Here is a 56669-nt window from a genome sequence, read left to right on the forward strand (position 1 = left end):
CGCCACCCCCATGCGGGCCGCTGAACCCCCCAAGACCATCACTCTGATCACCGGGGACAAGGTCACCCTTCGTCCGCTGCCCTCCCGGCAGACCCAGCTCGACGTCCAGCCGGGCGCGGGCCGGGACGGCATCCACTTCGTGCACCGCCGCGGCGAGGACGGGCTCAGCGTCGTCCCCGCGGACGCGATGCCCCTGCTGGCCGAGGGCCGGCTGGACCCGCGGCTGTTCAACGTCACCCGGCTCGCCGAACTCGGCTACGACGACGCCGCCAGCCCGGCGCTCCCGCTGATCGTGACGTACCCGGAACAGGCCGGGGCCGCCGCGCTGCGGGCCGCCGGCGGGCGCCCGCTGCCCGCCGTCAACGGCGTCGCCAGGAGCGAGCCCCGCACCGAGGCCGGCACGTTCTGGAAGTCCGTGACCGGAACGGCGGCCAGGACGGCGGCGGCGCCCGCGAAGATCTGGCTGGACGGCAAGTCCACCGTGTCCCTCGACGTCAGCGTGCCGCACATCGGCGCGCCCGCGGCGTGGTCGGCCGGCCACACCGGCGAGGGCGTCCCCGTCGCCGTGCTCGACACCGGGTACGACCCCGGCCACCCCGATCTGCGGGGCCTGGTCGTCAAGTCGGAGAACTTCACCGCGGAGCCCGACGCGAGCGACCTCAACGGCCACGGAACCCACGTCGCCGCCACGATCGCCGGGTCCGGCGCCGCCTCTGACGGCCGGCACAAGGGCGTCGCCCCCGGCGCCCGGCTGCTCGTCGGCAAGGTCTGCGACCAGGGCGGGTCCTGCTCCGACTCCGCCGTCATCGCCGGCATGACCTGGGCGGCCGAGAACGGCGCCCGCGTCGCCAATCTCAGCCTCGGCAGCCCCGACACCCCTGGCGCCGACCCGATGGAGCAGGCACTCGACACCCTGTCGGAGCAGTACGGGACGCTGTTCGTGGTCGCGGCCGGCAACGGCGGCCCGCAGGCGCTCGGCTCGCCCGGCAGCGCCGACCGCGCCCTGTCGGTCGGGGCCTCCCACCGCGACGGCGACGCGCTCGCCGGCTTCAGCAGCACCGGTCCGCGCCCGGGCGACGCCGCGGTCAAGCCCGACCTGATCGCGCCCGGCGTGGGCATCGTCGCCGCCAGGGCCGCCGGCACCTCCGCGGGCACCCCGGTGGACGACTCCTACACGGCGATGGACGGCACGTCCATGGCCACCCCGCACGTGGCCGGGGCGGCGGCGATCGTCGCCGGCGCCCACCCCGGCTGGACAGCGGAGCAGATCAAGGCGGCGCTCATGGCCTCGGCGGCCCCCGGCGAGGAGTTGGGCGCGTACGTCCAGGGCTCCGGCCGCGTGGACGTCGCCCGCGCCGTCACCCAGCGGATCACGACCGAGCCCGCCAGCCTGAGCATGGGCGAGGTGGAGCTGCCCGGCACCGGCGGCGAGGAGCGCACGCTGACCTACCGCAACGACGGTGACGCCGCCGTCCGGCTCGACCTCAGCGTGACGGCCAAGGACGGCCAGGGCGAGGCGGCGGCGCCGTTCAGACTCAGCGCCGAAACGGTGGAGGTGCCCGCGCACGGCACCGCGCGGGTCACGGTGACCGCCGAGGCGGGCGAGCTCGGCACCTACAGCGGCACGGTCATCGCGAAGAACGCGGACACGTCCGTGCGCACCGGCATCGGCATGCGGGTCGAGCCGGAGAAGTACGGGCTGAAGCTGGCCTTCACCGGCACGGACGGCGAGCCGGCCACGGCGGCCTTCGCCGGGGTCATCGACCTCGACGAGGAGAACCAGGTCAACTACGACGTCTACGGCGGCACGCTGGACCTCAGGCTGCCGAAGGATCACCGCTACACCGTCGTCATGCTCATGCTCGACAACGACGGCAGCACGGTGATGGCCGCCGAGCCGGAGTTCACCCTCGACGCCGACCGGCGCGTGACCATCGACGCCCGCAGGGCCGAGCCCGTGGACGTACGCACGCAGGAGCCCTCCGCGCGGCTGGCCTTCGGCCTGGTCGGCATGCTCCAGATCCTCGACGCCGCCCAGCCGCTCGGCGTGGACGTCGACCTCACCGGCCTGCGGGGCGCGGACCGCGTCGAAGGTGTCAAGGCGATCCCGACGACCCGTACGGCGAGCAGGAAGTTCGCCTTCTACCGGTGGACGCAGTGGGCGAAGCCGAAGAGCGACGGCACCTTCGACGACAGCCCGTACTTCTACCAGCTGATGAAGGCCGAGCCGCGCATCCCGGCCGACCCCGGACACCGGCCTGCCCGCCGCGACCTGGCCCAGGTCACCACCACGTACGCCGCCCAGCAGGACGGCAAGTACGGCGAGCGCTTCGCCCTGCCGGTGCTCTACGGCACGGAGCTGGCGTGGATGCCGTACGGCGGGCTGTCGCGCTTCCCGCTGCCCTTCCGCAGGACCGAGTACTACTCGCCCGGCGACACCGGCTGGTACCCGTCGTTCATCCAGTACCGGCCCGATCCGTGGAACAACATCGACCAGTTCTTCTTCGGCCGGACCACCGTCTACCGCGCCGGGCAGAAGACCGAGGACCGCTGGAACACCGGCGTCTTCGCGCCCTCGCTCCTGCCGGGCGGCGACCTCAGCTGGCGTGAGGGCGATCTCATGCAGTTCGCGGTCGGGCTGTTCGAGGACCCGGTCACCGAGCGGTATTCCGTCGGCGACCACACGCAGGCGCACGCCACGCTCCACCGCGACGGCAAGGAGGTCTTCTCCGCCGACTACCTGCCCCCCACCGTCGACGTGCCCGCCGACGCCAAGGAGAGCGCCTACCGGCTGGCCCTGTCGGCCACCCGCGACCCGGCCATGACGAAGGTGTCGTCGAAGGTCAGCGCCGAGTGGCGGTTCCGGTCGAGGACGCCAGCGCAGGGCGAGCGTCCGGCGCTGCCGCTGATGACGTTCAAGATCGCTCCGGAGCTGGACGACCGCAACCGCGCCGAGCCGGGCCGCATGCGCATCCCGCTGCGCCTGGAGCGCCAGGCCGGATCGCCCGATCCGCGCCTGCGCACGCTCACCTTCGAGATCTCGTACGACGACGGCCGGACGTGGCAGCCGGCGCGGGTGCATCCGGGTCCCAAGGGCACCTGGACGGCTGAGACCTCGCACCCGGCGAGCGCGCGCGGATCGTTCGTGTCGCTGCGGCTCAAGGCGGACGACGCCGGCGGCAACGGCTTCGCCACCACCATCACCAGGGCGTACCAGATCAAGTAGAACGCCCGGGTCGTCCCGGCCGGTGGGGCTCCACCGGCCGGGACGGTCAATCGGCAGAGCCTGTCAGAGACCGGCCCTGCTCGCGGCCTGGCGACCGCCGACCAGCGGCAACCGGAAGTTGCTGATCTTGGTCGTCACGCTGATGTTCGCCCGGGTCTGGTCCGGGACGCTGGAGTAGCTGCGGTAGCTGCCGACCACGATCAGGCCGATCCGGTGGCCCGGCTGGAACACGTGGTCGACCGGTAGCAACGGCAGGTCGAAGTCGTACTTCTCACCGGGGACGAGCGGCTCCGGAGTGGTGAGCGAGTTCCGGTTGAGCGCGTCCATGATGCCCTTGCTGACCCGCTCGCGGTCGCTGGTCACGATGTTCTTCGCCGTCTGCTTGTAGCAGGCGTCGTCCCTCGGGCTGCTCTCGCCCCAGCAGTCCTCGGTGGTCAGCGTCCTGATGCCCTCGCCGGAGGTCTCCCAGCTGAGCCTGGTCTGCGGGCCGTAGTCGACCAGGACGGCGCCGAGGTTGGTGTCGGTCTGGTCCGCCGAGGCGTTCAGCCGTACGACCGGGGTTCCGGAGACGTGCAGCGGCGCGGTGAGCGGCTCGGAGAGGAACACCAGGCGGTTCGGGCCGACGTTGGAGGTGTCGCTGACCATCTGGGTCTCGGTCTGGCTGGGGTTGTCGTGGAACGTCAGGTCGGCCGGGCGGCCCTTGGCGGGCTTCACCGACAGGCCGGTGGGGCCGCCGGCGACCTCGGCGGGCTGGAACCACAGCTTGGTCGGCTTCGCGCCGGGGACCGGCCAGTCACGGTAGGACTCGAAGACGTCCGGCGCCCGCTCGATGTCGACCCGGGGCTCCTTCATGATGTCGTTGGGCACGTCCTGCAGCCAGTGATCGAACCACCGGTGCAGCGTGTCCACCCACTCCGTGCGGCGGAAGTCGAACGGGTCGACGTGCCCCTCCTGCCCGAGCAGCAGCTTGCGCGGCACGTCGTGCTTGGCCAGCTCGGCCCAGAACTGGCTGAAGTGGTCGGGACGTACGTTGTCGTCGTGCAGGCCGTGCACCATGAGGACGCTGGCCCGGACGTTCGCGACGTCCTTGACGTAGTTGCGCTCGGCCCAGAAGTCCGAGTAGTCGCCGGTGTCGTCGCCGTCGGCCGCGCCCAGCTCTTCTCGCACCGGAGCGCAGTGCGCGCGCCGGTCGGGGTCGGTCACGGTGTTCGCCAGGCTGGCCACGTAGTTGTTGCCGCGGGTGACGACGCCGTTCTTGCGGGTGTAGTCGTAGTAGTTCGACGGGCCGCCGATGGGGACGATCGTGCTGAGGCCCTCGACCCCGGTCACCGCCGTCGCCATCGCCAGGTTGCCGTCGTACGACTTGCCGATCATCCCGGTCTTGCCGTTGTGCCAATCGGGGGAGGCGACCACGTCGCCGTCGGCGTCGCGCGCGGTGCCCCGGCCGTTCAGCCAGTCGATGGCCACTTTGGCGGACAGGTTGTCGGGCGTGCCGTTGGTGGTCGGGCAGCCGGTGGAGTTGTTGGTGCCCACCATGTCCAGCAGGACCACGGCGTAGCCGCGGGGCACGAAGTAGTTGTCGTAGAACAGCGGCCACTTGTCGAGCAGGCCGTCGCCGTCGGTGTCCTGCTTGAGCTCGGACTCGTTGCCGCGGCCGAGCGTCGAATAGTACGGGCTGGCGTCCATGACGACCGGCACCTTCAGGCCCTGCTCGGTGGCCCGCGGACGCATGATGTCCACCGAGATCTGGTCGTTGACCCCGTCATGGTCGCTGTCGAAGGGGGCGTCCACCCAGGCGTGTTCGCGGATCGCGTCGGCGTAGCCGAACACCGGCTGCGTGACGCCGTTCTCCACGACGATGCCGGGCCGGCTGTCGGCCGCGGCCGACGTGAACTGACCCTGCGACACGAGTAGCGACACGGCTGCGAACAGGCCCACGCCGAATGCCGTCCTGCGGCGTGCCGGGCTCATGCGTGTTCCGCCAATGATGCGAATAAAAGGGATAGCATGCGGCGAACCGTACAAACGACCGTTCTGCGGAGCATTGGTCGTTTGCCGCAAACGCGCGCCCTTGATTGCGACGGTTGACGAATGCCGCCGCCGCGCGCCTGATCAGAGCACCCTCACTCGCGGCGCTCGGGGGCGCTGGGGGAGGCGGCGGCGCCGCTGGCCCGGCCGGTGCGCACCCAGGACTTCGCGCGCGGCGCGAGCTGGTACTGCCGGCCGCCCACGCTGATCGTGCGCAGCGTGCCCGCCGTGGGGAGCACCCCGGCGAAGTAGGGGTCCTTCTCCGCCTCGTCCGCCATGAGGTGCTTGTTGCTGATGCTCAGCCGCCGGGTGTGCTCCGAGGCGATCACGCCGGTGGCGGGGGCGGCGGTGACGAGGGCCAACGCACGATGAGGGGGTGCATGCCGTACATCCGGGGGGGTGAGTGAAGATCAAGAGGGACGGGGTGAATCTAGCGGGTGATCCCGGCGCCGGTCTCACTCTTCGATCCGGGCATACTTGACCGAATCGTCGGACGGGAGACGCCAACGCATGAAGACGCCACCTGGTGCGGAGCGGACTGACGGATCATCCGTCCAGATCGGCGCTCTCGTTCCGCTGACCCGGCCCGGCTGGGTCGAGGCGGGCCGGCACCTGCTCGCCGGGCTCGAACTGGCCGTACGCGACGTCAACGGCGACGGCGGGATCGCCGGAAGACCACTCGAGCTGGTGGTCCGGGACACCGCGGCCGATCCGGAGCGGGCCGCGGCGGCCGTGGACGAACTGGCCCGCCTGGGCGTGGCCGCCTTGGCGGGGGAGTACCACAGCGTCGTCGCGCGCGCCGCCGCCGCCAGGGCCGACGCCCTCGGGCTGCCGTTCCTCTGCTCGTCAGCGGTCCTCGACGCGCTCACCGAAGAGCCGACGGAATGGGTGGCGCGCCTCGCCCCGGCGCAGTCCCACGGCTGGCAGATCTACGCGGACTTCCTCCTCGACGCGGGCCACCGCCGAATCGCCGTGGCAACCCAGCCGAGTGTCTACTGGGCGTCCGGGACCCGCATTCTGCGCGACCACCTCGCTCCACGGGGCGGCACGGTCATCGAGCTCGACATGCGCACGCTCACCCCCACGGCCGTGTGCGACGCACTCGTCGACAACGGCGCGACAGCACTTCTTCTTCTGGTCGGCCACCCGGAGCCGGCGGTGCCGCTCGTCACGTCCGTCCGCCGCGACGAGCGGCTCGCCGAGGTCCTGATCGGCGCTCCGGCAGGGCAACCGGAGTTCGCCGAATGGGCGACGTTGCTGGGCGGCGACGGCGCCGGGATCCCGTTCTTGCGCTACCTGCCAGAGCGCCTCGGCCCACTCGGCGCACGCGTCGAGGCGGCCCTCCGCGAGCGGCTGGCCGAAGCGCCCTCCTTCGTCGCCTTCGAGGGGTACGACACGGTCGCCGTCCTCGCCGACGTGCTGCGTTCCGGCGGCACGGACCGGGCGCGCACCGCCGGGTCCTGGCCGGGCGTCGCGGTCGAAGGCACCCGTGGGCAGATCCGGTTCTCCCGCACGCCGGGCATCGGCGTCCGGCAGTGGGCTTGGCCGCCGGTCCAGGTCGTCGATCGCGATCCGGCGGCGCCCGATCGTCTTCGCATCCTGCACGCCGGCTGAGGGAGGTCCGTCGCGGCTTGCTGATCTTGTGTCCTCGACGGGTGAGGGCGCTGCTGTTACGGTGGGGCCTGGTGCGCCGGGAAGCCTGGTCGGCATGAGGTTTTGGCTTCGGAGGCGCAGATGACCCGTTCCGCGAGACGGCCCGCCCCTGGCGGAGAGCGGGACCTGGTCGTGGCCCGGGTCGGGGCCGATCAGACGGTGGAGTACCGGATGACCGGCGACGGCCCCGGCACGGTGGTGGTGTTCCACGGCGGTCACCTGCGGGCGCGGCTGGCCCTGGGCGAGGACGTCTTCATCGACGCGGGATTCCGGGTGCTCGTCCCCTCGCGTCCCGGTTACGGGCGTACCCCGTCGAGCTCGGTGACGGGCTTCACCGACGTCATCGCCGGCCTGTGCCGCGATCTCGGGATCGACCAGGTCGCGGCGGTGGTCGGCGTCTCCGCCGGTGGGCGTACCGCGTTGACCATGGCGGCCCGCCACCCGGATCTGGTGCGGCGGGTGATCCTGCAGAGCGCGGTCGGATTTCTGCCCTGGCCCGACCGGCGTACCCGCCTCGGCGGACGCGTCGTGTTCCATCCCAGAGTCGAGGGCGCCACCTGGGCGCTCCTGCGCCAGGCCCTCCGCTTCGCACCGGAACGGGCCTTACGCCTGCCCCGTGCCGGCCGAGGAACTGCCCGACCGGATGGCCGAGTTGTACGCGTACGGCGCGGCGCGCACGGTCGGCCTGGACGACCTGCTCACGCTCTGGCGGCTCATCGGGGAGACCCCTGATCAGGAGGAATTGCCGGAGAAGGTGTGCAACTACGCCGAGAACTCCGTCGTCGGGCCGTTCGCCACGGTCGCGGCCGGTGACGACCCGCGGCTGCGCGCGGAGCTGGCCGCCGCGCTTCTCACGGGGATCAGGGTGCTGCGATGGGCGTCCCCACAGGGACGGCTGGCCACCGCGCCGCCCGAGCAGGTGGTCGAGTACATCCGCCAGGGAGTGCGGGCGCTGCTGCACGGCGGTGCGGAGGACTAGCCACATCTACTCCTTGGCGAGCCTGGGTTACCGTGGCGAATGTAAACCTGTTTACTTGATACCGCCTTTCCGATGTGCCGCAGCGACTGGAGACGCAGGAGGCGGCACATGCGCACGCACCACGTCACCACCACGGACGGCGTCACCGGTGGCCGTCCTGGAGCCCTCGATGCGGGGCCGGATGAGCGAGCAGGACCAGGCGGCCATCGGTGACGCCGTCGCCCGGATGGCGGAGCTGGCCGCCGAGGGCGACCTGACGGCCGCGGTCCGCGCGTTCGCGGGCGGGCCCTTCGACGACGAGGAGATCGCCGTGGCCGAGGACGCCGGCTACTTCGAGGCCGCCGGCCGCTACGTCCCGCACCTGCTCAACCTCCTCCGGCAAGGGGTGGCGTACGAAGGACCCACCGCTGAGGATCCGGCCGTGCTCGGCGCGATCTCCGCTCCCGTGCCGGTGCTGCACGGATCCGGCACCAGGCCCTTATACCCCGTCATCGCGCGGTACGTGACCGGCCACGTCCCCCACGCACAAGTGCGCGAGATCCCGGCGCCGGTCACGCCGCCCCGCTCACCCATCCCGAGGCGCTCGCCAAGGAGCTCACCGCGTTCTTCGCCGCCACGCGGCGGTCCGGGTGACCGAGGCCCCCGTCATCGCGGTGGTACGACTTCTCGACTGCTCAGGCCGAGATCAGCCGGCGGGCTCGCCGAACCAGCGGGAGAGGTGGCCGTCCAGGTCCCGCTGATCGTCGCCGATCCAGGCGACGTGGCCGTCGGGGCGTAGCAGGACGCACGGAACATCCAGCGCCGCGGTGGGATCCGCGAGGTGATCCACCCGGTCCGACCAGCCGCCGGCGGTCAGGCGTTCGGTGCGGTCCAGCAGCAGGCCGCGGCCGCGATGGAGCAGACCGTAGAGGTGGCCCTGTTTCACGTCGATGTCGCGCAGGCGGCGGCCGAGCAGGTCGGGGCCTTCGCCGAAGTCGTAGCGGATGCCGATCGCGGTGATCTTCTCGATCAGATGGCGGTTCACCTCCTCGAAGTCCATCAGTTCGGTGAGCAGCCTGCGCACGGCCCGCGGGCCCGGCTCGGGGGACAGCAGTTCCGTCTGGGCGCGGGTGTTGTCCAGCACGTCCTCGGCGACCGGACGACGTTCGGCCTGGTAGGTGTCCAGCAGTGTTTCCGGGGCCCAGCCGCGGACCTGCGCGGCCAGTTTCCAGCCGAGATTGAAGGCGTCCTGGACACCCAGGTTGAGGCCCTGCCCGCCGATGGGTGGATGGACGTGTGCCGCATCGCCGGCCAGCAGCACCCGCCCGACCCGGTAACGTTCGGCCAGCCGGGTGGCATCGCCGAAGCGGGACAACCAGCGCGGGGAGTGCACGCCGAAATCGGTTCCGGCGACGGTGCGCAGCTGCTGTCGGAAATCCTCCAGGGTGGGCGGTACCGCGCGGTCGCCGACTCCCGCGGCGGGCACCACGACGCTGTAGATCCCTTCGCCGAACGGCCGGAGCCAGAACGGCTGACGGGTCTCGCGGAGTTCGGCCACCTTGGCGGCGATCTCCTCCTGCGGCGCGCCCACTTCCATCTCGCCCATCAGCGTCTCGGTCCGCGAGGGCTCGCCGGGGAAGCCGACGCCGAGCAGTTTGCGCACCGTACTGCGTCCGCCGTCACAGCCGACGAGGTAGCGCGAACGCAGCCGTTGCCCGTCGGCCAGCTCGACGGTCACGCCGTCGTCGTCCTGCTCGAGACCGGCCACCGCACAACCGCGCCGGACCTGCGCACCCAGCTCGATCGCATGCTCTTCGAGCAGGCGCTCGACGACCGGCTGCGGGATGCCGAGCAGATAGGCGTACGTGGAGTCCAGGCTCTTGGGCGCGGGTTTGGGGATGGCGGCGAAGAAGCCGCCGGCCGGACGCCGTCGGCCATGCTGGAGCGTGCGCTCCAGCAGTCCGCGCATCGCCATCAGTTCGAGACTGCGCATGTGCAGACCGACTATGCGGACGAACGACTTGGGCTCGGTCTCCTTCTCCAGAACGAGTACCCGCACGTCGTGCAGCCGCAGCTCGGCGGCCAGCATCGCACCGGTCGGCCCGCACCCGGCGATGATCACGTCGAACATGAAGTGCATTGGTGTTGCCTTTCGGGAGTGCCTTGTCGGCGAGGCGCTCCCGGCGACACCTACGTCAATCGCCGGACCATGACGGGAAGGGGGAGCACCCACATCGATACAACGTTCATGGGTCTCACCTCCTCGGGCGGTGTCACGGTCATCTGCAAGCTACAAGCCCGATCATCATCCCGTCCAACCCTTTTCCGGCCACATGATCGCGACCCCGAACGGGCCGCGCGGTCGCAGGCGGGGGCCGGGGTGTATAGGAACTCCCTATAGCACCTGCTGACATTTCGTCTTTGCCTTCCGTTCTTTTCCGGGCGTAGCGTGAAACAGCTCGACGACGACTTTCTTTGAAGATGCGCGCTGTGCGCACGTCGATTCTTATTTTTTTATCGAAAGGACCGGAGATGGAGAACGGATCGGGAGCGCGAGAGCTCGTGGGAAAGCGGGCCCTGGTCACGGGTGGTTCCCGCGGAATCGGAGCCGCCATCGTGCGCCGGCTCCTGGACGCGGGCGCCGACGTGCTCACGACCGCCAGGTCGGCGACGAGCCCGGTGCCGGACGGGGCCGCCTTCGTGGAGGGCGACGTACGGACACGGGCCGGCGCGGAGGCGCTCGCCGCGGCCGCTCAGGAGACGCTCGGCGGGGTGGACATCCTGGTCCACAACGCGGGCGGGGCGCGACCGCACCAGGGCAGCGCGGCCATCCCCGACGAGGAGTGGCAGGACGCGCTGGACCTGAACTACCTGGCGTCGGTGCGGCTGGACTCGCTGCTCACCCCGGGGATGCGGGAACGGCGTTCGGGGAAGATCGTGCACGTCTCCTCGGCCGCGGTCCCCACCTCCGTTGCGCCGTTCCTGCACTACACGGCGGCGAAGGCGGCGCTGGAGAACTACAGCCGGGGACTGGCCCTGGAGCTGGCCCCGTTCGGCATCCGGGTCAACACCGTGAGCCCTGGCAGGGTCGCCACTCCCGGCGGCGAAGCGACGCGGGAGCAATGGGCGAGCCTGGACGCGGCGCCGGGCCAGAGCGACGCACCCGCCGTGCCGCTGGGGCGCGACGGGCGGCCCGACGACCTCGCTCACGCCGTGCTGTTCCTGGTGTCCGACCGGGCGAGCTGGCTGACCGGGAGCAATCTCGTCGTGGACGGCGGCGAATTCCCCAGGGGTTGACGCCGGCATTCCAGAACGCCGATTGCGGAACCACTCATCGATTTGTGTCGGAGCGAAATACCGGCACATCGCCGAGTTTCGCGAGAAAGAAAGAATTCTGGCATGAACAAGTACAGTGACAAGAATGTTGTGATCACGGGCGGCGGCAGCGGCATGGGTTTCGCGATGGCGAAGCTGCTGGTGGACGGCGGAGCTCGTGTGCTGATCACCGGTCGTTCTCAGGCCACGCTCGACGCCGCACGGGAGCGGCTCGGCGAGAACGCGGTGGCCGTCCGAGGCGATGTGGCCTCACTGTCCGACCTGGATGCTCTGGCCGACCGGGTGAAGGGCGAGCTCGGCACGATCGAGGGCCTGTTCGTCAACGCCGGCATCGCACCCCTCACGCCCTTCGCGTCGACGACCGAGGAGATGTACGACGAGCTGTTCGCGATCAACGTCAAGGGCGCGTACTTCACCGTGCAGAAGCTCGCCCCGCTGCTGAGCACGGGCGCCGGCGTCGTCCTCACCACCTCGATCGCGAACGTCATCGGCATGCTGGACACCAGTGTCTACGCGGCCGGCAAGGCGGCGCTGCGCTCGATGGCCCGCAGCCTCTCCCGGGAGCTGCTTCCGCGCGGAATTCGTGTCAACGCGGTCAGCCCCGGTCCCATCGACACGGGAATCCTGGAGAACACCATGACCGCAGAGGCTGCCGAGCAGTTCAAGGCGCAGCGGGTCGCGGGCAATCCCATGCGGCGTTTCGGCACCCCCGACGAGGTCGCCAGGGCGGCCGCCTTCCTCGCCTTCGACGCCACTTACACCACCGGCGCCGAGCTCGCCGTGGACGGAGGCGCCACGCAGCTCTGAGCTCGCCCTGCCGTTCCGCCCTACGACCGACGAAAAGGTTCTCATCATGACCGTCCAGGGATCATCCGCCGTCGTCCTGCGCGCGCACCGTACGCATCTGGACCAGCCGCCCAGCTCGCTGCTCGACGTGATCACGCTCCCTCCGCAGGAGCCGGCTGCCGGCCAGGTTTGGGTGCGGAACCTGTTCCAGCAGGTGATCGCGGCGAGCGGAGACCTGATGTTCGAGACCACCCAGATCCCGGTGCCCACCTTCCGGGTCGGCGAGCCGATCCACGGCCCCGCGATCGGCAGGGTCGTCGAATCACGCGCCGACGACCTGCCGGTGGGTACCGTCGTGCTGCACATGTCAGGCTGGCGCGAGGAGAGCGTCCTGGGTCCGGGCGAGGCGTTCCCCGTGCCCGAGGGCGTCTTCCCCGGTCCCGAGTACCTGCTCAACCAGGGCGTGCCCGCCTACCACGGCATCGTCGACATCGCCGCCGTCGGTGAGGGTGACGTCGTCCTCGTCAGCGGGGCCGCCGGCGGCGTCGGGTCGATGGCCGCGCAGATCGCCAAGGCACGCGGCGCCGCGTACGTCATCGGCATCGCCGGCGGGCCCGAGAAGGCCCGCTACCTCGTCGACGAGCTCGGCCTCGACGCCGCCATCGACCACCGCAACGACGACCTCGACGAACGGCTCACCAAGCTCGCCCCCGACGGGATCACCGCCTTCTTCGACACCATCGGCGGCTCCCAGTTCGAAGCCGCGCTCCGGCACACGGCGTTCGGGGCCCGCTTCGCGTTGTGCGGCGCCCTCGCCGGACAGGTCGGCGGAGGCGACGGCGGGCACCCCCGCCTCGACATCATGACCGCGCTCGTGCACGAGGTGCAGATCCGCCCCTTCACCACCAGGCACACCCCCGACCAGGTCCAGGCCTGGAACACCCACTACGCCCGGTGGTACGCCCAAGGCCGGATCAGGTTCGCGCACACGCTCCTCGAAGGCACCCTCCAGCGCGCCATCACCGCCCAGGACGAGCTCCTCGCCGGCGTGCACCGCGGCAACGTCATCGTGAGACTCGCCGACTAGACGAGCCTCCTCGACCCGGCACTCCCGGTCAGGACACCGGAGAGAAGGAGGCGGCCTTGTGCCAGGTCTCCTGACGGAGGAGATCGAACAGGGCCGTCTCCGCCGGGCCCGCGCCGGGCCGGACCACGGCGATGACGGGCTGGGACACGACCGGGAACACCGGGCGGACGAGGTGCTCGTGACCGTGGGGCACCGCGGAGGCCGGGACGAGCGTCACCCCCAGCCCGTGGGCGGCCCAGCGCACGGCCGTCGCCGTCTGGGACACGCGGGCGACCGTGGTCGGGGTCAGCTCGTTGTCCCGCAGCACGTTCAGCAGCACGCCGTCGAGCGCGCTGTCGCGGTCGAACCGCACCCACGGCTCCCCCTCCAGTTCCCGCAGGTCGACCCGGTCCGCGGCGAGCCGCGGGTGCCCGGCGCCCAGCACCACGACGAACTCCTCGTCGCCGAGGTGGTGGGCATTGGCGGGGGACCGCTCGCACGCCGCCATCAGGGCGAGGTCCAGCACACCTCGGCGACACAGCCGCTCCAGCTCGGCGGAGCTCGGCTCCTCGAAGACGGTGACCTCCAGCCGGGGGAAGCGGCGACGCAGCGTGCCCAGTGCGCCCGGCAGCTGCCGCGTGCCGAAGCCCATCTGCGCCGCGACCACCAGCTCGCCCACCAGATCATCGGCGCCGGCCCGCGCCGTCGCCCGCGCCCGCCGCGAGGCGTTCACCGCGACCTCCGCCTCCCGCAGGAACGCGCGGCCGACCACGGTGGGCACCAGCCCGGTCGCCGTGCGGGCGAACAGTTTCACGCCGAGTTCCCGCTCCAGGCTGCGGATCTGCTGGGACACCGACGGTTGAGCCACGCGCAGCAGCTCCGCCGCCGCCGTCACCGAGCCCTGCTCGGCAACGGCCAGCGCGTACTCGAACTGACGAAGGCTCATCGGCTCCCGTCTCCCTCCCTGCGGTGGACCGCGGTCCTCCGGGTGCGCTCGCTTCCTGACTGTGGGGAACGTCGGCAAGGATCAGGGCGATTCCCACGGGGACGCGGACCGGCCCGGACTCACGCCTGCCCCGATGCCGGCTCCACCACCTCACGTCCGAGGGCGCGCCGAGCCGGGTGGGCGGGGCCCCAGGCGCCCGCGCCGCGCGAGATGTACAGCCCGAGCTCGCGAGCGTCGGGCAGCAGCTCCGCTACGACGCTGCCACGCCCGCAACGTCTTACAATGCCGTGATCAATGGATGGTCACCGGTGGGCGATTTCGGCTGTGATGGCTGGGCCCTCCTGCTGGATCCATGTCTCTGCACGAGGTAGTCGGTCCTTCGCTCCCTCGTTCCAGAAACGTCGGAACACCGGGTCTCTTTCGGCTGCGGCGCGCATGTTGACGTGGAAACGGCCGATCATCGCAGTCGCCGTGGGCACGAGGACGCGGCGCTGGTCCGGCGTCATGTCATAGGCGTCGGCGAACACCGCGACGCGGTGCGGGATGTCAAGGTCGCGGAAGGCGGGCGCCCGGTCCTCGGGATGCATCAGGGGTGCCCAGTAGTAGAGGGCATTGGCGATGTCGTCGACCCGTGTGGTGGGCCTGGCCAGGTCGAAGTCGATGAGCGCCGCGGGCAGGCCGTCGCGGAAGACGACATTGCCGGGGCAGTAGTCACGGGGGCTCACCAGCGGCGGCTCACCGTCCGGGGTCGAGTTCCGGACCTGTGTTCCGGGGATCCCGCCCCAGACGGCGTCCTCTGGTACGGCCCAGCCCTCGGCGGCGTCGTGCAGCCGACGGATCAGCTGCGCCAGTGCGACCAGCACCTCTTCTTTCGCCGTCTCCGGCGGGAGAGGTTCACGGGGAACGTCGCCGGGGACGAAGGACAACACCTCGCGGCCCTGTTCGTCGAGTCCGAGAGGGACGGGCGCCTCGGAGAAGCCTGCGGCGTGCAGGTGCGCCAGGAAGGCCTGGATCGTCAGGGTGAACGGCCGGACCGGGCGGCGCACGGTGTCCCCGACCCGCACGATGCCTTGGGTGACGCCGTCACCGACCAGCGGTTCCTCATCGGACCGATCGATGCCACGGCTCTGGTCGGTCACGGATTCTCCATGGGTGTCGGTTCGGGTTGACCAAACAGCGTTGACCAAACAGCGTTGACCAAACAGCGTTGACCAAACAGCGTTGACCAAACAGCGTTGACGCTGACGCGGAAGGCGGGACCGGACCAGTGGTCGGCGCGCGAGCTCGAGGAGGGTGGCGCGCCGGTTCTCTCGTAGCCGGGCGCCACGCTTCGTCTGTAGATCGAGTACTACGTCGAGCGGCTTGGCGCTGTCCGGCACGCAGGCGGCGGAGGCTCCGGGTCAGGCCCGACGGAGGACGCAGAACTCGTTGCCCTCCGGGTCGGCGAGGACGATCCACGGGACGTCGCCCTGGCCGACGTCGGCGAGCGTCGCGCCGAGGGTCTGCAGCCGGGCCACCTCCGCCGCTTGATCGTCACCGGGGTACGGCAGCAGGTCGATATGGACGCGGTTCCACACGGTCTTCACGCCGGGCGTTGTGCGGATGAACTCGAGATACGGCCCGACACCCTTGGCCGAGCGCAGCCGAGCGTGATCGTCGCTCACCTCGTGCAGGGTCCAGTCCGTCGCCTCGCCCCAGAACCGGGCCATGGCCCGCGGGTCCGCGCAGTCGACCACCACCGCGGCGATCGGCCCGGTGTCGCGGTAGATCTCGCGAGGCTCCAGCACGCAGAACACGTTGCCCTCCGGGTCGGCCAGAACCGTCCACGGGACGTCGCCCTGGCCCACATCGGCGGGCGTCGCACCGAACTCCTTCAGGCGCGCGACCAACTCCGTCTGATGGGCCGCAGAGGTGGTGGCAAGATCGAGATGCGCGCGGTACTTCACCGTCTCAGGGGCCGGGACGGTGACGACATCGACGCAGACGGCGACGGGGTCCGGCCAGACGAAGCCCACGGGTTCGACGTTCGTCACACCGGGGCCCTCGCTGGAGACGCCCCAACCGAGCGCCTCCGCCCAGAATCGGCCGAGCGCCGAGTCATCGCGAGCCTTGAAATTCACCTGAACAAGTTGCAGCGCCATGCCGCCCACCCTAAGCCCCGCAGAAAAACCGGCGTCCGCCGCAGGTCGAGCTGCTTGACCCAGGCCTGTGAGACCTCCAACCAGACGAACGCGTCGGCGTGGAAGCTGAACGTGCCAAGGTCGACATCACGGTTGGCGCCTGTTGGGAGCCGCACAGTTGCGCGAGCTGGAGCCGATGCGCGGGGCCGGAGGGATGGTCAGCGGATTTTGCCGGAGGCAGTAGGCACGATGGGATGCCGCGGGTGGTGAGGTGTCCTGCTTGTTCGCTCGCCCGTCACCGACGAGACCGGGCGACGGTTTCGTCGAACGAGGGCAGTGGCTTGATCAGCGGGTTGAGGATCTCCGCGGCTTCCTGCGTGGTGATGACGTCGGCCGGGTCGAGCTTGATGATCTCGGCATTGTCGGGGTCGACCTCCCAGACGTCCTCGCCGATGAGCCGGCCGTGGTCGTCGTAGGGCCAGACCATCTCCTCGCGCGCCTTGTAGATGTACATGGCGTTCTCGTCGTCGATGTCGAACCCGGCGGCGGCCAGGACCTTGCCCGGCTTGAACTGGTAGCCCGTCATCATGGAGGCGACCATGTTGTCGCCGACCGCGATCTTCTCGTCGTCGGTGTACATGACGCACTCGCCGGTCTCGGCCCAGGTGCGGTACAGGTTGCGGATCGCGTCCTGTCCTCGCAGGGTCGTGTTGAGGCCGAGGGCGTGGAGGTGGTAGACGGGATCTTCCACCATCATGTCGGGCGCGAAGATCTCTTCGTACCGTCCGGCGATCTCCAGGTAGCGGTGGCGGTGGTAGGCCTGCAAGAGGAACCGGTGCCGCGGGTTGTCGGTCGTTTCAAGCAGGCGCTCGATCGCCTGGTTCGTCTTGGTGATGTCGAGCTTCATGCTGGCACTTCCCTTCTCCGCTTGAGGTGGCTTCACGAGGCCTTGGTCACCGCGCCTTGGTCACCGCGCCTTGGTCACCGCGGGGGGTTTCCAGGTGCCGTCGATGGCGCTCTGCCTGGGCCAGTACATGCGAAGCATGAGGTTGAAGTCGCCGGTCGGGGCGGGTAGCCAGTTCGACTGGCTTCCCGCGGGAGGGTCGTGCTGGATGGACAGGTCGACTGACCCGTCCGCGTTGGCGGCCGGCTGGGCGGTGTGCCCGATCTCGTACCGGTCGATGGGGTTTTCGAGCAGGAAGCCCTGGGCGTCGTACATGGTGATCGACCAGAACGCGTCGGCCGGCGGAGTCTGGCCGGGTTCGAAGTGGATGGTGTATGTGTTGGCGCCGTTCAGCTGCTGTTTCGTGCCGTCGACGAAGGTCAGCGGATAGATGGCGTCCTGGGGCAGGTTCGCGCCCAGGCCCTGCCAGGCGGTGGCCGCGCGCCGGAGATAGTCGGTGCCGTAGCTGCCCAGGTCGGTGGCGTATCTCCAGCCGTTGACGTCCTCGCCCAGCGTGGCGACGCCCGCCTTGATCCGTTTCTGCGCCTCGGCCGGCGCTTGGTCGAGTGCCTGTGCCGTGGCCTCGTCGAGAGTGTCGGCGCTGAACGGCCGGCCCGGCCGGATGCCGAGTTTCGCCAGCGTGGCGACCATGGGCGCGTCCGCCGGGGCCGGGGGGTTGGCCCGCATGGCGGTGGCCAGGTGGGAGAAGAAGGTCCGGGCGTTCATCTTCTCGACCTGAGCCGGTGGAGAGGCGGCGGAAATGGCGGGATCGGTCTTCCCGGCCGGAGGCGTGTACGGGCCGTTGCCGTACCTGCTGAGCGGCTGGAGGGTGTACCGGGCCACGAGCTTCAGCACGGCGGGCAGGTCGGAAGGTCCGTTGAGCTGCGTGCGGCCCAGGACCCACGCCGTGTCGGTAGGCGACTTGAGCTGCTTGACCCCGTCGGGAAGGGAACCGCGCCAGTTCGGGCCGGTGATGGCGAAATCGCCCTCACCGGTGCCGGTGGTCCGCTCCCCGGGTGAGGCGAACACGTTGGTCCAGCCGTCCAGCATGGGCATCAGGTAGTAGCGGCCGTGGGTGTCCGGCACGTGCAGCACGATGGGTTCCTTGGCCAGATCCAGCCAGGCGGAGGTGTAGAGGGTGTCGACGTTCGGCGACACCACGCCTTTGAACGCGGGCCCCGGGACGTTCTCGCCCTTCCCGAACTGGTTGATCGGCGCCCTGAAGGTGAGCGGATCCGGCTTCTCCACGTTGGTCATGGTCTTCTTGGAGGTCTCCATCAGGACCAGGGGATAGCCGTAGATGTACGCCTGGACGGCATCCTCGTTCAGGTCGCCGCGCATGGTGCGTGAGGCGCGGTGGCGGGTGGAAGTCGGATCCATCGTGTCTCCTCCCCGTGAGAGGGAGATCGTGAGAGCCCTTCCGACGTGCCACTTCATTCTTCAACGGCTCATAAGCCCTCAACAGGCCCGATAGGTAAACCGTGTCCCATGGTTCTGCTCCTGGGGATTGCCGGGCTCTGCTCCTCCAAGTCCAGCCGGTCGGTGGCTGCGGCCAGGTCGCCGGCTACCGGGAGCGCACCTGGTGACGCGGGCGCGGGTGCGTCAACTCCACGTCGCCGAATCCGGGTCGATGCCTCGATCGCGGGCGTTGGCGTCGATGATGTCTCGGAGCCAGCTGACCAGGCCCGGCTCGATCGCGTCGTAGTAGGCCAAGAAGCCGGGATCGGCGGCGGAGCTTCTTCCCAGGCACACATGCATCGAAAGGGTGCAGTCGAAGTACACGCCGATGGAGGCCCTGTGCCGTTCCGCCAGAGCGTTGGCTTCGGCGCTGCCTGGCCTGACGCCGGCGCGCTTGGCTGCTGCCAGGTCGTTCTCGAGTGTCGTGATGTTGTCGGCGACCTGCTGCCAGTCCTCGGGGGTCATGCCCGCGGCGCGCTCGGCGAACTGCGTCCATTGAGCTGTGTCGCCCCACCGGTCACGTGCGCCCGCGACCGATGACGGCTCCCAGCGCTGCCCGAAGATCGCGACCTGTTCCTCCGGGGAGAGCAGGATGCCGGAGTTCGCGGCTTCGATCATGCGGTCGACCGCGTCGACCATGGCCCGCAAGCGGGAGATGCGATCGACGAGCTGGGCACGCTGTTGCCTCAGCGGCACGGTCATGTCGGCCGTCGGAGCATCGAGAAGTTCACCGATGTCGTCGAGGGACAGACCGAGCTCGCGGTAGATGAGCACCCGGTGGATGCGTGCGACGTCGCCCGCCGAGTAGAGCCGGTAACCGCCGGCGGATCGCCCGGACGGGCGGACGAGCCCGATCGCGTCCCAATGATGGAGGGTGCGGACGGTGACCCCCACGTGCGATGCCGCGGCCCCGACGGTCAGCCCGCCGGCCCCGGCGGCATCGTCCATCGCGGCGTTGGTCACGCCGTCGAGTCTGACATGCTCGTGCGCGGTTTCCCTCCTTGGGCACGGTGAAGCGCGGTTGCTTCGAGGTCGTGTGCCGCGGCCCTGCCGGGATCGAAGCCAACCTCCGGCTGGCCGAACCCGACGCGGACGCGGCCGAGCGAGGCCGGCATGAGGAACTACTTACGCTGAATGGGCGCTACGTCCAGCTTTGGGTCCACCGTGCGCACGCCGCCGGCTGGCGGATCACGGGTCAGAACGCGTCGGGGTAGAGCTGCTCCGCGATCTGCCGCACGATCGAGATGTTGCCCAGCGTTCCGGGGAACACGTCGGCGCTGGAGACCGCGATCAGCCGATCGTCGCGCACCGCCGGCATGTCCGGGAAGGTAGTGGTGAGGTACTTGCGGGTCGCGGCCTCGTGCTTCTCGTCGTACACCGAGAACACCAGCGCGTCGGGCTGCTCGGACGCGAGGGACTCGGGAGTGATCGTCGCGGCGAAGAACTTCGCGAACGCCGGCTGGTCGGGAGCGTAGACGTTGTCGGCCCCGGCCAGGCGAAGGATGTCGTACTCGATGCCGGCGCCGATGGCCTGCAGGGTAGTGCCGTCGACGTACACCTGCGCGACGCGCAGCTTGTCCACGTCGGCGAGCGCCTTGGCGACCTCGTCGAGGTCGGCCCGGCCCTTCTCGATGAGCTCGGCGGCGGCGTCTTCAACGCCGAAGATCTCGCCGATGTTCTCCAGATCGGTGAACAGGTCCGTGACCTCACCGGTCATGCGCCGGTCCTTGCACCCGCCGTTGGCGACGTAAACGGCGACTCCGGCCTGCTCGAGCTGCTCGATGCTGGCAAAGCCCTGCTCCGCGGTGAACTCGTAGGTGGTGGGCGAGTAGACGAAGTCCGGTTCGACGGCCAGCAGGTCCTCGCGGCTGGGCGGGGTGACCCCGCCGATCACCGGAATGTCCTCGGCAAGCGGTGCCACGTCCTCAGGCAGTGCCTGCGCCCTGGCCTGGGCCTGCCCGGCGACGCGGTCGGCCAGGCCCAGCCGCAGCAGCAACTCGGTCTGCGCCGGATGCATGCCGACGGCTGCTTCTGGAGCGCCGTCGACGACGACCTTCCGGCCGCAGTTCTCCAGCGTCACCGCGGCGGCCGCGCCGGACCCTTCGGAGGCCGGGGTCACAGAGGAACCGCAGCCGGCGAGAAGCAAGGCCAGGGCGACGTTCGCGATGGCGGCGGATCGTGCGGGGATGCGAGAGACGCGGGTCATGTGCGGACGCTGCTTTCTGTTCGGGTGGAGGGCGGCACGTCCTGGCCTTCGCCGCCATCGAGGCGGCGGAAGGCGAAGACGGGATCGTCGGCGTCGCCGAGGACGCGGACGTCCACGCCGAAGGTGGTGCGGATCAGCTCGGGGCTGAACACTCGGGCCGGCGGCCCGGCGGCGACGATGCGACCGGCGGCGAGCACGACGACACGGTCGCAGTACTGGGTCGCGAGGTTCAGGTCATGGAGAGCGGCGATCACGGTGCGCCCCAGACTGCGCACTGTGCTCATCAACTCGTGCTGGTGGCTGATGTCGAGATGGTTGCTCGGTTCGTCCAGCACCAGCACCGGGCTCTCCTGGGCGAGGGCGCGGGCGAGCATGACGCGCTGTCGCTGCCCCCCGGAGAGGGTGGCGACCATGCGGTCGGCGAGGTCGGTGATCTCGGCGCGGCGCATCGCCTCGTCCACGATACGTAGGTCGTCCGGGGTGTCCCGGCCGAAGGAGGCGTGGTGCGGGGCACGGCCGAGCAGCACCGTCTCCTGAACGCTCAAGTCGAAGTCGGTCACCGGGTCCTGGAGCATGACCGCGACCGCGCGTGCCGCCTGCCTGCCGCTCAGGCGCTGCACGTCCTGCCCGTCGAGGCGCACCGTGCCCTGCCGTGGCTTCAGCGCACGGTAGAGCGTACGCAGCAGCGAGGACTTTCCGCTGCCGTTCGGCCCTACCAGGCCCACCACCGTGCCCGAGTCAACGGTCAGCGACGCCTGTTGCACCACGTCCCGGCCGCCGAGGGCGACGGTGACGTCGTCGAACTCCACCCTCATCGGCCGAACCCCGCACGCTCGGCCCCGTTGCGCCGCATCAGCCACAGGAAGAACGGGGCACCGACGAAGGCGGTGAGAATGCCCAAGGGGATCTCCGTCGGCGCCGCGACCGTACGCGCCAGCAGGTCGGCGATCATCAGGAACACCGCCCCGCCCAGCACCGTCACCGGCAGCATCCGCCGATGGTCCGCACCGACCGCGATCCGCGCGATGTGCGGGATGACCAGCCCGACGAACCCGATCCCGCCGGCGACCGAGACCACGGTGCCGGTCAGCAGCGACGCCACCACCAGCAGCAGCCCGCGCAACCGGGAGGCGTTCACGCCCAGCGAGACCGCCGACTCGTCCCCGGTCAGCAGCGCGTTCAGCGACCGCGCCAGCAGCGCCGCGATCACCCCGGCCACCACGAGCGCGACAGCCGGGCCGATCAGGCTCGGCATCGACGCCGCCGACACACTCCCCAGCAGGAAGAACAGCACACTGACGACGTTCTGCGCGTCCGTGGAGATCGTCAGATAGCTCGTCACCGCACTCAGCAAGGTTCCCAACGCGACACCGGCCAGGATCATCCGCATCGGCGACAACGCCCCGTCCTTCCGTGCCAAGGCCCCCACGGCCACACAGGCCGCCAATGCGCCCGCGAACGCGGCCACGTTCAACGACAACCCGCCCAGCGCGGCCGACCCGAACACGATCACGAGCACCGCCCCGACACTCGCCCCGGAGGACACGCCGAGGATGTAGGGCTCGGCGAGCGGATTGCGCACCGTGACCTGCATCAACGCGCCCGCCAGCGCCAACCCGGCACCGGCCAGCGCCGCCAGCAGCGTCCGCGGCAGCCGGAACTGCCACACCGCCTGATCCTGCAACGGCGTCAACGACCCATCCGACATCCACGGCATCCCCGGAACCAGATGCCCGATCACGATCTGAGCCGCCTCCCCCAGGCTCACCGCCACCGATCCCACCGCACCGGACAGCACGACCAGAACACACGCTGCGACCGAGAGCGCCACGCAGGTCAGCCCCGTGCGCCGCGCCAGGCGACGCCGCGCGCGACCAGGCACGGCTTTCTGATCATCAGAGGTGGGGGAGCGCTCAGACGAACTTAAGTACACAACGCGGCATGCTAGCGAAAATGACTATCATGTTCAATTTTCGACGTCGTGATGCTTTGGGTGAGGTGAAAATCATTTTTATCCGTAGACAGTGAAAATCATTACCATCTACGCTCTCCCACAGCAAGGGGTGAACTCGTCCCCCGAGGCGGGACGGTGGGAGGGACTGCGCGTGATCGTTCATCGCCGGCTGCTGCAGCTGGCCGGCAGCGTCAAGGGGCCGATCGCGGCCTGCGTGGGGCTGGGCCTGGCGGTCAGCGCCGCGTACGTCGCCCAGGCCGTCCTGCTCGCCGCCGCCCTGTCCGCCCTGGTGCGCGGCGACGTCCCCGCCGTGGTGCGCCTGGTGGCCTGGACGTTCGCCGTGATCGTGACCAGGGCGGCGCTGCTGTGGGCCAGGGAGTCCGTGACGGTGTGGGCGGGCGCGGTCATCAAGGCCAGGCTGCGTGACCGGCTGATCGCCCACCTCGCACGCCTGGGGCCCGCGCATCTGACCGGCGCCCGCACCGGCCATGTGCAGACCACGCTGGTCGACGGCGTCGAAGGCCTCGATCCGTACTACAGCCGTTATCTGCCGCAGGTCGTCGTCACTTTCTGCGTGCCCGTGGCGTTGGTCGGCTGGTTGTTCACGGTCAACGCGGCGGCCGCGGCGATCCTCGCCGTCGCCGTGGCGAGTGTGCTGATCATCCCGAGGTTCTGGGACGCCACGCTCCTCAAACGGGGGCGCGGCCGCTGGACCGCCTTCGCCGAGCTGGCCTCCGACCATCTGGAGGCGATGCAGGGCATGGCGACCCTGCGGGCGTTCGGGGCCGTGGACACGCTGGGGGCGCGGCTGGCACGCCGGGCGCACGACCTCTACGTCACCACCATGCGACAACTCAGGATCTCGCTGGTGGAGACCGGGATCAGCGCTCTGTTCATCCAGGCGGGCACGGCCGGGGCGATTCTGGCCGCGACGACGGCGGGGAGCGCGTGGGAGGCGTTCGCGGTCCTGGTGATCACAGTGGAGTGCTTCCGGCCGGTGAAGAACCTCTCCGATGCCTGGCACGCCGGATATCTCGGGATAACGGCGGTCGACGGCATCGAAGACCTGCTGTCGGCGTCCCCGGCCGTCGAAGATCGAGGGAGGCGGAACGACTTTCCCGCGGTGGCCACCATCACGTTCGAGCGCGTCACGTTCACCTATCCAGGCGCGGAACACCCGGCCGTTCGAGACGTCGGCTTCACCGTCGAGCACGGCCGGACCGTGGCGCTGGTAGGCCCGTCCGGCGCGGGCAAGAGCACGCTGGCCGCTCTCCTGCAACGCCACTACGACCCCGGCCAGGGAACGATCAGCATCGGCGGAGTCGACATCCGCGACCTCACACTCGACGCGCTGCGCGGTGGCATCGCGGTCGTGGCCCAGGACACCTATCTGTTCCACGGCACGGTGGCCGAGAACCTGCGCCTGGCCCGCCCGGACGCCACCGACGAGGAACTGGCCGCCGCCGCCCGGCTGGCCGCCGCCCACGACTTCATCGCCGAGCTCCCCGACGGCTACGACACGCGGGTGGGTGAACGGGGGACGACGCTCTCGGGCGGACAGCGGCAGCGCCTGGCCATCGCGCGGGCGCTGCTCGCCGACGCCCCCGTCCTGGTGCTCGACGAGGCCACCTCGCACGTGGACGCGCGTACCGAGCAGGCCTTGTCCGAGGTGCGGCGGGGCCGTACCTGTCTGATGATCGCCCACCGGCCCGACACCATCCGTCAGGCCGACCACGTGGTGGTCCTGGAGAACGGAACCGTGCTGGAGGCCGTGGCATGACCCCGTCCATCCGCTGGCTCGCGGGCGCCGTCGGCGGACACCGCCGGGCCTTCGTCTCCACCCTGGTCGCTAACCTGCTCGCCCAGCTGGCCGCGCTCGGCGCGGCCGTCACCGGCGCCTGGCTGGTGGGCCGGGTCATCGCCGGCCGGATCACGCCGATCGACGTGGCGGGCGCGGTGCTCGGCGGGCTGGTCGTGGTGGCGGCGCTGGCGGCGTGGTGGGAGACGTACGTGGCGCACGATCTGGCGTACCTGGTGCTGGCCAGGCTGCGAGGCCAGGTCTTCGACGCGGTCGCCAGGATCGCCCCGGCCCGTCTGCTGGGCCGCCGCAGTGGGGACCTGTCGGCGGCGGTGCTGTCGGACATCGAGACCCTCGAGTGGCTGTTCGCGCACACCCTGGCGCAGCTCATCACCGCGGGCACGGTGCTGACGGTGGGCAGTGTGGCGGCCGCGATGATCCACCCGCTGCTGCTGACCGTCTCGCTGCCACTGGCGGCGTGCGTGCTCACCGTCCCGCTGTGGCTGCGCAAGACCTCGCGCCGGCAGGGCGACGAGCTGCGTGCCGCCACCGCCGAGCTGACCTCCGACGTGGTCGACACCGTGCAGGGCGTACGCGAGCTGACCGCCTTCCGCGCGCTGGAGCGCCGCAGGAGGCTGCTGGCGCTCAAGACGCGCCGGCTCGCCCGCGCCCAGGCGGCGAACGCGGCGAGAGGCGGCCTCGAAGCGGCCGTCACCGACCTGCTCATCGCCGTCGCGGCCGCCGGGACGCTCCTCCTGGTCGCCACGGTGATCCGAACCCCGGCGGACGCGCCGGTGGCCATGGTGCTGGCCGCCAGCTCACTGGGACCGGCGGCGCAGGTGGCGCTGCTGCTCAAGGAGTACGGCACCCTGCGCGCGGCCGCCGATCGGGTGCACACGCTGGTCACCACGCCCGCCAACGTGCCGCCGCCGCGCGAGGTCGAGGAGGTTTCGGCCGGGCCGGACGTCGTCTTCGAGGACGTGCGCTTCCGGTACGCGGACGACGGTCCCGAGGTGCTGCGCGGGGTTTCCTTCCGGGTGCCGTACGGCAAGACCGTCGCCCTGGTCGGCGCCTCGGGAGCGGGCAAGTCCACGTGCGTGTCGCTGCTGCTGCGCTTCTGGGACCCCGACGGCGGGCGCATCCTGGTCGGCGGGGTGCCGCTGCCGCGCATCTCCGGCCTGCACCGGCACGTCACGGTGGTGCCGCAGGACGTTCACCTGTTCGCCGGCACGGTGGAGGAGAACGTGCGGCTCGGCGCCCCGGACGCCGACGCCGCGAGCGCCCTGCGCACCGCCCAGCTCACCATCGATCCGGAGCTCCCGGTCGGTGAGCGAGGCGTCACGCTCTCCGGCGGCCAGCGTGCCAGGGTGGCGATCGCCCGAGCGCTCGCCACGGAGGCGCCGGTGCTGGTGCTGGACGAGGCGGTGGCCAACCTCGACACCGACAACGAGGCTCGCCTCGCCGAGGCGCTCCAGGAAGCCGCCGCCGGCCGCGCCACGCTCGTCATCGCGCACCGCCTGTCGACCATCCGCAGAGCCGACCACATCGTGCTCCTGGAGGAGGGGCGCGTGGCCGCCGAAGGCTCCTACCCGGAGCTCGCCGAACGACTGTCCCACCTCTTCGCCCGGCGGCCTTCGTAGCGGCACCGTCCGAGGAACGGGTCGAGGCCGCCACACTACGGGTGGGCGATGTGGTCCTGGTGCGGCCGGGAGAACGCATCGGCGCGGACGGAGGCGGCCTCATCGCCGTGCTCGGTGTTCGGCGGCCTGCCCCTGCCCTTGGGGGTGCCGGGCACGGAGGGTTCACTGTCGTCGTCGGCCTCAATGGGCTGCGCCTGCTCCGCGGCGCCGCCTGGCGCCGCGCCATGGGCAGCGGTGCACGGCCTGCGCCGCCAGGAAGAGGGCGATGAGGGCGAGCACGACGGTCGCTCCTGAGGCCAGGCGCCAGCCGTACACGACGGAGGCCTGGTAGCTGATCTCCAGGCCCGCCCAGGAGGCGGCGCCCGCCACGGCGCAGGCGAGCGGGACGATCACTCGCAGACGGTGGCTGAGCAGCCGGGCGGCGGCGGCCGGAACGATCAGCAGGGCGATCATCAGCAGGGTGCCGATCGCCCTGGCCCCGGCCACGACGACGAGCGCGACGAGCACGTTGAGCAGCAGGTCCAGCCGCCGCGTGCGGTACCCCTGGGCGGCGGCGGTCACCGGATCGAACGCCACCAGGACGAGCGCCCGCCAGCAGAGCACGAGAACCACCAGCACGACGGCGACCAGCACGGCGGTCTGCGCCAGCTGGGCCGGGCTGGTGTACAGCACCCGGCCGAACAGGAACGCGGTCAGGTCGGCGGTGTAGGACGACCGCCGGGAGACGAGGATCACGCCGAACGCGAACATGCTCGTCAGCAGCACCGCGAGGCTCGTGTCCGAACGCACGCGAGCCGACAGGGCGGTGAAGACGACCGCGGTCAGTACGGCGGCGACGGCGGCGCCGGGCAGCACGCCCGGCTCACCGGCGAGGACGAACCCGGCCGCGACTCCCGGGAACACCGCGTGCGCGATCGTGTCGGTCGAGAACGCCAGCCCGCGCAGCATGACCAGAACGCCGACCGGGCCGGCCACCACCGCCAGGATCAGCAACACGGCCAGCGCCCGGGCGATGAACGGCACCTGCAGGAACGTCATGACGCCATGGCGTGGTAGAGACGCCCGGGTTCCAGCACCTCGTCGATCGCGCCGAGCGCGCGGACGGTGCAGTTGATGAGGCACGCCAGGTCGCAGGCGCGCCGGGCGAGCGGGAGGTCGTGGGTCGCGATCACCATCGTCGTGCCGGCTGCCCGCAGGCCCAGCAACGTTTCCACGATCGCGTCCTGGCTCGCGGCGTCGACGCCGTTGAAGGATTCGTCGAGGAGGAGCAGCCGCGGGGCCGCCGCGATCGCCCGGGCGAGCAGGACGCGCTGGCGCTGGCCCATGGACAGCGTCCCGAACCTGTCGCCGCTGCGCGCGGAGAGGCCGACCTGGTCCAGGGCCGCCGCGGCGATCCGCCGGTCGCCCTCGCGGGGGCGGCGGAACCAGCCGATCGAGCGGTAGCGACCCATGAGCACGACCTCCCCCGCGGTGATCGGGAAGGAGGGGTCGAGGGTGTCGGCCTGCGGCACGTAGGCCACCTCGGGGCGGGCCCGCGCCGGATCGCGGTCCAGCACCCGGATCGCGCCGCGGGTCTCCACCAGGCCGAGCACACTCTTGATCAACGTGGACTTGCCCGCGCCGTTGGGCCCGACGAGCGCGAGGGCGCTGCCGTACGGGACGCTGAGGGTGACGTCGTGGAGGACGGATCTGCCGGCGTAGGACACCGACAATCGCTCGCAGGTCAGCGCCGCCTCAGCCGAGGGCATCGACGATCACCTCGGTGTTGTGCCGCATCATCGTGATGTAGGTGTCGGCGTCGCCGCCGGCCGGGCCGAGGGAGTCGCCGTACAGGGCGTTCTCGCCGCCCACGACCTGCACGCCCGCCTCCGCGGCGAGGGCCTGAGCCGCCTTGGGAGGCAGGGTCGATTCGGAGAAGATCGCCTTGACGCCGGCGTTCTTCACGCCGGCGACGAGGTCGGTGAGGTTCTTGCCGGTGATCTCGGCGGAGGTGTCGAAGCTGGGGATGATCGCGCCGACGTAGGTCAGGCCGTAGCGGTCGAGGTAGTAGCCGAAGGCGTCGTGGTTGGTGACGACCTTCCTGTCGCTCCGCGGGATCGTGGAGATGCGCTGCTCGATCCAGTCGTCCAGCCGATCGAGCTCGGCGTCGTAGGCGCGGCGGCGCTGGGCGTAACCGGCGGCGCCGGAGGGGTCGGCCTTGGCCAGCGCCTGCTCGATGTTGGCCGCCATCACCTTGGCGTTGGCCGGATCGTGCCAGATGTGCGGGTCGTGCTCGCCGTGCTCGTGCTCGCCGTCCGGGTGCTCCGCGGCTTCTTCCTCGTGGTGGCCCTCGCGCAGGTGGGCGCCCCGGCTCGCGTCGACCACCTCACCCGCGTGTCCGGCCGAGGAGACGGCCTCGTCCAGCCACGGCTCGAAGCCGACGCCGTTCTCCACGATCACGTCCGCGTCGGCGAGCGCCTGCAGGTCGGCGGGGGAGGGATCGAAGTCGTGCGGGTCCACGTTCGGCCTGAGCAACTGGGTGACGTGTACGGCCCCGCCCCCGATCTGCCGCGCGAAGTCGGCCACCTGGGTGGTGGTCGCCACGACGGAGAGGGTGTCCGCCGCCCCCTCGGCCGGCTCCCCTCCACCGCCGCACGCGGCCGACGTCAGCAACGCGAGGATCATCGCGCCTTGGAGCGTTCGCTTGAGCACGTTCTCTCCTCAACCGGGGGGCTTGTACCTGTCGCGACCACCATGAGGGATAATGAAAACCATTGTCAAACTGAGCGGGTCGCGGCTATGGTCGGCGCGGCAGGGACACGCCGTGACGGCGCAACAGCTGCATGCCGTGCTGCTGAAAGGCGGAGGATCACATGGGCGGTTTCGTGGCTGAAGAGAGGGCCTGCGCCTTCGGCGGGCACCCGGCGTGAGCGCGTTCACCTGGCGGGCCCTGGTCGAGCTCATCCTGGTCGGAGCGGTGTGCGGCGTGCTGGGCGTGCACATCGTGCTGCGTCGCCTGGCCTACACCGCCGACATGCTCTCCCACGTGATGCTCCCCGGCGCCGTCGTCGCGACCCTGGCCGGCGCCGACCTCCGGCTGGGAGCCGCCGCCGCGGTCGCCGCGGCGGGCGGCGCCACCGTGCGCCGGGCCACGCACGGGAAGACGAGCCAGGCCACGATCACCGGAGTGATCGTCAGTGGCTCTCTCGCGGTCGGCGCCGTCCTGGCCTCGGCGTCGGACGGCTTCCGGGTCGACCTCGCCGCCGCGTTGGTCGGCTCGCCGCTCACCGTGACCGCCTCCGACATCACGGTCTTCGCCGCCATCGGGCTGGTGGTCCTGGTCACGCTCGCCGTACTGGCCAAGGAACTCACGTTCGCCGCGTTCGACCCGGTGGGCCTGCGGGCGCTCGGCTGTCCGGCGAGGTGGCTCGACGCACTCGTCCTCATCCTGCTGGGCGCGGTCGTCGTGGCCGCCGTCCCGGCGGTCGGCTCCATGCTTCCCCTGGCGCTGCTCGCGGGACCGGCCGGAGCCGCGCTGCTCTGGGCCCGCCGGTTGGTGCCCGCGATGGTACTCGCCGCTCTCCTCGGCGCGGCCGCCGGAGCCGGCGGCCTGGCGCTCTCGCTGACCTACCGCCTCGCCACCGGAGCCACCGTCGCCCTGGTCTGTGGCCTGATCTTCCTCGTCGCATGCGGGTTCGCGGCGGCGCGGCGAGCGGGGTGAACGTGCAGAACGGTGGAACACCACTCGCCCTTTCGGGCGGACGGCACGACGAACCCGGTCATGCGGACGGTCTTGCCGGCGAGCGATCTGCTCTGGGGACCTATTCGTAAGGTTCGGCCGGTTGCGCAATGGCGGTGACTTCGGTGGCGCAGCAGTTGATCCGCATCCTGGTGATGTTCCAACCGGTCTCGGAGCGTACGGCGAAGCCGGTCAGCCGCACCTTCCTGCCCCTGAGCGAGGAGTTCGACGGTGTGTAGGCGCGCCCGATGAACTCGCCCAGCGTCAGCTCCGTCACCTCTCCACGGCCGAGCTCCCCGTAGCTCGCGGTACGGGAGGGCGCGGGCGCACCGTCGTCGAGCCTGGCCGCGAACGCGCCGAGTGGGGGCGGCTCGACCATCACCACGGCGAACACGGGCGCGGCCGGCAACCACGCCACCCGGGAACCGTGCGCGCCGGGCCGGCCCAGCCAGTCCTGGACGACGGCCAGCAGGGCCAGCCCCAGCAGCATCGCACCGGCTGCTACGAGCAGCGGCCCGAAGCCGGGCTTGACGTAGTTCACGTACGTCGTGGAGAACGCCGAGATGGTCAGCAGCACCGCGCCGAGGGTCAGCAGGCCCTCCTCCCGCCGGTGCGGAGCTCGTCCTCGGGTGAGCAGAGTAACGGTTGACGTCGCAGCGATCCCCGCCTTCAGCGGGATTCGGTCACTTCCGGAGGGTCTGCCGTGGCGCCCGTGGTGGTGGAGCACCGGCGCGACCCGGATTCAGCGCTCTCGCAGGTCGCGCAGACTCCGTAGACTTCTTCGGCCCGGAAACCGTCCACGATGTCCTCCTGCCGTTCCGCCACCATCCCGCAGACGCGGCACACGAGATGATGGTGACTGGCGGAGCCGCACAGCCGGTACACGCCCTCACCCATGTGGGTGAAGGCATGCACCAACCCGGCCTCCGTCATCGAGGCGAGAGCGCGATAGACAGTGGTGAGTCCGGTGGTCGCGCCGCGGTCCTGCAGTTCGGCGTGGACCCGTCGTGCCGACACGGGCAGCCGATGGGCGGCAAGGACTTCGAGCACGAGCAGCCGCTGACTGGTCACCCGGATGCCGGCCGTTTCCAGCATCGGTCCCCACCGCGCCATGTCGACCATGCATCCTCCATCAGAGGTCCACAGGGTTGCCGTCCCGTGCCACCCCTCACACGGGTGATCGGGTGATGGACCACAACCCGAGGTCGGTCGGGCCGGTTGGGGTGACGTGCAGGTCGTGTTCGGCGAGTTCGGCCTTGAACCGGTCAGGGCCGAGGATCCACCAGGCGTACTCGACCTCCACCTCCTCGGCCGGTTCTCCGTCCTGAAAGGCGCGATACGTCATGTGCCAGGTGATCCGCTCGGGCCCGGCGGGTTCGGCGCGGCCCCAGCCCTCGTACCGGCGGCGCCCGATGCGCAGCTCGGAGAAGCGGGTGTGCGGTACGGCGACGGGTTCGGCGGGGGGCTGGAGGTTGAGGACGGCGCGGCCGTCCGGCAGAAGGCGTTCGGCCAGCAGTCGCCAGATCGTGCGGCGTTCGGCTGGGTCGAAGTGGCCGATGACGTTCATGGCGACGAGCGTGCCCAGGCGGGGCGGGAGCGTGGCCTGGAGCAGGCCGTTCGGCAGCACGGTCACGCGGTCGCGCAGGTCCGGGTCCTCGTCGACCCTGGCGAGCAGGACCGCGCGCAGGCCTGGCGACGGCTCCACGGCGAAGATCTCCGCCCGCGGCAGGGCTTGTGCGATCACCCGGACGCCGTGGCCGCCGCCGGCGCCGACGTCCACGACCGGTCCAGGGGCGCCCCTCAGCGCCTCGGTGAGCACGGGGGCCAGTGCGGTCCAGGCCGGGGCGAGCATGACGTCCACGAACTCGGCGGAGCGTTCGTACTGGTCCGTCATACGATCACCTGGCCTCGCGGTGCGTCGGGTGCACGATGGGATGTCACGCGCGGTCCTCCAGATTCAGTACGGGGGCGAACGGGTCGTCGTAACGGGCCCACGCCGCGGCACCCGGCAGGATGTCGCCCTGATCGATGAGGCAGGAGTCGAGCAGGGCGCAGATGCGGTCGCGGTCGAGGTCAGGTCCGGTGAAGACGAGGTGCTGGACGCGGTCGCCGATGATCGGGTTCCAGTCCAGGGCGGCGGCGGCCCGGCGGGTGGGGGAGACCAGGTCCCAGGCCGCTTCGGGCAGCGCCGCCAGCCAGGGGCCGGCGTCCTTCACGGAGACCGCTCCCGCCACGGCGTCCCAGGCCAGCATGCGTTCGTGGCGGCTGGCCAGCCAGAACCGGCCACGGGAGCGGACTGTGGTGGTGACGAGCTCCTCCATGGCCTCGAACAGCCGGCCGGGGTGCAGCGGGCGCAGACGGTGCCAGACGACCGTGGTGACCTCGCCGGTCTGCCTGTCGGCCGGGAGCCGGGCGGTGGCCGGGTCGACGCGTTCGGCGAGGTCGTGGACGTCCAGCACCCGGCCGGTGAGATCGGGGACGGCGACGATCGGCGTGTGCGGGGCCAAATGGGCGAGCACGGCGGTCGACAGTTCGGTGTCGTCGGCGTCGCCGCCGTGCAGGGACAGGCTGGTGGCGTACTCGATCTGGCGGGCCAGCACCTCTGCCAGGTGGCGCTGGTCGCCGGGCGTCGCGGCCTGGCCGTTGTCGCACAGCCGGTCGCCGCGGCAGAGGTCCACGGCCAGGTGCTCGGCGTCCAGCGCCGTGTGCACGCAGGTCAGGCGGAGGCGGCCCGTACGGGCCAGCGCTTCGGCGACCGGGCGCGGCTCGACGGAGTCCCAGAGGTCGATGATCATTAGCGGCGTGTCCGGGGAGCGCCGTACGAACTGGGTGAGCTCGCGGATGGTGCCGTGGACGCAGTCGTGCTTGAGACGCACCTCGGCGCGGTCCAGGACGCCGGAGACGTCGCGGATCACGCGCTCGATCCGGCCCGCGGCGATGGCGTGGTGGATCGCCACGGCTCCCGGATGGCGCTGCAACAACCGGTCGACCGCGTCGGCCCGGGCACCGGCGTACAGGCCTCCGACCAAGGCGACGGGAATGGGCACAGGACCCTCCAAGGCAAATCAGGATATGTTCATGCGCTGGGGCGGGAGGCGTACGGGAGCAGGGCCATCTCGCGGGCGTTCTTGACGGCCTTGGCGATCAGGCGCTGCTGCTGCACGGTGACGCCCGTGACGCGGCGGCTGCGGATCTTGCCCCGGTCGGAGATGAACTTGCGGAGCAGGGCGGTGTCCTTGTAGTCGACGCGGTCGACGTGCAGGAGCGGGTTGGGCTTCTTGCGCGGTGCGCGGTGGTTCTTCATGCGTTCTCCTTGATCAGGATGGGCGCGAACGGGTCGTCGTAACGGCTCCACGCGTCCTCACCGGCTCGTTCCTCCTCCTCGGTGAGCAGGCAGGACTCGAGGAGCGTGCGGAGGCGGGCGGTGTCGAGGTCGGGGCCGGTGAAGACCAGGTGCTGGACGCGGTCGCCGCACTCGGGGTGCCAGTCGAGCGTGGCGGCCGTACGGCGGGCGGGGGAGACCAGGTCCCAGGCGGCCCCCGGCAGCGCGGCCAGCCAGGGACCCGCGTCCTCGACCGAGACGATGCCCGCGACGGCGTCCCAGGCGAGCAGCTGATCGGGGCGGTTGGCCAGCCAGAAGCGGCCTCGGGAGCGTACGGACTCGGTGCCCAGCTCGTCCACGGCCTCGAACAGGCGGGCGGGGTGCAGCGGCCGGCGGCTGCGCCAGACGGCGGTGACGATCTCGTCGGTCCGGGCGTCGCCGGGCAGCTGGGCGGTGGCGGGGTCGACGCGTTCGGCCAGTTCGCCGGTGCACACCCGGGCTCCGGTGCCCGGCGGCAGCGCGTCGATCGTGTGGACCGGGGTGAAAGGGGCGAGGTGGGTGAGCACCGTACGGGACAGCTCGTGGTCGTCTTCGTCGCCGCCGTGCAGCACCAGGGCGGTCGGATATTCGAGCTGGCGGGCCAGGACCTCGGCCAGGTAGCGCTGGTCGCCGGCGGCCGCGGGCTTGCCGACCTCGATGAGGCGTTCGCCGCGGGTGATGTCGTCGGGCATGGCCGCGGCGTCGAGCGCGGTGAGCACGGCCGTGAGGCGCAGGATCTCCTGGGCCTCGTCGCAGTCGACGGCCTCGGCCACCGAGCGGGGCTCCACGGAGTCCCAGAGGTCGGCGATCAGCAGGTCCGCACCGCGCGCGAGCTTGACGAGCTGGGGGAGCAGGTCCTCGCGGACCGTGCAGGTGACGCAGCCGTGCGCGAGGTGCACCTCGGCCGTGTCGAGCACGCCCGTCCTGTCCCGGACGGTGCGCCGGACGAGCCCTTCGGCGACGTCGCTCAGGTCGTGGTGGACGGCGACCGCTCCCGGATGCCGCGCCAGCAGCCGCTCGACCGTTGCCGTACGGGCCGTGCGGTGCAGGCCTGCGACGAGGACCACGGGGGTCGGCATAGAGCCTCCTGTTGCAGCAATGAAAACCATTGTCGTTATCATGGCATGAGTTCGCCCATGGGAAGGAACCACTTTGGCCAGAAATGAGGTGCGGCCCGTGATCAAACTCAAGTCCACGGCCGGCACCGGCTACACGTACGTGACCAGAAAGAACCGGAGAAACGACCCTGACCGGCTGACCCTCCGCAAGTACGACCCGATCGTCCGCCGGCACGTCGTCTTCCGGGAGGAACGATGAAGAAGGGCATCCACCCCGACTACCGCCCGGTCGTCTTCCGCGACCCCGGCGCGGACTTCGCGTTCCTCACCCGTTCGACGATCAAGAGTGACAAGACGATCGTGTGGACGGACGGCAACACCTACCCGGTGGTCGACGTCGACGTGTCCTCCGCGAGCCATCCGTTCTACACCGGCCGCAGCCGCGTCCTGGACACCGCGGGCCGCGTCGAACGGTTCAAGCAGCGCTACGGGAGGGCCTGATGTCCGCGCACTGCCAGCTCACCGGCGTCAAGCCGGTCTTCGGCAACAACGTCTCACATTCCCACCGCCGCACCCGCCGGCGCTGGAACCCCAACATTCAGCAGCGCCGTTACTGGCTGCCGAGCGAGGGCCGCCACGTCCGGCTCACGCTCAGCGCCCGGGCGATCAAGACGATCGACCGGATCGGCATCGAGCAGGCCGTCGCGCAGATCCGCGCGCGAGGGGAGAAGATCTGATGGCCAAGAAGAGCAAGATCGCGGCCAACGAGCGGCGCAAGGCCGTGGTCGCCCGCTACGCGCAACGGCGCGCGGAGCTGAAGGAGATCATCCGCACCGGCGCCCCGCAGGAACGCGACCAGGCCGTGCGCGAACTGGCCCGCCAGCCGCGCGACGCCAGCGCCACCCGCGTACGCAACCGCGACTCCGTCGACGGCCGTCCCCGCGGTCACCTGACCAAGTTCGGGCTGTCGCGCGTGCGTTTCCGTGAGATGGCGCATAGGGGCGAGCTGCCCGGCATCACGAAGGCGAGCTGGTAACCGTGGCCGTTCCCAAACGCCGCACCTCCCGGTCCAACACCCGGCATCGCCGCAGCCAGTGGAAGGCCGCGGTGCCCGACCTCGTCCCGATCACCGTGAACGGGCGCGAGCTGCTCGTCCCCCGGCGCCTCGTCCGCGCCTACCAGCGAGGGTTGATCACCGTCGACTGAGATGACCCGGCCACCGGGCCATCCGCCGTGCGTATGCAAGCCGGGCACGGTGGCACGGCGGGATGCCCGGTGGCCGCCACTGAGGGTGTTCAGCGGGTGCGGATGCCCGTGCCGATGAGCGAGGTGGCGTCCAGGTCGCTTAGTCTGCGCTCCGCGAGCAGGCGCTGAAACGTGGTGCGGACCTGCTCGACGACGGGTGCCTCCAAGTCGGTGAGCAGGCCGCGAAAGCCGCTGCCGAGCGCGATCCGCCAGGCGAGCATGGGGTTCAGTGGGATGTGCAGAGGCGCGCGGATCACGGTGACCCGTGCCACCCCGCGGGCGGCCAGCCAGGTGGCGAGCTTGTCCTCGGTGTCGATCCTCGCCACCGCCTGCTTGCTGGGCGGCGGGCCGATCTCGGTGTCTCGTACGCGCTCGACCGCTTCGGTGAAGAGCCGGCCGAAGTCCTCCATCGCCCCTTCGGCCCAGCTGGCGATGACCAGCCGTCCGCCGGGCCGGAGCAGTCCGGCCAGGCGGGAGACCGGCGGGTCCATGTCCGGGAGCAGGAACACGCCGTGGACGCATTGCACCACGTCGTAAAGGTGTCCCTCGTGAGGCTCCCAGGCGGTGGCGTCGCCCTGCATGAACCGGACGTTGTCCAGCCCTTCGAGCATCGAGCGGCGCCGGCCGTGGGCCAGCAGCTCCGCGGCGAGGTCGATGGCGTCCACCTCTCCACGCGGCCCGGTCGCCCGCGCGGCAGGTACCGCCGAGGCGCCCGCGCCGCAGCAGACGTCCAGCACACGTTCGCCCGGCTGGATCCGGGCGGCGGCGACCGTCGCCTCTCCGATGCGATCCCACAACAACGGCGAGACCTCGGTGTACTCAGCGGCTGCGCTGTCGAAGGCGCTGCCGATGCCGGCAGATGTCATGGGGATTCTCCGTCCGCTTCGTGGTATCCATCCGAGTGAGAAACGATTATCGTCATCATCGACTCATTGCGGCAATGAAAATCATTCCTACAACTCCACCGGCCGGTCGCTCATGAACCGGTGGCGGTGCGCCGAGCGCCTGCGCTCTCGCCGGACGGTGGCATGATCGCGTATCTCGCTCCGACAGAGGGTGTGCCCAACCTGTGGACGGGGGTCGTCGGGAGGCCCGTACCGGCAGATCACCGCGGAAAAGGCGCGCGGCATCGAGAGCTTCCGCTGGTGCGGCGACCATCGGCTGTACGTCATGGACAAGGGCGGAGACGAGAACTGGCAGCCTGCAGCCTGCTCTTCTCCGTCCGGTACACCTGGTGGGCGGCCCAGAAGCCGGCGAGTCCGATCGCGACCATGACGGCGATCACCGGCCACTGCCACGGCTCGGGTACGTGGAGTGCGAGGAACCAGACCTTGGCCTGCGAGCCGCTGAGCTTGATGCCCAGCGGCGCCAGGCCCTGCGGGAACAGTCCGAGGACGCCCACGGCCATACCGGACCACATGAGGGTCTGACGTTTGCCCGACATCGCTTCGAACGGGGACTTGCCGGCCTCCTCGCCCGTCTTCCCGGCGGTGGAGGCCGGCTTGCCCGACCGCATCAGGTACAGCAGTTCGGGCCCCTTGTCCCTCAGCGTCCTCGCCGCCACCGAGCCGAGCAGCACATGGCCGAGCACGCCCGTGAGCAGGGCGACCGGGACGCTCGCCCACAGCAGGGTGGGCAGGTCCAGGGCGTGGCCCACCCAGGCGACCCCGAGCGCGGGGCACATCGCGAGGGCGACCAGGAAGAACATCAGGAAGGACTGGCCGGTGACGTCGCCGTGGTCCATCGGTGAGTTCTTGCTCTTGTGCGGGTCCGGACCGGGCACCAGGGCGACGACGGAGACCCACGCCAGCAGGCCGGAGCCGCCGCCGAGCGCGGCGATGGTGGCGGCCAGCGCCCACGGCACCAGGGCGGCGTCGCCGTGCAGCAGGCATCCGGCGACCGTCAGTGCCAGCGTCAGCGGGCCGAAGATGGTCAGCCAGGCCAGCTGGCGGGCCCGGACGTCGGCCTTCTCCTTGCCCGGCACCATCAGGGTCAGCCAGAGTGCGGTGCCGTCTTGCCCGTAGGAGTTGCCGCAGGTCGCGGCGGCCATCAAGGCGCTGGCCGCGCCGACGAACGGGAAGGCGGCGGTGAAGCCGAAGATCAGCGGGAACAGCACGGTGATGACGGCGAAGGCGGGACCCATCACGATGCCCTGGGTGCGTACCGGGTCGCGCCACCAGGTACGCAGTTCCTTGAGGTAGATCGCACCCTGGTCGCCCCGGAACATGCTTCGGAACAGCGAGCCCCTCCGGGCGGCCTGTCGCGCGGAGGAACCGCGCACCACCGGACGGGCGATCCGCTGTGGTCCGAGCAGGGCGCTCCATGCCAGGAACAGCGCGGCCACGACCACGGCCAGGGCGAGCAGTGGTCCCACGGTCCACAGCCAGTCGCCGCGGCCGGCCGCCTCGACGGCGATCAGGCTCCAGCTGGACGGCAGCGAGCGCACCACGGTCGAGAAGGCGGGCGGGAATCCGTACTCCAGCAGCAGGGAGACCCCGATGATCAGGATCCAGGAGAAGGAGGCCAGCGAGACCATCGCGGCGGTGACGGTCGCGGTGACGACCCCTCCGAGCCGGGACTTGGCCAGCATGCGAAACAGCAGCGTGACCACCCGGGACAGCAGCACCACCAGGAGCAGGAGCAGCACCACCGCGGGGACCGACACCACGACGGCCACCCAGCTCAACCGGGCGGCGAAGACGATCAGCGCGCAGAACGCCAGCAGGGTGATGGCGGTGGTGACGGCGACCAGGGCGGCGGCGAGCAGGCCCATGGCCAGGGTGCGGCGCGGGATCGGCTGGCGGTGGAAGTGCTCCCCGTTGAGCGGCGGTTCGCCCGCGAAGATGGGGCCGGCCATCCAGCCCAGCGCCCACAGCGCGAACGTCACCGCGAGCAGGTCCATCAGCAGCCGCGGGTGGGAGAAGTCAAGGAAGGCCAGGACGAGGGTGGCGACGGCGAGGCAAAAGCCGGCGCTGTAGCCCAGGCCGTTGAGGGCCGTCTTGGCGTCGGTCGTGCTGTGGCGCAGCACGGCCAGCTTCATCCGGATCAGGATGCCAACCACGACAGGCCCTCCCCGCCGCCGATCGTCACGCCGACCAGGTCGACAAAGGTCTCCTCCAGCGAACGGCCGCCGCGGACCGCGCCGAGAGGGCCCTGCGCGACCACGCGTCCCCGGGCCATCACGGCGACGGTGTCGCAGAGTTCCTCGACGAGCGCCATGACGTGACTGGACAGCAGTACCGAGCCGCCGTGACCCACGAACCTCCTGAGGATCGTCTTGATGGTCGCGGCGGAGACCGGGTCGACGGCCTCCAAGGGTTCGTCGAGCACCAGGACCTTGGGGGCGTGCAGCAGCGCGGTCGCCAGGCCGATCTTCTTGCGCATGCCGGTGGAGTAGTCCACGACGAGGGTTCGTTCGGCGGCGCCGTCGAGTTCCATGACGGCGAGCAGTTCGTCCGCCCGCCGGTCGGCCTCCCCGGCGCTCAGCCCGTGCAACTGCCCCAGATAGGTGAGAAGCTCGCGGCCGGTGAGCCGCTCCGGCATGGCCAGCCCATCGGGCAGGACGCCCATGAGGCGACGCGCTCGCAGCGGCTCTTCCCACACGTCGATGCCGTGGACCAGCGCGCGTCCCTCGTCTGGTCTGAGCAGGCCGACGGCCATGGAGAGCGCGGTGGTCTTGCCCGCTCCGTTCGGTCCGACCAGGCCGTAGAAGGATCCCCGGGGGACGGTGAGCTCGACGTGGTCGACGGCGATCTTCTCACCGAACGTCTTGACGAGGCCGACGAGCCGTAGCGCCGGCGCTGTGGTTGGCGATCTCACGGAAGACTCCCGATATCAGTACGGCACGTGCCGTGTCGAAATGGGAGCATGCCAACGCGGAAGGGAACTGTCAATACGGCACGTGCCGTACCGCTATCGTGACGTCATGACCGACAAGCGCAGCCAACGCGCCGCCGACCGGACCGAGGCCATCATGCGGACCACGCTGGAGCTGGGCCAGGAGATCGGCTACGCCAAACTCAGCATCGAAGCCGTCGCGGCCCGCGCCGGGGCCGGGAAGCACACCATCTACCGGCGGTGGCCGTCCAAGGGTGCGCTGCTGCTGGACTCGCTGCTGTCGCTGAACGAGGCGGGCCTGGACTATCCCGACACCGGGGACATCGTCGCCGACCTGCGGGTGCAGATTCACGCGGCCGTCGATCTGCTGGCCAGGCCGCCCTTCGGACCCCTGTTCCAGGCTCTGATCGGCGAGGCCCAGCACGAGCCGCAGGTCGCCGCGGCGCTCAACGAGCGGTTCATCGCGCCGCAGGCGGACAAGACCGTCGCCCGGTTGAGGGCGGCCCGGGATCAGGGGCAGTTGTCGCCGCAGTTCGATCTGGAGCTGGCGATGGCGATCCTGTCGGGGCCGCTGTACTTCCAGCTCCTGATCACGCAGGAACCACTGACTCATGAGTACGTCGACCGGATTCTCGACGCCCTCTTCACCGGGATCGGCCCCACCCAGGCATATTGACGAAGGTCGCCGTCCGGTACCGCACCGCCCGCGGCGAACGTGACGTCTGAAATCTGCCAGCATGCTCGCGGTCGGTCGGGCGAGAATCCGCTGATGAACGCTGAAGCGCAGGGAATCCGCATCCGACACCGCGGGTATCAACCGCAGGTCCATCCCACCGCCTACGTCGCCCCGACGGCCACGCTCGTTGGTGATGTCCGCGTGGGGCCGAGGGCGCGGGTGATGTACGGTGCGGTGCTCGCTGCCGAGGGGTCTCGGATCGAGGTCGGAGAGGCGGCGGTGATCTGCGAGAACGCGGTGTTGCGCGGGTCTGCGGTCGCCGGCGATCAGCCGGTGCTTGTCGACGACCACGTCTTCGTGGGGCCGCACGCCACGCTGCTGGGCTGCGAGGTCGGCAGGTGCGTCTATGTGGCGACCGCGGCGACGGTCCTGCAGTGCGCACGGTTGGGGGCCGGCTCGGTCGTCGCTGTCGGCGCGCTCGTCCATGTGCGCACTGTTCTGCCGGACGAGTACTTCGTGCCGCCGCACACCGTGGCGCTTGACGCGCCGGTGCGGCTGCTGGCACCTGGCGATCCGGGCCTGGCCGAGGCCGTTAGGCGGGTGGGCTTCGCGCAGGTGGCGTTCGGCGTCGACGCGGAGTGGAACGACAGGATCAGCCGGTACGAGCGCATCGCGGAAGTGCGCGTCGCCGAGTTCGGCACGCACGCGGACGATGAGATTCTGAATCACGGCTAGGAGGACTTCTGATGATGTTGCCGGTCAGGCTTCCGATCATGTAGGCCCGCCGCTCGGGTCCGTGTCACCGGAGGAAATGTAACTCCGGTAATCACTGAAGAGCTTCGGGGCGAGCGTTCAGGCTCGGTGCCCCTTGCCCCGAGCGGCCAAGGGTGATCCGAGTGATGTTCCGTGAGGGGACCCCCACCGGAACACCGCCCGGCCGGGCAAGCCCTCCATGTCAGGCTGTTCCGTATAGGTGTTCCTCGTACTGTTCCAGTGAAGATCCCCTATCCGGAACACTTGGAGCCGTGAACGGAACCCGTGTCGGCTACGCCCTCGCTCTACCGGCGAACAAGACGTCGTGATCCAGACCGAGCAGCTCCGGGCCCTCGGCGTCCCCGAAGATCGCATCTACATCGGCCACAGGACCGTGCTCGTCATCGCCCACCGGCTGCACACCGTCACGAGCGCCGACCAGATCCTCGTCATGGACGGCGGCCGTCTCGTCGAGCAGGGCATCAGGAACTGCGCGACGCCGGCGGCCGGTACGCCCGCCTGTGGACCGTGCAGACCCGCCAGGAAGGAGCCCGTTCATGATCCGCCGGCTGCGTCGCCTGCTGCCTGCCCGCGAGTCCGCGGAGCTTTCGCGGCTCGTCGCCTGGCTGACCGTCGCGGCGGCGCTCCAGGGCGTCACGCTGGCCTTGGCCGTGCCGTTCTTCGACGCGCTCCTGTCGGGCCCGCCTGGCTCCGCGCTGCCCTGGCTGGCGGCGCTGTCCGGCTCGTCGTGGACTGGCGGATCGCGCTCGCGCTGGCTCTCGCCGGGCTTGTGCTGGAACGCGTCTCGGTGCTCACCCGGAACCGGATGCGACGCGTCGAAGCCGAACTGCACGTGGCCGACGACCGCGCCGCGACCCGTGTGCTCGAGTACGCCAGGGCACAGCAGGTCCTGCGTACCTTCGACACCCATCGCCGGACGCGGGACCTCGACGCCGCCCTGGAACAGGCCGCCACGGCTCTGGCCCCCGGTCTGCTCGGTTTCTCCTTCGTGCTGCAGCTCTGTTTCGCCGCCCTGCTGGCGGTGGGCGTCCTCCTGGCCACGGGCGGTTCGTTGTCGACCGGCCTGTTCGCCGGCCTGATGATCGTTGTCGCCCGGCTGGCCGCCATCGCCTCGACCGGCGCCGAACTGGCCGCGTCGGTGCGGATGAGCTCCGCCCAGCTCGCCCGCGTCGAAGAGGTGCTCTCGACACCGCCGCTGCCCGAACCCGCCACCGCGCCGGCGCCCGTTCCGACCGCCCCGCTCATGGAGGTCGGCCAGGTCACCTTCGGCTACGGCGGCGCGAACGTGCTGGACCGGGTCTCTTTCGAGCTGCCGGAGCGCGGGCTGACCGCGCTGGTGGGGCCGAGCGGCTCAGGCAAGACCACCGTCACCCGCTTGCCGGCCCGGTTCTGGGACGTCGACGCCGGCGCCATCCGATTCCGCGGCCGGGATGTCCGGGCGCTGCCGCACCAGACGTTACACGTCGGCACGGCCGGCGCGCTGTTGTCGGGCGGGCAACGGCAACGGATCTCGATCGCCCGTGCCATCCTCAAGGCCGCCCCGCTCACCGTCCTGGACGAGGCCACGGCCGCGCTGGACCCGGAGAACGCCGCCATCGTGCACCGTGCGATCAGCACGCTCGCGCGGCGCGGCTGCGTGCTGGTCGTCGCGCACCACCTGAGCGCCGTGCAGGCCGCCGAGACGATCCTGGTGCTCGACGGAGGGCGGATCGTCCACCGCGGCGTCCACGACGACCTCATGGCCCGTCCCGGGCTCTACGCCGACTTCGTCCGTGCGCTGCGCGCCAGTGAGGGCTGGGCACTGCGGCATCCCGCGGGTGGCGCGTGATCGACGAGATCCTCCCCGACGCGGTGGTGGCGGTGGAGGCCTTCGGGGACGTGCCCGGCACACGCCTGTTTCCCGAGGAGGAGGCGCTGATCGCCGGGGCCGCGCCCAGGCGGCGCAGGGAGTTCGCCACGGTCCGCGCCTGCGCCAGAGCCGCGCTGGCCGGGCTGGGCCTGCCGCCGGTGCCGGTTCTGCCAGGACCGGGCCGGGCGCCGGCCTGGCCGCCGGGCGTCGTGGGCAGCATGAGTCACTGCGACGGCTACCGGGTCTGCGCCGTCTCCCGTGCCACCGACATGTGGACCATCGGCGTGGACGCCGAGCCGAACGACCCGCTCCCGCCGGACGTCCTCGGCCTGGTGGCCGACCGGGGGGAGCGGGCGTGGATCGCCGGACTGGCCGCCCAGGATCCGGAGGTGTGCTGGGATCGGCTGTTGTTCAGCGCCAAGGAGTCGGTGTACAAGGCGTGGTTCCCGCTGACCGGCCGATTCCTGGACTTCTCCGAGGCCACCCTGACCGTGGACCCGTGCGAGCGGACCTTCTCGGCGAGCCTGGCTCCCGGCCGCACCAGGGACGGCGGCCTGGTCACCGGCTTCACGGGGCGTTGGCTGGTCCGCGGCGGGCTCGTCCTGACGGCGACAGCGGTCCCCCGCGACTGCGGACAAAGCGGGCGATCACTATAGAAATGATTATCGTTCGCATTTATCCTGACTTGGCACCGATGGACGCGCAGCGGGCCCGGCCCGTGCGTGGTCCTCCATGAAGCCCGGTTGATCGGAGATGGCGATGTCCTTGTCCCGCGGTCCGCATGACGACTCCTCGGTCGAGGGGGAGCTGAGCCGGATCTGGGGTGAGTTGCTCGACGTGGACCCCGACACGATTCCGGCCGACGCCAGCTTCCTGCGGCTGGGGGGCGACTCGGTCTTGGCCGTACGGATGTCGGCCATGGTCCGCAGGCGGCTGGCGGTGGAGCTGGCGCTGTCGGACGTGACGGTCGAGATCACGTTGGCCCAGCTCGCGGACGCGGTCCGGCGACGCCGAACCGCCGGGAACGGAGCACATCGCGCCCTGCCGGTGGAGATCGAGCACCGTGCGGACCCGTCGGCGCCGTTCCCGCTGATGCCGCTCCAGCAGGGGTACTTCGTCGGGCAGCACGACGGCTGGGAGCTGTCGTACGAGTCGGCGCACTTCTACGCCGACTTCGGGCTGACCGGCCTGGACGGGGACGAGGCGGCGGAGGCGCTGGAGGACGCGCTGGCACGGCTGGCCCTGCACCAGCCGATGTTGCGGGCGCGGATCACACCGCAGGGAGAGCAGTACGTCCTCGCCCCCGACGCGCCCGGCGCGATCCCGCGGCCCCGCGTGTACGACCTGCGCGAGTCCACGCCGCAGGAGGTGGAGGCACACCTGCTGGCCGTCCGGCACGAGATGCGCACCACCGGGCCGAACCCGCTCCACGGACCGGGCCTGGACGTCCGGCTCAGCCTCCTTCCCGGAGATCGCGGGCGGCTGCACACCGGCGAGAGTCTGCTCATCATGGACGGCTGGTCGGCGACCCTGCTCAACCGCGAACTGCTCACCCTGGCCGCCGACTGGAACGCCGTCCTCGCCCCGCTGGACGTCGACTTCGGCGACTACGTGACCTCGCTGGGCCGGCTGCGTGACAGCGAGCCGTACGCGGCGGACCGGGACTGGTGGCACGCGCGGCTCGGCGACGTGCCGCGTCCGCCCGCGCTGCCGTTGCGCGCCGATCCCCGGGACGTGCGGGCCAGCACCATGGAGACCCTGGAGAACCACGTGGCGGCGGACCGCTGGGCGGCGCTGCGCGACCAGTGCGCCTCCCGGGAGGTCACGCCGTCGGCGGCCATGCTGACCGCCTTCGCCGTGGTGCTCGCCCGGTGGGCCGGTCACCGGCGGATGCTGCTCAACTCCCTGCAGCTCAACAGGTTGCCGTTGCATCCCGACATCCATCGCGTCATCGGCGCGTTCGCCACCACGATGCTGATCCCGGTGGAGCTGGCGCAGGGCCGTACGTTCGCCGACCTGGCGGGGGAGATACAGCGGACCTTCACCGAGCACGCGGCGCACAACCTGGTCTCCGGCGTGGAGGTGTCACGGGAGCTGGCCCGGCGGCGTGAGACCACCCGGCCGGTCGCGCCCGTGGTCTTCCAGAGCACCCTCGGCATGGACGCGGCGATCGGCGCCCAGGCCGAATCCGCGGGGCCGCTGGGCGACCTGAACTTCGACGACTTCCACCACCAGCTGCGCACCCCGCAGGTGGCGCTGGAGGCCCGCTTCTACGAGATGCGCGACGAGCTGGTCCTCGTCTTCTCGCTGGTGGCGGAGCTGTTCCACACCGAGCAGGTGGACGCCGCCTTCGCCGACCTGCTGGCGCTGGTCGAGACGCTGGCCGACGGGCCGGGCTGGGACCGGATCGTCGACCTGCCCGCCGCGGCGGCTCCGGACCCCGTGCCGGGCCTGACGCTGGACCGGCTGCCGGAGCACGACGCCGACCATGGCGACGGGCCGCCGGTCGACGAGCTCGAACAGCGGATCTGCACGGTGTGGGAGGAGATCCTGGGCGTCCCCGTGCTCGACCGGGGCGCCGGCTTCTTCGCCCTCGGCGGCGACTCGCTGCTGGTGGTCCGCACCCTGGCCCGGATCGCCAAGGAAGTGGGCGGCGCGCCCAGCGTCCGCGAATTCCTCAACGCTCCCACGGTGGCGGGCGTGGCGGCGGCGGTCCGGGCCCGCCTGGCGGACGCGCGGCCATGACGGTGATCGGCGTCCTCGGCGGCGCGGGAACGGTGGGCCGGGTGGCCGTGGACCGGCTGGCCGGCTACGGGCTCGGTGAGCTGCGGATCGGCGGGCGGGACATCGACCGGGTGACGGCCGTCTGCCGGGCGACGCCCGGGGCGGCCGTGCCCGTGCGCGTCGATCTGCGCGATCCCGATGAACTGCGCGCCTTCTGTACGGGGTGCCGGGTCGTGGTCAACTGCGCCGGGCCGTCGTACCAGGTGCTCGACACCGTGGCACGGGCCGCGCTGGCGGCAGGGGCGGACTACGTCGACGCGGGCGGGGACCTGACGGCCGTCGAAGCCCTGGAGTCGGCCGCGCCGCCGGAGCTCGCCGAGCGGGCCGCGGTGTTCTCGGCCGGGGTGATGCCGGGGCTGTCCGGGCTGCTGCCGCGCCTGCTGGCGGCCGGGCCCCTGGCCCGGCTGGACGGTTACGTGGGCGGCGCCGCCCGCATCAGCGAGCTGTCGGCCGTGGACGTGCTGCTGACCCGGGGCCCGCGTTTCGGCACCGCCCTCGCGGCGTGGCGGGACGGACGACTCGCGCCCGGCGCCCTGGCCCCGCTGCACGACGTGACGTTGCCCGGCTTCGCCGGGCGGGTGCACGCCTGGCCGTTCCTGTCGGCCGAGTTCGCCAGGCTCGCCACGGAGCTGGACGTCGCGGAGGCGCGCAACTACACCGTGTACGTCACGGACGCCATCCCCCGGGCGCTGGCCGAGGCGTGGGCGGACGACGGGCCGATCGAGCGGCACGTCGCCGCGGTCGTGGCGGCGGCCGAGGCCGACCTGGCCGCCACCGGCCCGTACTACACGCTGCTCTTCCAGGCAGTCCCCGCTGCAATGCCCGCGCCCGGACAAAGCAAGGCCCCGCGCCGCCTGATCCTGCGGACGCCGGATTCGTACGCGCTGAGCGGGGTCGTCGCGGCCATCGCGACGCGAGAGGTGCTGGACGGCCGGGTCGAGCCGGGCGCCCGGTCCGCCGCCGAATGCCTGGACGCGGCCGCCGTGTTCGCCCGGCTGTCCGGCGATCCGCTGGTGACGCAGGCCGAGATCCGTTAGCGCCCCCTTTCCCGAGCATGAAGGATGAAAATGATCAACGGTAACCGGCAGACCAAATACGACGTGATCGTGGTCGGCGGCGGCCCCGCGGGGCTGAGCGCCGCGCTGGTCCTCGGACGGCAGCGCCGGCGCGTCCTGGTGGTCGACGGGGGCAACGTGCGCAACGCGCCGGCCGCCGAGATGCACATGTACCTCAGCCGCGACGGGTTCCCGCCCGCGCGGCTGCTGGAGCTCGGCCGATCCGAGCTTGCGGCCTATCCCTCCGTGGAGATCCGGCAGGGCACCGTACGGTCGGCCCGCGGCAAGAAGGAGCTCTTCGAGGTCGAGCTCGACGGCGGAGCGGTCATGCGGGCCCGGCGGCTCGTGCTGGCCACCGGGCAGGTGGACGAGCCGTACCCCATCGAAGGGCTGAAAGAGCGGTTCGGGCGCGGCGTCTACCACTGCCCGTTCTGCCACGGCTGGGAGACGCGCGACCGATCGCTGGCCGTGATCACCCGGATTCCCGCGGAGACCTCGCTCGCGCTGTACGTCGCCGACCGGTTCAGCGACGACGTGGTCCTGTGCACGCACGGCCCGCTGGAACTGCCCCCCGTGATCGCCGCCAGGCTCGGCGAGAAGGGCGTCCGGGTGATCGACACCCCGATCACCCGGGTGGCGGGTGAGCCGGGCGCCCTGGAGCTGCACTTCGCCGACGGCAGCACGCTGACCCGCCAGGACCTCTACCACCGTGCGCCCACCCGGCAGCACTCGGCGCTCGCGGCCGAGCTGGGCTGCGAGCTCAACGCCGACGGGACCGTCCGGGTGAACGAGCTGCAGGAGACCACGGTGCCGGGCGTGGCGGCGGCGGGCGACACCGCCAAACTCCCGGCCGTCCCGGACGCACCGACGCTGGTCTCGCTGGGCGCCGCGGACGGGGTGCGCGCCGCGGTGTGGATGGACGGCGACCTCTTCCGCTCCGACCTGGGCCTGATCCCGTCCTGACCGGGCGGGGGCCGGAGCCCGCGGCTCCGGCCCCCGGCTCAGTCCTTGCGGGCGACGAACAGGTGCAGCCCGGTGGCGGCGAGCGGATGATCGTCGCCCGGCAGCGTGAACATCGGGTGCAGGCCCGCGCCGCTCAGCACGTCCAGCCATTCCTCCCGGGTGAGGAACACCCGGTCGTCGCCGTTACGCGGATCATCGGGATCGAGCCGCGGCTCGCCGGTCCGCGGGGACATGAGGAACTGCATCGAGGTCAGGATGGCGGACATCTCCCGGCAGGTCTCCACGAAGACGAACAGGCCGCCCGGCGCCAGCAACCGGCCGAGCCCGGCGACCACGTCCCGCGCGTGGCGGGCGTTGTGCAGCACGTTCGCCGACAGCAGCACGTCCTGCGAGCCCGGCGGCACGTCCTGGTCGGCCGGGTCGGCGTTGATGTCGAAGAGAGCGAAACGCACCCCGGGCCGGTCACCGAAGCGCTCACGACCCAATGTCAGGAAATATCGTGACACGTCGGTGAACAGGTACTCGACGTCCTGGCCGGTCAGGGCCCGTAGCGCGTCCACGGTCGTGCCGCCGACCCCCGCGCCCAGCTCCAGCACCCGCAGCGGTCCCGCCGCGCGTCCGGCCGCCCAGCGCAACGTCTCGCCGACGGCGGCGTTGAGGTAGCGGTTGACGGTGTTCTCCCGGTACGCGCCATCGGCCGTGCCCATGTCGTCGCCGGCGAACAGCAGCGCCTGCACCGGCACCTCGTCGCGCAGCAGTTCGGGCAGCCGGTTCATGGCCGCCAGCAGGAACCGGGTCGTCTCCGCCGGATAGCCGATCGCGGCCCCGCCGGCCTCCAAGCCCGGCCCGGCCGCGACGACCTCGTCCCTGCGCACCTTGCGCAACCCGTGGAAGCGGCCCTCCGCGTCACGGGCCAGCCACCCTTGTCTCGCGAGCGTTGCGAGCCAGCGGCGCAGGATCCACCGGTGCCGCTCGGCCGCCTTCAGCGTGTCCGCTATCTCGTCGGCCGTGGCGCCGCCCCTGGTCACCCCGGTGGGGCGCAACGTGCACGCCATCGCGAGCAACGCCGCCTCGTCCAGCCGCTCCAGGAACCCCGGCAACCGCGCGGCGTCCGCGTCCGCGACCGCCTCGGCCGCCCGCTCGGCGGCGCGTCGCTGTACGTCCGTGGCCTCGTCGGCGTCGTCGGGGTCGGGGTCGGCGCCGGGTGGTTCGACCACGATGGGGATGTCGCGGTGGGGAAGCGGCGACCGGCGCAGGACGGCGCGGGAGATCTCCTGGAGCCTGCGGCGGGTGAACGCGGCGAAGGGGTCGTGCGCCGTACCGCCGGTGATGCCCTCCACCGGTTCGGCCGCCGCGCCCGCCGGGCCCACCACGCCCAGCATCGCAGGGTCGCGGGGATCGGCCACCACCGCGGCCCCGGGCCCGGCGGCCGCACGCAGGCGGGACGGCGCCACCGCCCCCTCGCGATCGGGCGCCAGCACGGCGTTGGGAATGCCGTGGACGTGCACCGGCTCCCCGGACAGCAACGCCTTCAGCGCGCCGAGGCGGTCGTCACCGGGAAGCGACGTCCAGGCGACCCTTGTGAGCGCGGGCGGCGGGCCGGCGTCCACGCGCAGCACCGCGTCGAAGCGGTAACGGGTGAGCTCGGTGTCGTCCGTCATGGTCTTGGGATGCACGCTCAGCCGGACCGTCCGCCCGCTCTCCCGGGAGAGCTCCGCCGCCAGCCGCGCCAGCAGCGGCGGGTCGAACAGCAGCTCCTCGTCGCGGGCGGCGCGGTCCGCGGCCCGCCGCGCGAGCTCGGCGTCGTCGGCCGAGGGGTCGGCGGCCCGTTCCACCCACAAGGCGTAGGCGTTCAGCAGCCTGGCGTCGCGGACGTCGCCGACGACCACCGAGCCGCCCGGTGCGACCAGCCCGATCGCGTCGGCCAGCACGGCCTTCAGGTAGTCCACTCCGGGGAAACACTGGGTGACGGAGTTCAGCAGCACGCAGTCGGGGCGGCCGTCGGGCGCGCCGGTCTCCTCGATCGCGGCACGGACCGCGGGGGCGTTCGCCTCGTGGGCGGCCGCTTGCGTGATCGCGCTCCTGGGAAGATCGCGGGCACGGAGAGCGGCGACGGCGGCGGCCGATACGTCGGTGCCCACGTAGCCGTCGACGTGATCGAGCAGGCGGTGCATCAGCAGCCCGGTGCCGCAGCCGAGTTCCAGGATCCAGCGCGGACCGGTGGCGAGCACCAGATCGACGGTGTGATCGATCCACTCGCGCATGTGCGCGATCGGCAGCGGGCGGCCCGTGTCGGACGCGCGCCAGCCGGACAGGTCCAGGTCGGGGGCGTGCCGGGCGTCGTCCTGGGTGTAGGTCCAGTCGTAGACCTCGCCCCAGTGCTCCAGGTACTCGGCGACCAGGCCGCCGACGGGCCGGACGGCCAGGGCGGAGCGGTCGGGGCGGACGTACAGGCGACCGTCGGGGCCCGGCCGGGCATCGCCGATCCAGGGGTGGGCCAGCAGGGTCATGGCCGCTTCGACGAGCGGGGATTCCGGATCAGGGTGCACGGGTGTGGGTCTCCGTTCCGATGGCTTCAGGGGACAGCCGGTGGTCCGCCAGGTACAGCACGCGGTCGGCGCGGGCCGCGACCTCGCGGTCATGCGTGACCAGCAACACGGCCAGGCCGTCGGCGCGCAGGCGTTCCAGCAGGCGCAGCAGCCTGGCGGCGGTGACGTCGTCCAGCGCCGAGGTGATCTCGTCGGCGAGCAGCACGGCGGGGCCGGCGGCGAGTGCGCGGGCGAGCGCCACGCGCTGTCGCTGCCCGCCGGACAGTTCTCCGGGCCTGCGGGCGGCCAGGGCGGGGTCCAGCCCGACCTGCCGGAGCAGCCGCGGCACCTCGGCGTACGCCTGGGCTCGGGGGAGCCCGCGAAGGACACGCGCCGGCCGGGCGAGCGCCGTCGCCACGCGGTGGGCGGGATTGAGCGCCCCGGCCGGATCCTGGCCGACGAGCTGCACGGCCCGCAGCGCCGCACGGGGCCGCCGGTCCAACGGCCAGGCGAGGGGCAGCCCGCCCGACCACAGGTCGCCCGCCTCGGGAGGCAGCAGGCCGGCCAGCGCCCGCAGCAGGGTGCTCTTCCCGGCGCCGGACGGCCCGAGGACCGCCACCAGCTCGCCCGGCCACAGGGTCAGCCCGGCGTCGTCCAGCAACGTCTCACCGCCTCGCGCCAGCCGCATCCCCCGTACCCGGAGCAGCGGCTGCTCACCGCGACCGGGTCGCGCGGTCAGGCCAGGAGAGCCGGAGGCCGCGACATCCGGCGCGACGATGGCCGAGAGAGCCGGGTCGAGCTCCGTGGTGTCGGGACCCCCGACGATCGAGCGAGCCGGGTCGAGGCCCGTGGTGTCCGGAACGCCGATGGGTGAGGGAGCCGGGGCAGGGCTGGTGGTGTCGGGCGCGCCGATGGCCAGGACGCGGTCGGCGAGGCGGGACACGAAGTCCGCGTCGTGGGAGATCACGAGGGTCACCGACCGGCCGTCGCCGCGGCGGCGTCCGATGGCCTGGACGACCAAGTCGAGGGCGGCGGGATCGAGCCCGCTGGTGGGCTCGTCCAGTACCAGCAGGCCCGGTTCGCCGAGCAGGGCGCGGGCGAGCGCCACCCGCTGAGCCTGGCCACCGGACAGCCGGTGGGGCCGGCGCTGCCACAGCGCGTCGGCGTCCAGGCCGAGCGCCGTCAGCATGGCCCGCACCTCGGCCGGCCGGCGAGGACGGCCCTCACCGACCAGGGCACCCACGCCGAGCAGCGGGTTAAGGGAGCCGACCGGGTCCTGGTCGAGCAGGCCGACGTGCGCCCTGCGCCACCGTCGCGCGTCCCGCCCGGGGCGCACCGGGCTCCCGCGCCAGGTGACGACGCCGTCCGTCCTGCGCAGCCCGGGTCCGAGGACGTCGAGCGCGGCCCGGACGAGCGTGGTCTTCCCACTGCCGGACGGGCCCGTGATCGCGACGACCTCTCCAGGGCCGGCGCGCAGGGCGCCCTCCGTGACGATCGGCCGCCCGTGGCCGTCCGCGACGGTGAGCCCCGCGACCTCCAGCACGGCGTCACCAGCGGTCTGCACGGCGCCGCGACCCGCCCGGGGCGGGATGCCCGCGCCGGACGGCACGTCGTGCGCTGCCCGGGGCGGGAAGCGTACGCCGGACGGCACGTTGCGTCCTGCCCGTGGCGCGATGCGCGCGCCCGGCGAGGTGTCGAGGGCGGCCGACAGCAGCAGGGACGCCAGGGCGAGTACGGTGAGCGCGACGGCCGGAGCCAGCAGGGCCGCGGGATTGAGGACCGCGCCCGCGAGGTTCTCCCGCAGCATCGATCCCCAGTCGGGTGCCGGAGGCTGCGGGCCCAGGCCGAGCATGCCGAAGGCGGCGGCCAGCTGCAACGCCAGGACGAAACGGAGCACCACGTCGGCCGAGGCCAGGCCCGCCACCGACGGCAGGATCTCCCGTCCGACGATCGAGACGGCCGTCTCACCCCGGCAGCGGGCCGCTTCCACGTAGCCGGTGTGACGGGCCTGCCGTACCAGGTCGCGCACCATCCGCAGGCCCAGCGGTGCTCCGCCGCACACCGTGCCCGCGACCACGGCGGCCGGCGGCGGCAGGGCGACGGCGAGCACCAGCGCGGTCAGCATGAACGGCGCGGCGAGGAGCAGGTCGGCCAGCGCCGTCAGCGTGAGGTCGCGGCCACCCGCCAGCACCCGCGACAGCACGTCCCGCCCGGCCACATCGGTGCCGAGCGGCCACGCGGCGCCGGGCGGCGCCCACGGCATGCCGATCGACGCGGCCGGATCGTGCGGCGCGAGCGCACCGCCGCACACCGCCGCCAGCACGGTCACCGCGGCCAGCCCCGCGGCCGCCCGGTCACGCCGGCGCACGGACGCCTCCCCGCTCCGGATCGGTCCACGCCCCGAGCACGTCCGCGACCGCCGACCCGGCCAGCACGACCACGGCGGCGAGCATCGCCACGGCCTGCACCACGGGGGTGTCACGGGTGCCGATCGAGCTGACCAGCAGCTCTCCCAGGCCCGCGTAGCCGAACATCATCTCGATCACCGCGGTCGCCGCGACCAGGGCGCTCGCCGTCAGGGCCAGCACCCGGACGGCGGGAGCCAGCAGGAAGGGCGCCACGTGCCGCAGGGCCACCCGGTGGCGCGGCAGCCCGCGCGCCACCGCGTCCCGTACGTGCGGCCGCCGCACGGTGTCGGCGACCGCCCCGCCGAGCAGCCCCGCGCCGAACGCGGCGGCCGGCACCGCGAGCGAGAGCGCCGGGAGCGTCAGCAGCTCCAGATCGAACAGCGGCGCGCCCGCGGCGGGCAGCAACGACACCGGCGGCAACCAGCCCAGCACCACGGCGAACACGACGATCAGACCGGTCGCGAACACCACCTGCGGGACCGCCGCCACCCCCGTCACCACGGTGGACAGCGGCCCGCGCCATCGCGGCGCGGCCGTGCCGACCAGCCAGGCCAGCAGCAGCGTCAGCGGCACGGCCACCGCCAGCGCACAGCCCGCCAGGGTGAGCGTGGCGGGCAACCGTTCGGCGACGATCTGGACGACCGGCCGGTCGGTGACGAGCGAGGTGCCCGCCTCACCGCGGCACAGCCCCGCCAGCCAGGACAGATGGCGCTGCCAGGCGGGAACGTCCAGCCCGAGCTCGGCCCGCAGCCGTTCGAGCTGCTCGGCGCCGGCCCGCCCTCCGGTACGGCTCTGCGCCGCGTCCGAGGGCAGCAGCTCCGTCGCGCAGAACACCAGCACCGACACCGCGACGAGCAGGACCAGCGCCCGCACGAGCGCCATGCCGACGACACGTGTCATCACCCGTCCAGCCGGACCTGCTCGATGAAGGCCAGGTCGAACCCGGGTCCGTCAGGCAGGCCGGAGACGCGCGACGAGGCGAGGTCGAGGCCGTCGCCGACGCCCCACACCACGTACCCGCCCTCGTCGCGCAGTTCGCGCTGGAGCTTCCCGAGCGCCTCCCGCCGCCGCGCCTCGTCCTCGGTCGCCATCGCCTCGTCGTAGGCGGCGTCCCAGTCCTTGCGGTGCCAGGCGGTCTCGTTGGTGGGGGAGTCGCTGAGCAGGGAGACGCGGGCGACGTCGGTGAACGGGATGCCGCCGAAGAAGCCGGTGTAGAAGTCGCTCTGCGCGAACACCTTCGTCCAGTAGGTGTCCGGCGGCGCCGTGGTCACCCGCACGGTGATGCCGGCCTCGCCGAGTTGCCGGGCGAACAGGGTGGCGGCGGTGTCCATCCCCGGGTAGGAGGTGGTGGTGGCCAGCTCCAGGGTGAGCCCGTCGGCGTGCCCGGCCTGCGCGAGCAGCTCCTTGGCGCGGGCGACGTCCCTCGTCCGCTGCGGCACGCCGGCCGGGCTGGAGGGGTCGGCCGGGGTCAGCAGGTCGTTGCCGAGTTTCCCGTAACCGAGGAACACCTTGTCCAGCAGTTCCTGGCGGTCGGTGGCGAGCTTGATCGCCTCCCGCACACGGGGATCGTCGAACGGCTCCCGGTCCAGCCGCATCACGAACGGGTACATGGTGACGGCGGGACGATGCACTACCTTCAGCCCAGGGTTGCCCGAGACCTGCTGGACGGTGGCCGGGCTGACGCTGCTCGCCACGTCGGCCTGACCGGAGATCACCGCCTGGGCGCGGGCCTGCGGATCGGGCACGGCCATGAGCTCGATCCGCGGCGTCGGCGGCCGTTCGCCCCACCACCGCTCGTTGCGTTCGAGCACGGCGCGCTGCGCGTTCCCGCCGGTCATCCGGTACGGGCCCGAGCCGACGACCGGGCGGTCGAAGGCGGTGGTGCCCTCGGGGATCACGAACGTGAACGACGCCAGCGCCCGCGGCACCTCGGCGTACGGCTTGACGGTGACGAGTTCGAGGGTGTGGTCGTCCACCACGCGGGAGGCGTCCATGTCGAACATCGCCATCCGGCCGAAGTTCTCCGCGGCCTTGTCCGCGATGCGGTTCAGCGAGAACAGCACGTCCGCCGCCCGCACGGGCCGGCCGTCGGTGAACGTCACGCCCTGGCGCAACCGGATCGTCCAGGTGGTGAGCTGGTCGTCGGGCTCGAAGGAGGTGGCCAGCCGCGGCTCAAGGGCGCCGTCCGGCTGGAGGGTCGCCAGGACGTCGTACATCAGGGCGAAGCGGGTCAGGTCGGACTGGTTGCCGACTCCGCCGTGCGGGTCGTAGATCGCGGTGGCGGGAGCGCCGACCGCGACGTACCGCAACGTCTGGACGGTCTGACCCGCCGGGGCGGCGGAGCCGCCGGCATCGGCGCCGCATCCGGCCGTCACCAGCGCCAGACCGAGCGCGAGAGCGCCGAGGCGTGCGGGCAGGGAGATCATCAAAGGGTTTTCCGTTTCTCGTGCGGTTCGGGTCAGTACCGGGCGAGCACCCGGTTGATCAGCTCGGCGAGCCGGGCGACGGCGGGCGGGCGCAGCACGCCGTAGTGGTCGGTGTCCAGCGCGTGGATCTCCAGCGGGCCGGCCAGGTGGCGGCCCCAGCCCAGGTCGGGCAGCTCCGGCGGGGTGTCGTCCACGCCCATGCCGACGCCGGAGTTGCGCGCGGCCCGCCGCTCGGCCCGGATCAGCACGGTGGTGGCGTTCGCGTCGTTCAGCCGCCGGGGCGTGTGGGCGCCCAGGCCGCGCAGGTGGCGGGCGAAGACGGCGACCCGTTCCCGGGGGTCCTCGCCGCGGCCCAGCAGCCGGTGCGCCCGCAGCCGCGCCGCGACCGTCTCCCACCGCTCGTCCGCGGGCGTCGCGAGCAGCGCCGCACGCTCCTCCCGCGTGCCGACGCCGAGGTCAAGGCCGAGGTACGCCTCGAACGCGCCGAGCTGCCGTACGGTCGCCTCGGCCATCTCGTCGCCGGGCAGCGGCGTGATGTAGGTCGGGTCGTTGGAGTCGAACATCAGCAGCAGCCCGACGGCGGCGCCGTCCTCGTGCAGCTGGCAGGCCACCTCCTGGCCGAGGCTGCCGCCCATCGACCACCCGCCGAGCAGGTAGGGACCGTGCGGGCGATGCCGCCGGATCGCCTCCCGGTAGCGGCGGGCCAGGCCGGGCAGGTCGTCCGGGGCGGACCCGCCGGCCAGGCCGGGGTCGGTGAGCGCGATGATCGCGAACCGCTCGTCCAGCAGCCGCGACAGCTCGGCGTAGCACAGCACGTCCCCGCCGGACGGGTGGATGAGGAACAGCGTCTGCTCTCCCGTGCCCTCCCGCATCGGCACCACGATGTCGTCGTGGCCGCCGGACACGGTGGCGGGCTCGTCCCACGCCGATGGCTCGGCGGCCAGGCGGCGCACCCGGGCCGCGTACCGGGCGAACATCTCGTCCACCTCCGCGTCCGGCAGCAGCCCGGCGACGGCGTCCCACTGCAGCAGCAGCTCGTCGCGCTGCACCAGCACCTGGTGGTCCAGCCACGTCTGCGGGGTCTGGCTGAGGGCGTGCACCTGCTCGCCCACCCACTGCAGGTCGGGCCGGCCGCCGACGAGGTCCTCCAGGCCGAGGGCGCTGGTGAACACCACGGGAACGGACTCGGCGCGGCCCTGCCCGGAGGCGCGTTCGGCGAGGAGGTCCAGCGCCGAGTAGGCGCGGTGGTCGAGGTCGGAGAAGAGCCGGTGCCGCGTCCGCTCCGCCTGCTCGGCGAACGTCCCGGGCTCGCGCCGGTCCACTTCGTGCAGCAGCAGCGAGGTGAAGTCCCCGACGACCTTCTCGACGTCGGGGTGGATCGGCGGGCGGTCGAACAGGGTGAGCGTGAGGGCGAAGTGCTCGCTTGCCGACCACGCCGCCAGCGTCTCCGCATAGGCGGTCAGCAGGACGGCGGCGGGGGTCAGCCTGCGCCGGGCCGCCTCCCGCTTGAACTCCTCCCACTGCCCGGCCGTCAGCCGCGCGGTGCGGCGGACGAAACGCGGAGCACCCTCGGGAACGGTGACGGGCAGTGGCGGAGGGCCGGGCAGCGTGTCCAGCCGCGCCCGCCAGTAACCGGCGGCGCGCCGCCAGTCATCGCTGGCGCGGGCCTGCTCGAGCGCGCGCACGCAGGCGGCGAAGTCGATGCCCGGCTCGGGCAGCGGGGTGTCCGGGTGCTCGTAGTGGTGGCGGACCTCCCGGTCGATGATCCAGTAGCTGCCGGCGTCGCAGATCAGCACGTCCACGCCGATGAACAGCCGCACCCGTCCCCCCGGCAGCCGGGCGGCCTGGATCTGCACCAGCGGCCAGCGG

The 56669-nt window shown here is 71.6% G+C and carries 54 protein-coding genes (1 of these 54 running past the window's edge); 24 read left to right on the plus strand and 30 right to left on the minus strand.

What is annotated here, in order from left to right; all coding sequences use genetic code 11:
• Positions 1–3226: S8 family serine peptidase (locus tag C1J01_RS07605; protein WP_146615489.1), on the plus strand; the 3226-nt coding region annotated here is incomplete at its 5' end.
• A gap of 63 nt (positions 3227–3289) precedes the next feature.
• Here C1J01_RS07605 and C1J01_RS07610 read toward each other — a convergent pair.
• Together C1J01_RS07610 and C1J01_RS07615 are read right to left on the minus strand one after the other, a co-directional pair.
• Complete coding sequence (locus C1J01_RS07610; protein ID WP_111177487.1) at positions 3290–5197, minus strand: Xaa-Pro dipeptidyl-peptidase; 1908 nt, start codon at positions 5195–5197, stop codon at positions 3290–3292.
• 152 nt (positions 5198–5349) lie between these two features.
• Positions 5350–5616 (minus strand): hypothetical protein, encoded by a 267-nt coding sequence (locus C1J01_RS07615; protein WP_111177489.1) that lies wholly within the window; start codon positions 5614–5616, stop codon positions 5350–5352.
• Positions 5617–5764: 148 nt separating this feature from the next.
• On the opposite strand from C1J01_RS07615, the gene C1J01_RS07620 reads away from it, so the two are divergent.
• From C1J01_RS07620 to C1J01_RS07635, 4 genes are all read left to right on the plus strand, one after another.
• On the plus strand, positions 5765–6868 hold the full coding sequence (locus C1J01_RS07620; RefSeq protein WP_111177491.1) for an ABC transporter substrate-binding protein: 1104 nt from the start codon (positions 5765–5767) through the stop codon (positions 6866–6868).
• Positions 6869–6988: 120 nt separating this feature from the next.
• Positions 6989–7639 carry an alpha/beta fold hydrolase gene (locus C1J01_RS07625; RefSeq protein ID WP_111177569.1) on the plus strand — a complete coding sequence of 217 codons (651 nt, stop codon included), beginning with the start codon at positions 6989–6991 and terminating at the stop codon, positions 7637–7639.
• Positions 7551–7886 (plus strand): TetR/AcrR family transcriptional regulator, encoded by a 336-nt coding sequence (locus tag C1J01_RS07630; RefSeq protein WP_111177493.1) that lies wholly within the window; start codon positions 7551–7553, stop codon positions 7884–7886. The genes C1J01_RS07625 and C1J01_RS07630 overlap by 89 nt, the downstream gene beginning before the upstream one ends.
• Before the next feature lie 148 nt (positions 7887–8034).
• A complete protein-coding gene (locus C1J01_RS07635) occupies positions 8035–8664 on the plus strand; it encodes a hypothetical protein (protein WP_111177495.1) in 630 nt (209 codons plus the stop codon).
• Here C1J01_RS07635 and rox read toward each other — a convergent pair.
• Positions 8572–9996 carry a rifampin monooxygenase gene (rox, locus tag C1J01_RS07640; protein ID WP_111177571.1) on the minus strand — a complete coding sequence of 475 codons (1425 nt, stop codon included), beginning with the start codon at positions 9994–9996 and terminating at the stop codon, positions 8572–8574. The genes C1J01_RS07635 and rox overlap by 93 nt on opposite strands.
• A 401-nt stretch (positions 9997–10397) precedes the next feature.
• On the opposite strand from rox, the gene C1J01_RS07645 reads away from it, so the two are divergent.
• The 3 genes from C1J01_RS07645 (at position 10398) to C1J01_RS07655 (ending at position 13074) form a co-directional block, all read left to right on the plus strand.
• Positions 10398–11162: an SDR family oxidoreductase gene (locus tag C1J01_RS07645; protein WP_111177497.1), complete on the plus strand. Its 765-nt coding sequence runs from the start codon at positions 10398–10400 to the stop codon at positions 11160–11162.
• A gap of 102 nt (positions 11163–11264) precedes the next feature.
• On the plus strand, positions 11265–12008 hold the full coding sequence (locus C1J01_RS07650) for an SDR family oxidoreductase (RefSeq protein WP_111177499.1): 744 nt from the start codon (positions 11265–11267) through the stop codon (positions 12006–12008).
• 46 nt (positions 12009–12054) lie between these two features.
• The gene (locus C1J01_RS07655) at positions 12055–13074 is read left to right on the plus strand and encodes an MDR family NADP-dependent oxidoreductase (protein ID WP_111177501.1); all 1020 of its coding nucleotides are present in this window, start codon (positions 12055–12057) and stop codon (positions 13072–13074) included.
• Between the two features lie 28 nt (positions 13075–13102).
• Here the strand turns inward: C1J01_RS07655 and C1J01_RS07660 are convergent, their stop codons facing one another.
• From C1J01_RS07660 to C1J01_RS07700, 9 genes are all read right to left on the minus strand, one after another.
• Complete coding sequence (locus C1J01_RS07660) at positions 13103–13999, minus strand: LysR family transcriptional regulator (RefSeq protein ID WP_111177503.1); 897 nt, start codon at positions 13997–13999, stop codon at positions 13103–13105.
• Positions 14000–14301: 302 nt separating this feature from the next.
• Positions 14302–15378: a phosphotransferase enzyme family protein gene (locus C1J01_RS07665; RefSeq protein ID WP_235854310.1), complete on the minus strand. Its 1077-nt coding sequence runs from the start codon at positions 15376–15378 to the stop codon at positions 14302–14304.
• A 21-nt stretch (positions 15379–15399) separates the two neighbouring features.
• Entirely contained in the window at positions 15400–16140 is a 741-nt protein-coding gene (locus tag C1J01_RS07670) for a VOC family protein (RefSeq protein ID WP_111177575.1), read from the minus strand.
• A gap of 274 nt (positions 16141–16414) precedes the next feature.
• Positions 16415–17026, minus strand: coding sequence for a hypothetical protein (locus C1J01_RS07675; RefSeq protein WP_111177505.1), 612 nt, complete (start codon positions 17024–17026; stop codon positions 16415–16417).
• Between the two features lie 60 nt (positions 17027–17086).
• Positions 17087–18442: a DUF1254 domain-containing protein gene (locus C1J01_RS07680; protein WP_220039786.1), complete on the minus strand. Its 1356-nt coding sequence runs from the start codon at positions 18440–18442 to the stop codon at positions 17087–17089.
• Between the two features lie 222 nt (positions 18443–18664).
• Positions 18665–19483, minus strand: a complete 819-nt coding sequence (locus C1J01_RS07685; protein WP_235854311.1) for a MerR family transcriptional regulator — start codon at positions 19481–19483, stop codon at positions 18665–18667.
• Between the two features lie 232 nt (positions 19484–19715).
• Positions 19716–20726 carry an ABC transporter substrate-binding protein gene (locus C1J01_RS07690; protein WP_111177507.1) on the minus strand — a complete coding sequence of 337 codons (1011 nt, stop codon included), beginning with the start codon at positions 20724–20726 and terminating at the stop codon, positions 19716–19718.
• A complete protein-coding gene (locus tag C1J01_RS07695; protein WP_111177509.1) occupies positions 20723–21541 on the minus strand; it encodes an ABC transporter ATP-binding protein in 819 nt (272 codons plus the stop codon). The genes C1J01_RS07690 and C1J01_RS07695 overlap by 4 nt, the downstream gene beginning before the upstream one ends.
• Complete coding sequence (locus C1J01_RS07700) at positions 21538–22557, minus strand: FecCD family ABC transporter permease (RefSeq protein ID WP_438943101.1); 1020 nt, start codon at positions 22555–22557, stop codon at positions 21538–21540. The genes C1J01_RS07695 and C1J01_RS07700 overlap by 4 nt, the downstream gene beginning before the upstream one ends.
• 274 nt (positions 22558–22831) lie before the next feature.
• On the opposite strand from C1J01_RS07700, the gene C1J01_RS07705 reads away from it, so the two are divergent.
• The 3 genes from C1J01_RS07705 to C1J01_RS54260 are packed head-to-tail and all read left to right on the plus strand — an operon-like array spanning position 22832 to position 26387.
• Positions 22832–24460, plus strand: a complete 1629-nt coding sequence (locus tag C1J01_RS07705) for an ABC transporter ATP-binding protein/permease (protein ID WP_181448622.1) — start codon at positions 22832–22834, stop codon at positions 24458–24460.
• Entirely contained in the window at positions 24457–26118 is a 1662-nt protein-coding gene (locus C1J01_RS07710; RefSeq protein WP_111177513.1) for an ABC transporter ATP-binding protein, read from the plus strand. Before C1J01_RS07705 ends, C1J01_RS07710 begins: the two co-directional genes overlap by 4 nt.
• 41 nt (positions 26119–26159) lie before the next feature.
• Entirely contained in the window at positions 26160–26387 is a 228-nt protein-coding gene (locus tag C1J01_RS54260; protein WP_111177515.1) for a hypothetical protein, read from the plus strand.
• Here C1J01_RS54260 and C1J01_RS07720 read toward each other — a convergent pair.
• From C1J01_RS07720 to C1J01_RS07730, 3 genes are read right to left on the minus strand one after another with little or no spacing between them, the layout of a single operon-like run.
• The gene (locus tag C1J01_RS07720) at positions 26299–27156 is read right to left on the minus strand and encodes a metal ABC transporter permease (protein ID WP_111177517.1); all 858 of its coding nucleotides are present in this window, start codon (positions 27154–27156) and stop codon (positions 26299–26301) included. The genes C1J01_RS54260 and C1J01_RS07720 overlap by 89 nt on opposite strands.
• A complete protein-coding gene (locus C1J01_RS07725; protein WP_111177519.1) occupies positions 27153–27866 on the minus strand; it encodes a metal ABC transporter ATP-binding protein in 714 nt (237 codons plus the stop codon). Before C1J01_RS07725 ends, C1J01_RS07720 begins: the two co-directional genes overlap by 4 nt.
• Entirely contained in the window at positions 27853–28809 is a 957-nt protein-coding gene (locus tag C1J01_RS07730; RefSeq protein ID WP_235854312.1) for a metal ABC transporter substrate-binding protein, read from the minus strand. The genes C1J01_RS07725 and C1J01_RS07730 overlap by 14 nt, the downstream gene beginning before the upstream one ends.
• A gap of 214 nt (positions 28810–29023) precedes the next feature.
• Here C1J01_RS07730 and C1J01_RS07735 point away from each other — a divergent pair, with 214 nt between their 5' ends.
• Positions 29024–29818, plus strand: a complete 795-nt coding sequence (locus C1J01_RS07735) for a metal ABC transporter permease (RefSeq protein ID WP_181448623.1) — start codon at positions 29024–29026, stop codon at positions 29816–29818.
• Positions 29819–29918: 100 nt separating this feature from the next.
• On the opposite strand, the gene C1J01_RS07740 is transcribed toward C1J01_RS07735, so the two are convergent.
• The 6 genes from C1J01_RS07740 to C1J01_RS07765 form a co-directional block, all read right to left on the minus strand.
• Positions 29919–30413, minus strand: coding sequence for a hypothetical protein (locus C1J01_RS07740; protein ID WP_111177525.1), 495 nt, complete (start codon positions 30411–30413; stop codon positions 29919–29921).
• Between the two features lie 92 nt (positions 30414–30505).
• Positions 30506–30958: a Fur family transcriptional regulator gene (locus tag C1J01_RS07745; RefSeq protein WP_111177527.1), complete on the minus strand. Its 453-nt coding sequence runs from the start codon at positions 30956–30958 to the stop codon at positions 30506–30508.
• A 46-nt stretch (positions 30959–31004) separates the two neighbouring features.
• Entirely contained in the window at positions 31005–31730 is a 726-nt protein-coding gene (locus C1J01_RS07750; protein WP_111177529.1) for a class I SAM-dependent methyltransferase, read from the minus strand.
• Between the two features lie 43 nt (positions 31731–31773).
• Positions 31774–32883, minus strand: coding sequence for a GTP-binding protein (locus C1J01_RS07755; protein WP_111177531.1), 1110 nt, complete (start codon positions 32881–32883; stop codon positions 31774–31776).
• 29 nt (positions 32884–32912) lie between these two features.
• On the minus strand, positions 32913–33140 hold the full coding sequence (gene rpsR / locus C1J01_RS07760; protein WP_111177533.1) for a 30S ribosomal protein S18: 228 nt from the start codon (positions 33138–33140) through the stop codon (positions 32913–32915).
• The gene (locus tag C1J01_RS07765; protein WP_111177535.1) at positions 33137–34276 is read right to left on the minus strand and encodes a CobW family GTP-binding protein; all 1140 of its coding nucleotides are present in this window, start codon (positions 34274–34276) and stop codon (positions 33137–33139) included. The genes rpsR and C1J01_RS07765 overlap by 4 nt, the downstream gene beginning before the upstream one ends.
• Positions 34277–34349: 73 nt before the next feature.
• Here C1J01_RS07765 and rpmG point away from each other — a divergent pair, with 73 nt between their 5' ends.
• The 5 genes from rpmG to rpmF are packed head-to-tail and all read left to right on the plus strand — an operon-like array spanning position 34350 to position 35461.
• Complete coding sequence (rpmG, locus tag C1J01_RS07770) at positions 34350–34514, plus strand: 50S ribosomal protein L33 (protein ID WP_111177537.1); 165 nt, start codon at positions 34350–34352, stop codon at positions 34512–34514.
• On the plus strand, positions 34511–34756 hold the full coding sequence (locus C1J01_RS07775) for a type B 50S ribosomal protein L31 (protein WP_111177539.1): 246 nt from the start codon (positions 34511–34513) through the stop codon (positions 34754–34756). The genes rpmG and C1J01_RS07775 overlap by 4 nt, the downstream gene beginning before the upstream one ends.
• On the plus strand, positions 34756–34992 hold the full coding sequence (gene rpmB, locus C1J01_RS07780) for a 50S ribosomal protein L28 (RefSeq protein ID WP_111177541.1): 237 nt from the start codon (positions 34756–34758) through the stop codon (positions 34990–34992). Before C1J01_RS07775 ends, rpmB begins: the two co-directional genes overlap by 1 nt.
• Positions 34992–35291, plus strand: a complete 300-nt coding sequence (gene rpsN / locus C1J01_RS07785; protein WP_111177543.1) for a 30S ribosomal protein S14 — start codon at positions 34992–34994, stop codon at positions 35289–35291. The genes rpmB and rpsN overlap by 1 nt, the downstream gene beginning before the upstream one ends.
• Before the next feature lie 2 nt (positions 35292–35293).
• Positions 35294–35461 (plus strand): 50S ribosomal protein L32, encoded by a 168-nt coding sequence (rpmF, locus tag C1J01_RS07790; RefSeq protein WP_111177545.1) that lies wholly within the window; start codon positions 35294–35296, stop codon positions 35459–35461.
• 89 nt (positions 35462–35550) lie between these two features.
• Here rpmF and C1J01_RS07795 read toward each other — a convergent pair whose 3' ends face one another.
• The 3 genes from C1J01_RS07795 to C1J01_RS07805 all read right to left on the minus strand — a co-directional run bounded on the left by C1J01_RS07795 (position 35551) and on the right by C1J01_RS07805 (position 39319).
• Complete coding sequence (locus C1J01_RS07795; protein WP_111177547.1) at positions 35551–36366, minus strand: class I SAM-dependent methyltransferase; 816 nt, start codon at positions 36364–36366, stop codon at positions 35551–35553.
• A 302-nt stretch (positions 36367–36668) separates the two neighbouring features.
• Positions 36669–38561 carry a hypothetical protein gene (locus C1J01_RS07800; RefSeq protein WP_146615491.1) on the minus strand — a complete coding sequence of 631 codons (1893 nt, stop codon included), beginning with the start codon at positions 38559–38561 and terminating at the stop codon, positions 36669–36671.
• The gene (locus C1J01_RS07805) at positions 38546–39319 is read right to left on the minus strand and encodes an ABC transporter ATP-binding protein (RefSeq protein ID WP_111177551.1); all 774 of its coding nucleotides are present in this window, start codon (positions 39317–39319) and stop codon (positions 38546–38548) included. Before C1J01_RS07805 ends, C1J01_RS07800 begins: the two co-directional genes overlap by 16 nt.
• Before the next feature lie 106 nt (positions 39320–39425).
• On the opposite strand from C1J01_RS07805, the gene C1J01_RS07810 reads away from it, so the two are divergent.
• Complete coding sequence (locus C1J01_RS07810; RefSeq protein ID WP_111177583.1) at positions 39426–40013, plus strand: TetR/AcrR family transcriptional regulator; 588 nt, start codon at positions 39426–39428, stop codon at positions 40011–40013.
• A 93-nt stretch (positions 40014–40106) separates the two neighbouring features.
• Entirely contained in the window at positions 40107–40748 is a 642-nt protein-coding gene (locus C1J01_RS07815) for a gamma carbonic anhydrase family protein (protein ID WP_111177553.1), read from the plus strand.
• Positions 40749–41058: 310 nt separating this feature from the next.
• Here the strand turns inward: C1J01_RS07815 and C1J01_RS51950 are convergent, their stop codons facing one another.
• Positions 41059–41619, minus strand: a complete 561-nt coding sequence (locus C1J01_RS51950) for a hypothetical protein (protein ID WP_235854316.1) — start codon at positions 41617–41619, stop codon at positions 41059–41061.
• On the opposite strand from C1J01_RS51950, the gene C1J01_RS07820 reads away from it, so the two are divergent.
• From C1J01_RS07820 to C1J01_RS07840, 5 genes are all read left to right on the plus strand, one after another.
• Entirely contained in the window at positions 41593–42615 is a 1023-nt protein-coding gene (locus tag C1J01_RS07820; RefSeq protein WP_235854315.1) for an ATP-binding cassette domain-containing protein, read from the plus strand. The two genes, C1J01_RS51950 and C1J01_RS07820, sit on opposite strands and share 27 nt — an antisense overlap.
• Positions 42612–43292, plus strand: a complete 681-nt coding sequence (locus tag C1J01_RS07825) for a 4'-phosphopantetheinyl transferase family protein (RefSeq protein WP_111177555.1) — start codon at positions 42612–42614, stop codon at positions 43290–43292. The genes C1J01_RS07820 and C1J01_RS07825 overlap by 4 nt, the downstream gene beginning before the upstream one ends.
• A 103-nt stretch (positions 43293–43395) precedes the next feature.
• Complete coding sequence (locus C1J01_RS07830; RefSeq protein WP_111177585.1) at positions 43396–45381, plus strand: phosphopantetheine-binding protein; 1986 nt, start codon at positions 43396–43398, stop codon at positions 45379–45381.
• A complete protein-coding gene (locus tag C1J01_RS07835; protein ID WP_111177557.1) occupies positions 45378–46457 on the plus strand; it encodes a saccharopine dehydrogenase NADP-binding domain-containing protein in 1080 nt (359 codons plus the stop codon). The genes C1J01_RS07830 and C1J01_RS07835 overlap by 4 nt, the downstream gene beginning before the upstream one ends.
• A gap of 30 nt (positions 46458–46487) precedes the next feature.
• Positions 46488–47438 carry an NAD(P)/FAD-dependent oxidoreductase gene (locus tag C1J01_RS07840; RefSeq protein ID WP_111177559.1) on the plus strand — a complete coding sequence of 317 codons (951 nt, stop codon included), beginning with the start codon at positions 46488–46490 and terminating at the stop codon, positions 47436–47438.
• Positions 47439–47476: 38 nt separating this feature from the next.
• On the opposite strand, the gene C1J01_RS07845 is transcribed toward C1J01_RS07840, so the two are convergent.
• The 5 genes in view from C1J01_RS07845 to C1J01_RS07865 are tightly spaced (at most 32 nt apart) and all read right to left on the minus strand, a layout consistent with a single transcriptional unit that may run on beyond the window.
• Positions 47477–49987, minus strand: coding sequence for a class I SAM-dependent methyltransferase (locus C1J01_RS07845; protein WP_181448624.1), 2511 nt, complete (start codon positions 49985–49987; stop codon positions 47477–47479).
• Positions 49977–52334: an ABC transporter ATP-binding protein/permease gene (locus C1J01_RS07850; RefSeq protein WP_235854313.1), complete on the minus strand. Its 2358-nt coding sequence runs from the start codon at positions 52332–52334 to the stop codon at positions 49977–49979. Before C1J01_RS07850 ends, C1J01_RS07845 begins: the two co-directional genes overlap by 11 nt.
• The gene (locus tag C1J01_RS07855; RefSeq protein ID WP_235854314.1) at positions 52321–53274 is read right to left on the minus strand and encodes an ABC transporter permease; all 954 of its coding nucleotides are present in this window, start codon (positions 53272–53274) and stop codon (positions 52321–52323) included. Before C1J01_RS07855 ends, C1J01_RS07850 begins: the two co-directional genes overlap by 14 nt.
• Positions 53274–54800, minus strand: coding sequence for an ABC transporter substrate-binding protein (locus C1J01_RS07860; RefSeq protein ID WP_111177563.1), 1527 nt, complete (start codon positions 54798–54800; stop codon positions 53274–53276). The genes C1J01_RS07855 and C1J01_RS07860 overlap by 1 nt, the downstream gene beginning before the upstream one ends.
• Before the next feature lie 32 nt (positions 54801–54832).
• Positions 54833–56669: the end of a type I polyketide synthase gene (locus tag C1J01_RS07865; RefSeq protein WP_111177565.1), read on the minus strand. 4847 nt of this gene lie beyond the right edge of the window; the window shows 1837 of its 6684 coding nt (coding positions 4848–6684); its start codon lies off the right edge, out of view — the gene reads right to left on this strand; it ends in the stop codon at positions 54833–54835.

It is taken from the genome of Nonomuraea aridisoli, assembly GCF_003236395.1.
GTDB lineage: Bacteria > Actinomycetota > Actinomycetes > Streptosporangiales > Streptosporangiaceae > Nonomuraea > Nonomuraea aridisoli.

What these genes read in the sequence shown, in the direction of transcription:
- C1J01_RS07690 (WP_111177507.1), bottom strand. Translation starts at nt 20,726, where the DNA reads ATGACCCGCGTCTCTCGCATCCCCGCACGATCCGCCGCCATCGCGAAC.
- C1J01_RS07855 (WP_235854314.1), bottom strand. Translation starts at nt 53,274, where the DNA reads ATGACACGTGTCGTCGGCATGGCGCTCGTGCGGGCGCTGGTCCTGCTC.
- C1J01_RS07620 (WP_111177491.1), top strand. Translation starts at nt 5,765, where the DNA reads ATGAAGACGCCACCTGGTGCGGAGCGGACTGACGGATCATCCGTCCAG.
- rpsN (WP_111177543.1), top strand. Translation starts at nt 34,992, where the DNA reads ATGGCCAAGAAGAGCAAGATCGCGGCCAACGAGCGGCGCAAGGCCGTG.
- C1J01_RS07660 (WP_111177503.1), bottom strand. Translation starts at nt 13,999, where the DNA reads ATGAGCCTTCGTCAGTTCGAGTACGCGCTGGCCGTTGCCGAGCAGGGC.
- C1J01_RS07820 (WP_235854315.1), top strand. Translation starts at nt 41,593, where the DNA reads ATGCGACGCGTCGAAGCCGAACTGCACGTGGCCGACGACCGCGCCGCG.
- C1J01_RS07765 (WP_111177535.1), bottom strand. Translation starts at nt 34,276, where the DNA reads ATGCCGACCCCCGTGGTCCTCGTCGCAGGCCTGCACCGCACGGCCCGT.
- rpmB (WP_111177541.1), top strand. Translation starts at nt 34,756, where the DNA reads ATGTCCGCGCACTGCCAGCTCACCGGCGTCAAGCCGGTCTTCGGCAAC.
- rox (WP_111177571.1), bottom strand. Translation starts at nt 9,996, where the DNA reads ATGTTCGACGTGATCATCGCCGGGTGCGGGCCGACCGGTGCGATGCTG.
- C1J01_RS07710 (WP_111177513.1), top strand. Translation starts at nt 24,457, where the DNA reads ATGACCCCGTCCATCCGCTGGCTCGCGGGCGCCGTCGGCGGACACCGC.
- C1J01_RS07630 (WP_111177493.1), top strand. Translation starts at nt 7,551, where the DNA reads ATGGCCGAGTTGTACGCGTACGGCGCGGCGCGCACGGTCGGCCTGGAC.
- C1J01_RS07655 (WP_111177501.1), top strand. Translation starts at nt 12,055, where the DNA reads ATGACCGTCCAGGGATCATCCGCCGTCGTCCTGCGCGCGCACCGTACG.
- C1J01_RS07815 (WP_111177553.1), top strand. Translation starts at nt 40,107, where the DNA reads ATGAACGCTGAAGCGCAGGGAATCCGCATCCGACACCGCGGGTATCAA.
- C1J01_RS07650 (WP_111177499.1), top strand. Translation starts at nt 11,265, where the DNA reads ATGAACAAGTACAGTGACAAGAATGTTGTGATCACGGGCGGCGGCAGC.
- C1J01_RS07840 (WP_111177559.1), top strand. Translation starts at nt 46,488, where the DNA reads ATGATCAACGGTAACCGGCAGACCAAATACGACGTGATCGTGGTCGGC.
- rpsR (WP_111177533.1), bottom strand. Translation starts at nt 33,140, where the DNA reads ATGAAGAACCACCGCGCACCGCGCAAGAAGCCCAACCCGCTCCTGCAC.
- C1J01_RS07670 (WP_111177575.1), bottom strand. Translation starts at nt 16,140, where the DNA reads ATGGCGCTGCAACTTGTTCAGGTGAATTTCAAGGCTCGCGATGACTCG.
- C1J01_RS07675 (WP_111177505.1), bottom strand. Translation starts at nt 17,026, where the DNA reads ATGAAGCTCGACATCACCAAGACGAACCAGGCGATCGAGCGCCTGCTT.
- C1J01_RS07610 (WP_111177487.1), bottom strand. Translation starts at nt 5,197, where the DNA reads ATGAGCCCGGCACGCCGCAGGACGGCATTCGGCGTGGGCCTGTTCGCA.
- C1J01_RS07835 (WP_111177557.1), top strand. Translation starts at nt 45,378, where the DNA reads ATGACGGTGATCGGCGTCCTCGGCGGCGCGGGAACGGTGGGCCGGGTG.
- C1J01_RS07750 (WP_111177529.1), bottom strand. Translation starts at nt 31,730, where the DNA reads ATGACGGACCAGTACGAACGCTCCGCCGAGTTCGTGGACGTCATGCTC.
- C1J01_RS07810 (WP_111177583.1), top strand. Translation starts at nt 39,426, where the DNA reads ATGACCGACAAGCGCAGCCAACGCGCCGCCGACCGGACCGAGGCCATC.
- C1J01_RS07830 (WP_111177585.1), top strand. Translation starts at nt 43,396, where the DNA reads ATGTCCTTGTCCCGCGGTCCGCATGACGACTCCTCGGTCGAGGGGGAG.
- C1J01_RS07695 (WP_111177509.1), bottom strand. Translation starts at nt 21,541, where the DNA reads ATGAGGGTGGAGTTCGACGACGTCACCGTCGCCCTCGGCGGCCGGGAC.
- C1J01_RS07725 (WP_111177519.1), bottom strand. Translation starts at nt 27,866, where the DNA reads ATGCCCTCGGCTGAGGCGGCGCTGACCTGCGAGCGATTGTCGGTGTCC.
- C1J01_RS07645 (WP_111177497.1), top strand. Translation starts at nt 10,398, where the DNA reads ATGGAGAACGGATCGGGAGCGCGAGAGCTCGTGGGAAAGCGGGCCCTG.
- C1J01_RS07680 (WP_220039786.1), bottom strand. Translation starts at nt 18,442, where the DNA reads ATGGATCCGACTTCCACCCGCCACCGCGCCTCACGCACCATGCGCGGC.
- C1J01_RS07720 (WP_111177517.1), bottom strand. Translation starts at nt 27,156, where the DNA reads ATGACGTTCCTGCAGGTGCCGTTCATCGCCCGGGCGCTGGCCGTGTTG.
- C1J01_RS07860 (WP_111177563.1), bottom strand. Translation starts at nt 54,800, where the DNA reads ATGATCTCCCTGCCCGCACGCCTCGGCGCTCTCGCGCTCGGTCTGGCG.
- C1J01_RS07625 (WP_111177569.1), top strand. Translation starts at nt 6,989, where the DNA reads ATGACCCGTTCCGCGAGACGGCCCGCCCCTGGCGGAGAGCGGGACCTG.
- C1J01_RS07745 (WP_111177527.1), bottom strand. Translation starts at nt 30,958, where the DNA reads ATGGTCGACATGGCGCGGTGGGGACCGATGCTGGAAACGGCCGGCATC.
- C1J01_RS07795 (WP_111177547.1), bottom strand. Translation starts at nt 36,366, where the DNA reads ATGACATCTGCCGGCATCGGCAGCGCCTTCGACAGCGCAGCCGCTGAG.
- C1J01_RS07775 (WP_111177539.1), top strand. Translation starts at nt 34,511, where the DNA reads ATGAAGAAGGGCATCCACCCCGACTACCGCCCGGTCGTCTTCCGCGAC.